The organism is Streptococcus handemini, assembly GCF_040984445.1.
GTDB classification, from domain to species: domain Bacteria; phylum Bacillota; class Bacilli; order Lactobacillales; family Streptococcaceae; genus Streptococcus; species Streptococcus handemini.
Genome location: NZ_JBFRYH010000009.1, coordinates 1 through 44085 on the forward strand (window position 1 = coordinate 1; position 44085 = coordinate 44085).

Annotated in this window: 39 protein-coding genes; 38 read left to right on the plus strand and 1 reads right to left on the minus strand. The window is 39.6% G+C overall.

Annotated features, from left to right (window positions below; all coding sequences use genetic code 11):
* The first annotated feature begins 88 nt into the window (after positions 1–88).
* The 10 genes from ABPH35_RS02410 to ABPH35_RS02455 all read left to right on the plus strand — a co-directional run bounded on the left by ABPH35_RS02410 (position 89) and on the right by ABPH35_RS02455 (position 15447).
* Positions 89–1087: an NADP-dependent oxidoreductase gene (locus tag ABPH35_RS02410; RefSeq protein WP_349989582.1), complete on the plus strand. Its 999-nt coding sequence runs from the start codon at positions 89–91 to the stop codon at positions 1085–1087.
* 18 nt (positions 1088–1105) lie between these two features.
* Entirely contained in the window at positions 1106–1942 is an 837-nt protein-coding gene (locus ABPH35_RS02415; RefSeq protein ID WP_349989581.1) for an alpha/beta fold hydrolase, read from the plus strand.
* A gap of 1 nt (position 1943) precedes the next feature.
* On the plus strand, positions 1944–2813 hold the full coding sequence (locus tag ABPH35_RS02420) for an SDR family NAD(P)-dependent oxidoreductase (protein ID WP_349989580.1): 870 nt from the start codon (positions 1944–1946) through the stop codon (positions 2811–2813).
* Between the two features lie 371 nt (positions 2814–3184).
* Positions 3185–3895, plus strand: coding sequence for a LytTR family transcriptional regulator DNA-binding domain-containing protein (locus ABPH35_RS02425; protein WP_368849572.1), 711 nt, complete (start codon positions 3185–3187; stop codon positions 3893–3895).
* Positions 3892–5202, plus strand: coding sequence for a GHKL domain-containing protein (locus ABPH35_RS02430; RefSeq protein WP_349989578.1), 1311 nt, complete (start codon positions 3892–3894; stop codon positions 5200–5202). The genes ABPH35_RS02425 and ABPH35_RS02430 overlap by 4 nt, the downstream gene beginning before the upstream one ends.
* A gap of 173 nt (positions 5203–5375) precedes the next feature.
* Entirely contained in the window at positions 5376–8450 is a 3075-nt protein-coding gene (locus ABPH35_RS02435; protein ID WP_368849573.1) for a beta-glucosidase, read from the plus strand.
* A 2-nt stretch (positions 8451–8452) separates the two neighbouring features.
* Positions 8453–8890, plus strand: coding sequence for a hypothetical protein (locus ABPH35_RS02440; protein WP_368849574.1), 438 nt, complete (start codon positions 8453–8455; stop codon positions 8888–8890).
* A gap of 158 nt (positions 8891–9048) precedes the next feature.
* Entirely contained in the window at positions 9049–11604 is a 2556-nt protein-coding gene (locus ABPH35_RS02445) for an alpha-L-rhamnosidase (protein WP_368849575.1), read from the plus strand.
* Positions 11601–13973, plus strand: coding sequence for a glycoside hydrolase family 2 TIM barrel-domain containing protein (locus tag ABPH35_RS02450; protein ID WP_349988266.1), 2373 nt, complete (start codon positions 11601–11603; stop codon positions 13971–13973). The genes ABPH35_RS02445 and ABPH35_RS02450 overlap by 4 nt, the downstream gene beginning before the upstream one ends.
* Before the next feature lie 31 nt (positions 13974–14004).
* On the plus strand, positions 14005–15447 hold the full coding sequence (locus ABPH35_RS02455; RefSeq protein WP_349988265.1) for an MFS transporter: 1443 nt from the start codon (positions 14005–14007) through the stop codon (positions 15445–15447).
* 43 nt (positions 15448–15490) lie between these two features.
* On the opposite strand, the gene ABPH35_RS02460 is transcribed toward ABPH35_RS02455, so the two are convergent.
* Complete coding sequence (locus ABPH35_RS02460) at positions 15491–16453, minus strand: AraC family transcriptional regulator (protein ID WP_349988264.1); 963 nt, start codon at positions 16451–16453, stop codon at positions 15491–15493.
* 112 nt (positions 16454–16565) lie between these two features.
* Between ABPH35_RS02460 and rhaB the strand changes: the two genes are divergently transcribed.
* The 28 genes from rhaB to ABPH35_RS02600 form a co-directional block, all read left to right on the plus strand.
* Positions 16566–17963 carry a rhamnulokinase gene (gene rhaB, locus ABPH35_RS02465; protein ID WP_349988263.1) on the plus strand — a complete coding sequence of 466 codons (1398 nt, stop codon included), beginning with the start codon at positions 16566–16568 and terminating at the stop codon, positions 17961–17963.
* Between the two features lie 15 nt (positions 17964–17978).
* Entirely contained in the window at positions 17979–19232 is a 1254-nt protein-coding gene (gene rhaA, locus ABPH35_RS02470; RefSeq protein ID WP_349988262.1) for an L-rhamnose isomerase, read from the plus strand.
* A 13-nt stretch (positions 19233–19245) separates the two neighbouring features.
* Complete coding sequence (gene rhaD / locus ABPH35_RS02475) at positions 19246–20061, plus strand: rhamnulose-1-phosphate aldolase (protein ID WP_349988261.1); 816 nt, start codon at positions 19246–19248, stop codon at positions 20059–20061.
* A gap of 110 nt (positions 20062–20171) precedes the next feature.
* A complete protein-coding gene (locus ABPH35_RS02480; RefSeq protein WP_349988260.1) occupies positions 20172–21323 on the plus strand; it encodes an iron-containing alcohol dehydrogenase in 1152 nt (383 codons plus the stop codon).
* A 322-nt stretch (positions 21324–21645) separates the two neighbouring features.
* A complete protein-coding gene (locus tag ABPH35_RS02485) occupies positions 21646–22512 on the plus strand; it encodes a MerR family transcriptional regulator (RefSeq protein ID WP_349988270.1) in 867 nt (288 codons plus the stop codon).
* Positions 22513–23067: 555 nt separating this feature from the next.
* A complete protein-coding gene (gene eutM / locus ABPH35_RS02490; RefSeq protein ID WP_349988259.1) occupies positions 23068–23346 on the plus strand; it encodes an ethanolamine utilization microcompartment protein EutM in 279 nt (92 codons plus the stop codon).
* Between the two features lie 41 nt (positions 23347–23387).
* Positions 23388–24395: a DMT family transporter gene (locus ABPH35_RS02495; protein WP_349988258.1), complete on the plus strand. Its 1008-nt coding sequence runs from the start codon at positions 23388–23390 to the stop codon at positions 24393–24395.
* A gap of 3 nt (positions 24396–24398) precedes the next feature.
* Entirely contained in the window at positions 24399–24683 is a 285-nt protein-coding gene (locus tag ABPH35_RS02500) for a hypothetical protein (protein WP_349988257.1), read from the plus strand.
* Positions 24684–24698: 15 nt separating this feature from the next.
* Positions 24699–24998: a BMC domain-containing protein gene (locus ABPH35_RS02505; protein WP_067090472.1), complete on the plus strand. Its 300-nt coding sequence runs from the start codon at positions 24699–24701 to the stop codon at positions 24996–24998.
* A gap of 11 nt (positions 24999–25009) precedes the next feature.
* A complete protein-coding gene (locus ABPH35_RS02510; RefSeq protein WP_067090468.1) occupies positions 25010–25321 on the plus strand; it encodes a BMC domain-containing protein in 312 nt (103 codons plus the stop codon).
* Between the two features lie 21 nt (positions 25322–25342).
* Positions 25343–26698 carry an aldehyde dehydrogenase family protein gene (locus ABPH35_RS02515; RefSeq protein ID WP_349988256.1) on the plus strand — a complete coding sequence of 452 codons (1356 nt, stop codon included), beginning with the start codon at positions 25343–25345 and terminating at the stop codon, positions 26696–26698.
* Between the two features lie 39 nt (positions 26699–26737).
* Positions 26738–29272, plus strand: a complete 2535-nt coding sequence (cutC, locus tag ABPH35_RS02520; protein WP_349988255.1) for a choline trimethylamine-lyase — start codon at positions 26738–26740, stop codon at positions 29270–29272.
* A gap of 103 nt (positions 29273–29375) precedes the next feature.
* The gene (cutD, locus tag ABPH35_RS02525) at positions 29376–30365 is read left to right on the plus strand and encodes a choline TMA-lyase-activating enzyme (protein ID WP_349988254.1); all 990 of its coding nucleotides are present in this window, start codon (positions 29376–29378) and stop codon (positions 30363–30365) included.
* 17 nt (positions 30366–30382) lie between these two features.
* On the plus strand, positions 30383–30736 hold the full coding sequence (locus ABPH35_RS02530; RefSeq protein ID WP_349988253.1) for a BMC domain-containing protein: 354 nt from the start codon (positions 30383–30385) through the stop codon (positions 30734–30736).
* Positions 30733–31179 carry a EutP/PduV family microcompartment system protein gene (locus ABPH35_RS02535; protein WP_349988252.1) on the plus strand — a complete coding sequence of 149 codons (447 nt, stop codon included), beginning with the start codon at positions 30733–30735 and terminating at the stop codon, positions 31177–31179. The genes ABPH35_RS02530 and ABPH35_RS02535 overlap by 4 nt, the downstream gene beginning before the upstream one ends.
* Positions 31176–32309 carry a 1-propanol dehydrogenase PduQ gene (locus tag ABPH35_RS02540; RefSeq protein WP_349988251.1) on the plus strand — a complete coding sequence of 378 codons (1134 nt, stop codon included), beginning with the start codon at positions 31176–31178 and terminating at the stop codon, positions 32307–32309. The genes ABPH35_RS02535 and ABPH35_RS02540 overlap by 4 nt, the downstream gene beginning before the upstream one ends.
* Positions 32310–32408: 99 nt before the next feature.
* A complete protein-coding gene (locus ABPH35_RS02545; protein ID WP_349988250.1) occupies positions 32409–33050 on the plus strand; it encodes a hypothetical protein in 642 nt (213 codons plus the stop codon).
* The gene (eutJ, locus tag ABPH35_RS02550) at positions 33043–33882 is read left to right on the plus strand and encodes an ethanolamine utilization protein EutJ (RefSeq protein WP_349988249.1); all 840 of its coding nucleotides are present in this window, start codon (positions 33043–33045) and stop codon (positions 33880–33882) included. The genes ABPH35_RS02545 and eutJ overlap by 8 nt, the downstream gene beginning before the upstream one ends.
* Positions 33883–33891: 9 nt before the next feature.
* On the plus strand, positions 33892–34188 hold the full coding sequence (locus ABPH35_RS02555; RefSeq protein WP_067090437.1) for a EutN/CcmL family microcompartment protein: 297 nt from the start codon (positions 33892–33894) through the stop codon (positions 34186–34188).
* A gap of 15 nt (positions 34189–34203) precedes the next feature.
* Complete coding sequence (locus tag ABPH35_RS02560; protein WP_349988248.1) at positions 34204–34836, plus strand: cupin domain-containing protein; 633 nt, start codon at positions 34204–34206, stop codon at positions 34834–34836.
* A 16-nt stretch (positions 34837–34852) separates the two neighbouring features.
* Complete coding sequence (locus tag ABPH35_RS02565) at positions 34853–35530, plus strand: BMC domain-containing protein (RefSeq protein WP_349988247.1); 678 nt, start codon at positions 34853–34855, stop codon at positions 35528–35530.
* A gap of 27 nt (positions 35531–35557) precedes the next feature.
* Positions 35558–37225, plus strand: a complete 1668-nt coding sequence (locus tag ABPH35_RS02570; protein WP_349988245.1) for an acetaldehyde dehydrogenase (acetylating) — start codon at positions 35558–35560, stop codon at positions 37223–37225.
* Between the two features lie 12 nt (positions 37226–37237).
* On the plus strand, positions 37238–37927 hold the full coding sequence (locus ABPH35_RS02575) for a phosphate propanoyltransferase (RefSeq protein WP_349988244.1): 690 nt from the start codon (positions 37238–37240) through the stop codon (positions 37925–37927).
* 12 nt (positions 37928–37939) lie between these two features.
* The gene (eutM, locus tag ABPH35_RS02580; protein WP_067090422.1) at positions 37940–38218 is read left to right on the plus strand and encodes an ethanolamine utilization microcompartment protein EutM; all 279 of its coding nucleotides are present in this window, start codon (positions 37940–37942) and stop codon (positions 38216–38218) included.
* 35 nt (positions 38219–38253) lie between these two features.
* On the plus strand, positions 38254–38532 hold the full coding sequence (gene eutM / locus ABPH35_RS02585; protein ID WP_067090415.1) for an ethanolamine utilization microcompartment protein EutM: 279 nt from the start codon (positions 38254–38256) through the stop codon (positions 38530–38532).
* Between the two features lie 214 nt (positions 38533–38746).
* Complete coding sequence (nifJ, locus tag ABPH35_RS02590; RefSeq protein ID WP_368849576.1) at positions 38747–42382, plus strand: pyruvate:ferredoxin (flavodoxin) oxidoreductase; 3636 nt, start codon at positions 38747–38749, stop codon at positions 42380–42382.
* A gap of 279 nt (positions 42383–42661) precedes the next feature.
* Positions 42662–43615: an IS30 family transposase gene (locus tag ABPH35_RS02595; protein WP_368849577.1), complete on the plus strand. Its 954-nt coding sequence runs from the start codon at positions 42662–42664 to the stop codon at positions 43613–43615.
* A 153-nt stretch (positions 43616–43768) separates the two neighbouring features.
* A partial coding sequence (locus ABPH35_RS02600) for a transposase family protein (RefSeq protein WP_368849578.1) occupies positions 43769–44085 on the plus strand: 317 nt, incomplete at its 3' end.

The following is a 44085-nucleotide window of genomic DNA, read 5'->3' on the forward strand; positions in this document are numbered from 1 at the left end:
ATTTTATATTATAGAGCAAAATAAAGAGCACAACACATTTTCATTTAGTGTTGTGCCTTGAGTGAAACGAAAGGAATGAATTATAAACATGAAAGCAGCACAACACACAAGCTATGATAAACAGAATATTGCACTAACCGTAACTGAACTTGCCAAACCGACGATTGCTAGCAATCAAGTTCTTATTAAGGTGACAGCAGCAGGAGTCAATCCGCTCGATAACATGATTTCACGTGGAGAAGTCAAGATGATTGTTCCTTATAAGCTACCACAAACTGCTGGAAATGAAGTGGTTGGCTTGGTAGAAGAAGTAGGATCTAATGTGACGAAATTTGCAGTTGGAGACCGTGTTTTTGGTCGTCTTCCTCTCGACAGCATCGGCGCTTTTGCAGAGTATGTAGCGGTTAATGGTCAAGCACTGGCTAAGGTACCAGAATATTTGACAGATGTGGAAGCAGCTGCGGTTCCGCTCACCGCTTTGACCATTATGCAGGCTTTGGATTTGATGAAGGCTCAAGCAGGTAAGACTATTTTCATCTCTGGAGGAACTGGAGGTGTCGGTGGTATGGCTATTCCAATTGCGAAAGCCAAGGGCTTAACCGTTATCACCAATGGTGATGGAGCAAATGGGGAGCGTGTCTTGGCTCTAGGAGCAGATCGGTTCATTGACTACAAGACGGAAGATTATACCGAAACCGTGAAAGATGTGGATTACGTCCTGGACACTCTCGGCGGTGCAGAGACTGAAAAGCAAATGTCGATTATGAAAAAAGGTGGACAATTAGTTTCCCTTCGAGCTATGCCAAATGGTGCTTTTGCCAAACGGATGAACCTACCTAAGTGGAAACAACTTTTGTTTGGTCTTGTCGGACGAAAATTTGATAAAATGGCAGCCAAATATAATGTTCACTATCATTTTATCTTTGTAACCAGCAATGGGGAGCAATTACAGGAAGTTGCAGATATTTTCAGCAAACTGCAAATCAAACCTTCTATCGACACGGTCTATCCATTTGAGCAAGTGAATGTGGCGCTGGATAAGGTAGCAAATGGTCGCTCTCGTGGAAAAACAGTCCTCAGTTTCTAGAAAGGATAGGAGAATCACATGTCTTATATCACCACAAAAAATCAATATATCACAGTTGCAGGTCAGCAAATTGCCTATCGGGAACTTGGGAAAGGAAAGTCAGACCTTCCCTTGGTTATGTTAGTGCATTTGGCGGCAACATTGGACAATTGGGATCCCAAGTTACTGGATTTACTAGCTGAAAAACAGCACATCATTGTAGTAGACCTTCCTGGTGTTGGGGCCAGTCAAGGAAGAGTAGCCCCGACTATCTCAGGCATGGCAGAGCAAGCGATTGACATAGTGGAGGCACTGGGATTAGAAAAAATCAACTTGCTTGGTCTATCTATGGGCGGTATGATTGCGCAAGAAATTATCCGTATTAAGAGCAGTATGGTTAATCGATTAATCTTAGCTGGAACAGGTCCTCGTGGTGGGCTTGAGATGGATAAAGTGACTAGCAAAACCTTCCGTTATATGTTAAAAGCAGGAATAGAGCGCATTGATCCCAAACGCTATATTTTCTATAATCATGATGAAGAAGGCAAAATTGAAGCTAGCAAGGTTTTGGGACGTATGGGGATGAGAAGGGCTGAACATGCAGACAAAGATATGAATATTCCTGGTTTCTTGACACAATTAAAGGCTATCAAACGATGGGGCAAGGATGCCGCAGACGATATGCGCTACATTACCCAACCTACGCTAATTGTCAATGGGGATAAGGATATGCAGGTTCCAACAGAAAATTCCTATATCATGCATGAAAAGATTGCAGGAAGCAAGCTAGTCATTTATCCTAAGGCAGGGCACGGTTCTATCTTCCAATACGCAGATGAATTTTCCAAAGAACTGGAAGCCTTTTTGGAGGCCTAGGATGTCTAAAACCATTTTAATCACAGGTTCTACGGATGGAATTGGAAAACACCTGGCTCTGAAATTAGCGAGTGAAGGACATGAAGTCATCTTGCATGGACGAAATGATGAAAAATTGCGAGTGGCTCTCAGTGATATTCAGCTAAAAACTGGCAATTCACGCGTGCACGCTTACTTGGCTGATTTGTCTCAAATGGCAGAAGTGTATCGCTTTGCTCAAGAAATTCAAAGGGACTTTGAAAAAATAGATGTCTTACTGAACAACGCTGGTGCTTATTTTGGGGCTAACCGTATTGCAACGGCAGAAAATATCGAAATGACCTTTATGCTATCTGTTCAGGTTCCTTATATCCTAACGACCGAATTATTGCCGCTTTTAGAAAAGGGAGAAGCAGGTCGAGTGATTCACACTTCTTCTTTTATGCATCATTTTGCTCAGGTGACAGACTTGGATTTTGGGCTTGAAAAAAATTACTCGGCTGCGACAGCCTACAACAATGCTAAATTATTTAGTATTTGGCTGGCGATCTCACAGGCAGAGGCATTGAGCAAAGCAAAATCACGTGTTACAGTCAACGCCTATCATCCAGGCTTGATTTCGACAAATTTGGGAAATAACAATGTCAAACGCAACCTCAGAAATCGGATTTTGACGGCTATGATGAAGCCTTTTTCCAAAGATTTAGACCGAGGGATTGAAACAGGCTATTATCTCAGTGTCTCACCAGATGTGGTGGGGATTTCGGGTCACTATTTTTCGGAGAACAAGCTAGCGCGGGTGAGCTTGAAAGGCTACAATATCGCAAAAGATCAAGTTCTCCTTACTTACTGTGATGAGAAAATCCGTCAATTTAGAGAGAGGTGCGACTAGAGGAACAGTCAGATTGGCAGATGGCCCAAAAGATTGGCTCTTCTATTTCGATGAAAGATTGAGTTCTGTATTGTAGGGGACTCAATCTTTTTCATTTTAGTTTGATTGTTGGGAAAAGAAGCTGGTTAAAGGAGCAATGTTGAGCCAACATATAAATACAGTTTACATGAAAAAAACACATAAAATCAATGTTTTGAAAACCTTGGTTTTATACGTTTTACCACCTAAAGAATTGTTGCTTGGAGTCTTCTAGCTACACAAGCTGTTTTCTTTTAGGGGAAAGAGTCAATTTGTGAGATAATGAGGTGGTAAAATAATGCATTGAAACTCTTTTGTAAAATGGTATAATGGTGAATGGATTGGAGGAGAGAATGATTCGGATAGCAATTGTTGAAGATGATGATGGATATGCTCAAACCTTGATTGATTTTTTGCAGCGTTATGAACGGGAACAGGATGCTCATTTTAAATGGACACGGTACAAAAATGGAGAAGAAATTGTCTTGAATTATCCTGAAAAAGTCGATATTATCTTGATGGATATTGAAATGGATCGAATGGATGGCATGACTGCAGCTGAAAAAATCCGTGTGGTTGATCGGGAAGTTGTCATTATTTTTATTACCAATATGATGCACTATGCGATGAAGGGCTATGCCGTTGAAGCGCTGGACTATGTTTTAAAGTCAATCAATTATTTTGCTTTTGCACAACGAATAGCGAGAGCATTGGAGCGCATGACGAAAAAACAAGGCAAGCAACTGTTGATTAGTCGATATAACAATGTCAAGCGCATTTCGACAGATGAATTAGTCTATATCGAAGTCCACAATCACGAGATTGAATATCACTTGGTGGAGGAAGTGATTAGTGTCAGAGGTACTCTAAAGGCACTTGAAAAAGAGTTAGAGGATTTGCCATTTTTCCGCTGCAATAGCGGTTGTATCATTAATTTGGACTTTGTGGATGGGCTGGAAGATAATGATGTGTTGGTCGGAGAAAATAGGATACCAGTAAGCAGAGCTAGGCGGAAGGAATTTTTAGATAGGATGAATCATTATCTAAATGAGGTTGGAAAATGACAGAAGCAGTCTTACAACATACACCTGGCGTATTTTATGCTTGTGCATATTGGGTGAGTGCCTGTCTCAGTATCTGGCTGAGTCCGAAACGATTACAGATGCCTTCATTAGTTGGTCTTCAGATAGGGTTCTTACTTACTTTAATGGTTTTAATGACGATTAGTGATGGGATTACGATTATTTTTCTTCCAATGATGCTTCTATACCTAGCCTTGATTTTATATGATATTCATTTAGCCTGCCGGTATGATGTCAAAACCAGTATTTATTTTGCTGTTCGGACCTTTATTACGGGAGAATTTATCGCTTCTTTAGCATGGCAGGTTACATTTTATATGGCGACTCTTTTCCAGATAAGGGTTCAGTATACAACCTATGCGATCGGAATGGTAGTTACCTTACCAATTGTAGTGTTTAGCCTGTATTTTTTAGAAAAAGAGTTGAAACAGTTTAATCATCACTTGTCAATTAGTAAGCGTGAAATGTTTTCTACTTTAATGATTGGGATAGCAGTTTTTGTCATCAGCAATTTAAGCTATGTTGTGGGTGAAAGTGTTTTAAGTGTGAATGTCTCAAAGGAATTATTCCTCATTCGAACCTTGGTAGATTTTGCTGGTGTGGCTCTTTTAAATGCGTATCATTTTCAGATTAGTGGGCTAAAAGCTCGGACAGAAAAAGACAAACTTGAAGATATTCTTTCTACGCAACATACAAATTATGCCATGCTAGAGCAAAGTATGAATGTTGTCAATCAAAAATACCATGATTTAAAGTACCAGATTCAGGCTATTCGGGAAGGCATGAGTACTGAAGAAGGTCAAGCCTACTTAGATCAGGTTGAAAAGGATATTAAATTGTATGAGGCTCAGAATCGAACGGGACACTCGATTGTTGATACGATTTTGACTGGAAAATCGATTCAGTGTCAATTAAAAGAGATTGAATTTACAACCGTTGTAGATGGCAAGGCTTTAGCATTTCTCGATGCAGTCCAATTAATGACCTTACTAGGAAATATGCTGGATAATGCGATTGAAAATACAGAAAAAATTGAGGACAAGCAGCAACGCTTAATTCATTTGGTGGTGACAAAGACCAAGGGATTTGTCCGTATTCGCTTGGAAAATCGATTTGAAGGGGATTTAGAATTTGTAGACAATCTTCCCAAAACGACAAAGAAAAAAGAAGGCTATCATGGATTTGGATTAAAGAGTATTCAGTCCATTGTACAACAATATGGAGGATCGTTAGAAATTCTAATACGTGACGGTTGGTTTGAACTTTCTATTTTATTTCCACCACAATAACCTACTAAATTTCCAAATACGACAAAAAAAAGACGATGTACGACAGAAGTGTTGTAATCGTTTTCTTTTTCGCTATAATAATTTCATAAACGAAAACCGCTTTCATAACAGAAAATAGTTTCTAGAGCTAGTTGCCTGTTTTAGAAAGCCAAAAGATATACGGAGGTTAAAAAATGAAAAACTCAGATAGAGTATTTCGTGGGATGTCAGCCTTATTCTTATCCTCTTCTGTAGCATTAGCTAGTGCAACAGGAATTGTCAATACTTGGCGGAGTTCAATTGACTTTGCACTCGGTACCTCAAGTACAATGACAACAAGTGATGATAAGTTTAAGCCGATTTATGAAACGACAGATGCTTTAGTAGCTGCGCATAAGGATTTAGGAAAACGTGTTTCTGAGGAAGGAAGTGTCTTATTAAAAAATGCCAAAGCTGCTCTGCCTTTAAAAAATAAGAAGGTTACCCTGTTTGGAATGGGAAGTCAATATCCTTTTCTTGGAGGTGTGATTGGTAGTACAGTAACAGGTGAAGATCAGGTTGATCTTGTGACTGCACTAACAGATACTGGTTTTGAAGTCAACCCAACAATGGTAGATATTTATAAAACCTTTGGCGAAATTCAAACAGGTGAAAAGAAGACTTGGACAGGAACAGCACCTATTTATGGTCATAGACCAGCAGAATTTTCAACACCGTATGAGCCATCTGAGCCAGCTATTTCTAGCTATACGACAGGTGGAAAAGCCAAAGCTAACTATCAGGAGAGCTTTAAAGAATATAATGATGCAGCCATCGTTGTCATTTCACGTCCTGGGGCTGAAGGAAACGATTATTACCCAGGTGAGGAAGGGATTGATACAAAGAAATATGAAACGGATAGTGTTCTTTCCCTTAGTAAGAACGAAAAAGAAATTCTTCAATTGGCCAAAGATAACTTTGACAAAGTCATTGTCCTTGTCAATAGTGGATCTGTGATGGAAATTGAAGAACTCAAAAAAGATGAGAAAGTTGATTCAATTCTTTATATTGGTTTCCCTGGAGCCTACGGGATGACTGGTGTTGCAGATGTGTTGAGTGGAAAAGCAAATCCTTCCGGACATTTAGCAGATACCTATGCAGTTGACAATTCAGTTGCCCCTGCTTCTCAAAACTTTGGTCGTATTGAATTAAAAGATCTTTCTAAGATTACGGCACCAAATTCATTGATGGGAAATTTATCACCAACTTCTCCACTAGGAAGTTTTGGGGGAGAACCTGCTATGGCTGCAAACTACTATTTGGTTGAAGCTGAAGGAATCTATACAGGATATAAATATTACGAATCTCGTTACTATGATAGCGTATTGGGACAAGGAAATGCCTCTAGTGCTAAAGGAGCTTCCAAGGGAGCTTCAGCGTGGAAATATGAGAATGAAGTAAGCTATCCGTTTGGTTACGGTCTATCTTATACAACTTTTGAGCAAACCTTAAATAATGTCAAAGTAGATTCGGATGCTCAAACTGTTACAGCGACAGTAACTGTAAAAAATACAGGAAATGTAGCTGGTAAAGATGTTGCTCAATTCTATTATCAAGCACCATACACCGATTACGATAAACAACATAAGGTTGAAAAATCTGCTCTTGAATTTCTTGGTATGGAAAAAACAAAAGAGTTAAAACCTGGAGAATCTGAAACAGTGACGATTACAGCAGATATGAAATACATGACGAGCTGGGATTCAACTGCTAAAGGCGGTAAAGGTGGTTTAATTTTAGATGGTGGAAATTATTACTTTGCCATTGGTGAGAATGCCCATGATGCTGTTAACAATATCCTTGCAGCCCAAGGGCAAAAAGAGCTAGGCAATGCAGCCTTGGCTACAAATCAAACAATTGGTTCAGAAGGTCAAGTTGATGAAACAAGTTTTGCTAAATCTAAGAAAACTGGAAACGAAATTGTTAATCAATTGGAAGATGCAGATATCAATTACTACAAGAAAGATTATGCAACTTACTTATCTCGTAGTGATTGGGAGGGCACATTCCCTAAAAAATATGATGATTTGACAATTGATGGCGATAAAGTTGATGAATGGGTTCAAAAATTAACAAATGAGATCTACCAATTTGATGCGGACGGCGAAGTGAAAACAGAATACTTAAATGGTTCTAAAGGAAACTTAAAACTGTCTGATTTGGCTGGTAGCGTCGATGCTGGAGATCCTCGTTGGAATGAACTTGTCAATCAAATTCCGCTCGATGTACTAATTGCAAAAATCGCTAAAGGCGGAAGTGTCAGCGACGTTATCAATGAAATCGCTTCTCCACTGGTTTACCAAAACGATGGGCCAAACGGCTTCTCAAATATCCTAAGCTCCCGTGGAGAATATGCTGACGATAAAAATGCAACTTACAATATGGGAACAATGGCAAACGAAGTTGTTCTTGGTAATACTTTTAACAAGGCATTGGTGACAGAATGGGGTCAATTGTTAGGAAACGATGGCTTAATGAGTGGAAACTGGTTCATTTGGGGCGTTGGAGCTAATGTACACCGTACAGCATACAATGGCCGTAACTTTGAATATTATTCAGAAGATGATATGTTATCGAATTATATGGCACGTGCAACTGTCGATGGAGCAATGGAATATGGTGTATTAGTTGGACCAAAACATTTCGCCTTTAATGACCAAGAAACACAACGTTCTGGTATTGCAACCTACATGAATGAACAAAAAGCACGTGAAGGTGATCTTCGTGCCTTCCAAGGAGCCTTTGATGAAGGAAATGGTTTGGCAGTTATGGCCTCCTTCTCAAGGATTGGCGCAACTCCAGTTAATGGTTCAGTTGCCGTGTTGACCAATATTCTTCGTGGAGAATGGGGTTATCAAGGCTTGATTTCAACAGATATGAATAACAATGCTGGTTATTTCCGTCCAGAAATGTTAATCAATGCCGGTGTGTCCATGATTGCTGACTTCTCAACAAATGAAACTATGAAAGAAGTAAATGAGACATGGCCATACTTTACGACTGAACTTATCAAGCAAGATGAAGGATTTGTCGCAAAAGCCCGTGACAATATGAAGTTTCAATTGTTTGCTTATGCGAATAGTGCAGCTCAAAATGTTCAAACCATTAGTGTAACACCGTGGTGGGAAACAGCTTTCTACGGAGTTATGGGCGCTTCAGGTGTTTTAGCACTTGTATTTGGAGGTTTGTATTTCCGTCAAAATCGTAAGAGTAGAAAGGAAGGAGTATAAAGATGTCAACAATAAAGCAATCGATTGAGTTTTATGCTAATGTCATCGTCAGTATCATGTTGGTAGTCGTAACAGGTTTTTACATTGCCAATGTCAACCAGCCATACTATCAAGATATGAATAGTGTCGTGTTAACAACGTTAGTGGCAACTTTGATGCTTAGTTTTGTCCCCTTTGGATTAAGATATATTCATTCACAACGGGCAAAATTCATTTTCTCAAATGTCTTTAAATTTGCACTTCCATCCTTCATTATTTTTTCAGGTGTTCGATTTTTAGCGATGCGAGTTGAATCATTTGGATACATTTTTGCTTCGAATCTTGAAGCAGGCAATGAAGCAGCAACAACTGCAGCAACTCAGGCAGTTTTGCTCCTAGTATTATTTGTTGTCACCTGGTTCTTATCAGTTGTGACAGCCTTTCTATCAACTGAAGGATAGGATTTTATTAGCAGTAGGGTGCCCAGAGTTGTGGTGCCACCCTACTTTTGCTTTTTACTAAATGACTTAGTTATTTCAATTAAATCTATGAAAGATACTTCATAGATTTGCTTTAGATAGTTAAGAAATAAAGTAAGAACAGGAGATATATAAAAGAGATGCTACAAATTACAAAATTTACATGTGAGAATTTAGAAAAGAATTGTGTGACGGACAAAAAACATCCTGCCTTTTCTTATCAATTAGCGAGCGATTTAGAAGGCACCTTTGTTGAACAAGCGAAACTAACAGTTAATGGTTGGACACTTGAAACAAGAGATCAAATCGCTTTAGAATACCAGGGTTCTTCTTTACAGCCTTTTACGGAATATGAAGCTGAACTGATGGTGGTAGATAATCATGGTCAGACTGCTACTGCCCGCATGACCTTTGAGACAGGACGATTAGCACGTCCGTGGCAAGCAGACTGGATAACAGACGGATCGTATCGTTTTGTAGAAAAAAGGATTTCTCCAAAGCCAATGACTTTTCATAAAGCATTTTCTATCAAAAAGCCTGTACGCTCTGCTAAGATTTATGCAACCGCTCTAGGAATCTACACGATTTTTGTCAATGAGCAACGTGCGGGACAAGATTATTTTGCTCCTGGATTTACTTCTTATAAGACAAATCTCCAATATCAAGTCTACGATGTGACGCACCAACTATCCGATGAGAATCATATCCATGTAACAGTTGCCGGTGGCTGGGCAGTTGGTAGCTTTATCTATACTAGAAAAAATCGGATTACAGCAGATCGTCAGGCTCTTTTGATGGAGCTTCATGTGACCTATGAAGATGGTGAGCAAGAAGTCATTGTCAGCGATGAATCATGGAGTGTGACAACTGAGGGACCTTGGGAAATGGCTGATTTTTACGACGGTGAAAGCTATAATGCCACAAAAGAATTGCACTCCCTATCTTTCCATGCTGCTAGTAAAGAAACAGTGAGTATTCACCCCTGTATCTCTTCAACCTATGGATCGTTGGTAAAGGCCCATGAAGTCTTTTATCCTCAAACTATCAGACAAGAAGCTGGTGAAATCATCTATGATTTTGGACAAAATTTTGCAGGTCTTGTCCAATTGACAGTTCGAGGAAAAAAAGGTCAACAAATTACGATTCGACATGCCGAAATTCTGCATCCGGATGGCCGTCTCAATACAACTTTTTTACGTACTGCTAAAGCTACGCTAACCTATACCTGTCGCGAAGGGCTTCAAACCTACCGGCCTGAATTTACCTATATGGGTTTCCGCTATATTAGTGTTTCGGGGATTGAGGTAGAAGATATCGAGACGATTTCAGCGATTGCTCTCTATTCTGATATAGAGGAAACTGGAAGTTTTGAGTCTTCCAATTCTCAATTAAACCAATTGCAGTCAAATATTGTGTGGAGTTCAAAGTCAAATTTTGTAGACATTCCTACAGATTGTCCTCAACGAGACGAGCGAATGGGTTGGACAGGTGATATCGCTGTTTTTGCACCTACTGCGACCTACTTGTTTGATATGAGTCGCTTTCTAGATAAATGGCTAACAGATGTAAAAAATGAACAATTACCTACCGGAGGAATTCCTAATACGGTACCGGTTCAGGGATTTGGTTTCCCAGTCACTATGCCGACAATGGCCATTGATTTTTGGGGGGATGCTTGTATTCTGGTTCCGTGGGCTCAATATCAAGCACGCGGTGACAAACGTATACTTGCTCGGTACTATCCGATGATGAAGAAATATGTAGATGCGTGCAAATTTTGGGCTGGACTAGGTAGTTTTGGTCTTCATCGCTATATTTGGCATACACATCATTCCTTACATTTTGGAGATTGGGTCGCGCCGGATGTACCTCAAATGTCACAGTGGCAGAAGCGGAGTAAATATACTGCCACGGCTAGTTTGAAAAATACCAGCCAACTTGTTGCAGAAATTGCTCGATTACTAGGCTTCGAAAAAGACGCAAAGTATTATCAGCAAATTAGTCAAAAAACTGCTCAAGCCTATGAGGAGTTACTGACGACAAATGGACGCTTGAAAGAAGAATTTCAAACGGGCTATGTACTGCCGATTTACTATGACCTGCTTAGTGAATCAGCTAAAAAAATAGCAGTAGAACGATTAGTCTCAATGGTCAAGGAAAATGGCTACAAAATAGGAACAGGTTTTCCGGGAACACCCTATATCTTGTTTGCTTTAGCGGATAATGGTTATGAAGAGATTGCTTATAAAATGTTGTTAAACGATACCTGTCCGTCATGGCTATACGAAGTAAAAATGGGAGCAACAACTATTTGGGAACGCTGGGATGGACTGGATGAAAATGGCCAGTGTCCGATTGGCGATGATGGCACAGATCAAATGATTTCCTATAACCACTATGCAAGCGGAGCAGTTGGAGACTTTCTTTATAGACGTATTGCTGGACTTGAACCACTAGAAGCAGGCTATCGGCGCTTTAAGGTAGCCCCACTCATCGGTGGTGGTCTAACAGAGGTCAAGGCACGTTATGCTTCAGCGTATGGAGAGATTGCTGTTCATTGGATGGTTGAAGACAATGGAATTCGCCTTCTTCTTCAGGTTCCTGTTGGAACACAGGCTGAAGTTTCTTTGAATAGCTACGAACGTCAGGTATACGGTAGTGGAAAATATGAGATTCGATGGGAGAAGAGTGTATGAAAAAGGTAGATTTTTCAACTGGCTGGAGATACAAACATCTAGATAGAGATGAAGCGTTTCAAGAAATCACTATTCCACATGATGCAATGTTTTCTGAGAAAAGGACTGCAGAATCTTTAGGTGGTAAAAATGTTGCTTTTTTTGAGGGGGACGATTACCTCTACCAAAAAGAGTTTGAACTCCAGCAAGGCTGGGAGAGCAAGAGACTTGTCTTAGAATTCGAAGGGGTTTATCACAATGCAGAAGTCTATTTGAATGGTAAAAAACTCTATTTTAGACCATACGGCTATACGAATTTCTTCGTTGATATCACAGAAGCTATCTTACTTGGTCAAAAAAATCGACTGGACGTAATTGCACGAAATAGTGATCAACCCAATAGTCGTTGGTATTCTGGTGCAGGTATTTATCGACCAGTACAACTCTATATTGGTGGAAAAGATTATATCTTAGAGCAGGGGATTCGTCTAACTACTTTATCGATTGAACCGGCTAGAGTACAGATTGAGCTAACTGCTAATCATGAAGGTGTAGCAGTAGCTACAATTGCCTATAAGGGGCAGCTGGTCTGTGAACGCTCGATTTTCCTTGATGAATCAGGATATGGACAAGCAATTGTAGAGCTTAATGATGCCCTGCTTTGGTCAGCAGAGGCACCTAATCTCTATACTGTAACGATCCAATTTGGAGACGATTGTGTCACAGAACAGTTTGGAATTAGGACCTTAAACTGGGATATCGAGCATGGCTTAACGATAAATGGTCAGCGAGAAATTCTACGTGGCGCTTGTATTCATCATGATAATGGTTTGCTAGGGGCATGTGCATTTCCAGAAGCAGAAGAGCGGAAGATACAGCTGTTAAAGAAAAATGGCTATAATGCCATTCGTTCTGCCCATAATCCATGCTCAAAGGCTTTGCTAGAAGCTTGTAATCGTCTTGGAATGTATGTCATGGACGAATATCTAGATGTATGGTATATTCATAAAACAGACAATGATTATGCCCATTATATGTCAGAATGGTGGTCAGAGGACTTGAAAGATATGGTCTATAAAGATTATAATCATCCAAGTGTCATCATGTATTCTACCGGAAATGAAGTTTCTGAGACAGCACAACCTCGTGGCATTCAGTTAACCAAAGAAATGACAGATTACCTCCACCAGCTTGATGCGACACGTCCTGTCACCTGTGGTGTAAATATTTTCTTTAATTTTCTCAGTTCCATTGGTTTAGGCATTTATTCGGATGAAAAAGCGAAAAAAGAGGTGGCTAATCGCAAGAAAAAGGCTCCTGTCGGCAGCGAATTTTATAATACCTTGGCTGGTTTAACAGGAGCAGAATTTATGAAACGTGGTGCGACCTTGCATGCTTGTGATGTCAAAACTCGGGATGCTTTTGCCAATATGGACATAGCTGGCTATAATTATGGGATTCTCCGCTATCAGAAAGATTTAAAAAAATACCCGAATCGTTTTATTCTAGGGACTGAAACTTTCTGTAGTGATGCCTATTCCTTTTGGGAAATGGCCAAAAAACATCCTCGAATTATTGGTGATTTTGTTTGGGCTGGTATGGATTATATGGGAGAAACAGGAGTTGGTGCATGGGAGTACGAAGACTATTATCCTAAATCTGCCCCTAAAGAAGGCTGGTTAACAGCTGGTAGTGGACGCTTAAATATTCTTGGTCGTCCCTTAGCTGAAGCCAGCTATACCAAAGTAGCTTTTGAAGTACTCAAGCAGCCTGTTTTAGCGGTTAGGCCTGTCTACCAAACTGGCAAACATAGTCCGTCTGCTTGGAAAATGACTGATGCACTTCATTCTTGGACCTACCCTGGATGTGAAGGGATGAGGGCAACAGTTGAAGTATATGCTCGTGCTGCGCGTGCAGAACTTTATATTAATAGCCGTTTGGTCGGACGGAAAACATTTAAAAATGATTGCAAGGTCATTTTTCATACAAGATATGAGCCAGGAGAATTGAAAGTATTAACCTATAATCAACAGAATCAGCTAATAGGGCAAACACATTTGCTAACGGCTGAAGATGAAACACTTATCAAGATTGAACCTGAGACTGGTGCGCAAGCTGGGAAATTACTTTTTGTCCCTATTCGTTATACAGATTCAACAGGAATTTTAAAGCCTATGCATCGTGGTCGGTTAAAAATTTCAGTTCTAGGGGGGGAATTAGTTGGATTTGGACATGCTTGCCCTTATAATCGTGAGGGTTACCTACTGGATGAATCAGATACCTATTACGGTGAGGCAATGGCAATTGTTCGTCCAAATCAAGCAGAGCAATTGACCCTATCCGTGACGGACGGTACACTAAGTGCTCAATTAGTGCTACCAATTATGTAAGAATATATAGAAAAAGTTTTGAGGAGAAAAGATGAATCAATTTTTTAATCAAGCGATATTAGATAGTCGCATAAAAAAAGATACCGTAGGTCTTGTTGAAAAAGGCTTAGGGTATTTTGTAGGACCGTTTCTAGCCTTGATTTCGAATGCCATCTTGGCTTCTTATTTAAATCGGTACTATTCAGATGTTATTGGTTGGACTGACAGTGAAAAATTTGGAATATTTTCAGCAACTCTCCCAATTGTTTCAGTTATTTTTGTTGTGATGGGCAATCTTGTCTTGGGGCGACTCATTGACACTACAAGAACGAGACAAGGAAAAGCAAGACCTTATCTTTTCATTTCAGCCTTTTTAGTGGCAATTTCTTTGCTACTGATGTTTAGCATGCCTGTAGACGGAAATCCGATTGTTCAGATGATTTGGATTGCCTTATCTTACAACTTTTATTATGCAATAGCCTATCCCTTCTTTTATACTTCTCATAGTTCAATGGTCTCTTTATCAACCAGAGATTCAAATAGCAGAGGTCTATTAGCAACCTTGTCCAATGCAGCAGGAGTGGCTGCTGTTGGACTTGGAGCAAGTATCTTAGTTCCGATGTTTTTGCAGAATATTCTTTTTGTAGAAGGTAACGGCAGTTTGGATCGTGTAGCGAGTTATCAGAATTGGCGCTGGGTTATCGGTATTCTTTGTCTTGTGACACTAGTCGGAATTTTATTAGAATATTATTTTACAAGAGAGCGTGTCACGGAAGAAGAAAATCAATCGTTATCATCTGAACAAGCAATCCCATTGATACAACAATTGAAAGCTTGCTTATCGGATAAGTACTGGTGGCTGATTATTCTTTATTTCTTATTATTTCAGCTAGGTGGTCTCATAAAAAATGGTTCAATGAGTTATTACAGCCGTTGGATGTTTGAGGGAGTGACAACAGAAGCTGCTGCCGGTAGTGCTATGGGCATGCTGGGTCTAATTGGAGGCTTACCGACGGCATTGGGGATGGTAGTAGCTTGGCCCATTGCAAATAAATTGGGAAAACAAAAGGCTATCGTCTTAGGACTTATCATTTCTGTATTAGGTGGACTAGTGAGTTTCATTGATGTACATAACTTCGTCATTGTCTGTGTCGGTGTTGTATTAAAAGGAATTGGGTCTATTCCAGCTATGTATGTAACCTTAGCGCTTTTGTCTGATGTGCTTGACTACTTAGAACTCAAAAATAGTTTCCGTAGTGATGGTTTGACCATGTCTGTTTACGGTGCCATTATGGTCGGGATGTCTGGTATTGGGAATGGTATTATAAATAGTCTGCTGTCTTCTGCAGGCTATAACCCAAGTCTCACAGTTCAAAGTGAAATGGTGAGCAACATGCTGGTATTTTGTTATTTGGGGGCAGAATTGATTTGTTATGCCGTTCTAATTGTTCTCTTATCATTTTTAACAGTCGAAAAGACATTAAAAAAGAACTAGCTTGGACAGTTTTTCAAGCTAGTTTTTCTTTTATAGAATTTTCCTATTTCCCTCTCTCCTCCTTCGGTCCATGACCGAAGGTTTCTTTGTATTTTTTGTAGAAATAGGTTTTATTACTGAATCCGACTTCAAGAGCGATTTCATGGATGGGAAGATGAGTTGATTGGAGTAAGAGACGTGCCTTCATGAGTTTGCGTTGATTGATGAGCTGTGTGAGCGGAAGACCGCTTTCAGCCTTGATAAGATTGCTGAGGTAATTTTTATTAAAATTTAAGCGTTCTGCTAACTCATGTAGGGAAATTGTTGCAAATTCCTTGTCAATAATTTTTAGCACCTTCAGATAAGGAGTTTCTTCTAATTGGAATTCCTTTTCTGTTATGCGAGGGAGACAGCGAGCTAATTCATAAAATAAAATCGGCAAATATTGACTGATAATTTGTTGTGAAAAAGATTGGGGTAGAAAATACTCTGTCATCATATTCTGAAGAATAGCTTTTAATTGTGGTTGGTTAGTCGTCGAGATAATGAGAAAATTCTCTCTTTGATAATTGCTAGAAGCATCTGACAAGAGAAATTGATAGAGCAGACTTTGTTCCCCTTGCAACTGTCCTAACCATTCCAAGGAAATATCTTGATTGCGAAAGAGAAGATTGATGAGGATATCTTTTTCTCCTAAACTTTCGATTGAATGGCGGCTATTGACATCCATTAACAATAAATCTCCTTCCTGTAATTGATGCTTCTCCCCATTAATCACCTGCTGGCAAGTTCCCTTGTAGACATAATTTAATTCTAGAAATTGGTGTGTGTGCTCTGGATAAGGAGCATATCGGCTATGCTTACTCATGAATACATCTTTATTTTGAAAGAAAAAATGCTGCGAAAGCCTAGGCGTACTATTTGGTTTTAACAGTTCAGTATCAAAATAGTCCGCAATAAAACCTTTTTCTCTTTGATTTGATTCGTGCTGGGTTTCTTGAAAGAATAGTGCATCTAAGTGTTTCATCCTTTTTTCCTACCTGTAAATTTGATACGATTTATCTAATCTATTGATATTGTATCATAAAAAATATTATTGTTTAATAGTATTGTAAACGTTTTAGAAAGTAGGTGTGAAGATGACCTATCATATTGCTGTTGATATTGGCGCTTCGAGTGGCCGTGTCATCCTTGCAAGAAAGACAGATCAATTAGAATTAGAAGAAGTTCATCGTTTTCCCAACCATTTTCATAAAGCAGATGGGCATGATCGCTGGAATGTGACGAAATTAGTAGAACATATTTTTGTCGGCTTAGAAAAAATCAAACAAAAAGGAGTCGAAAAAGCAACACTAGGTATTGATACTTGGGCAGTTGATTATTGTCTAGTTGATAAACAAGGAAATTTACTGGCTCAACCAATTGCCTATCGTGATCATCGAACGGATGGCGCTATGGAAGCAATTTTCCAAAAGATTCCTAAAGATGAAATCTATCAAAAAACGGGTATTCAATTTTTGGCCTTTAATACCTTATACCAGTTAGCGGTTGAAAGTCGAGAATTACTAGAACAAACAGATAAAATCTTACTTATCCCAGACTATATCGCCTATTGTTTGACTGGAAAAATGGTCGGAGAAGTAAGCAATGTCTCAACGACTCAATTGTTAAACATTGAAAATAAGATGTATGATAAGGACTTGTTGGAAGTTCTGGGGATTCCAGTCTCAACATTTCCGGACTTGGTGGAGAGTGGGACAGTGATTGGAACTATCTTACCAGAACATCATGCCCGATATGAGTTACCTGATGTGGATGTGATTGCGGTCGCAACTCATGATACAGCATCAGCAGTTGTCGGTGTACCGGCTGTGGAAGAACAATGGGCCTATATCTCTAGCGGAACCTGGTCCTTGATTGGTGTAGAAAATGAACAGGCAATTGTTACGAAAGAAGCATATCAAGCTAATTATACCAATGAAAGGGGGGCTTACCAGACCTACCGTTTCCTAAAAAATATTACCGGTATGTGGTGTGTCCAAGAAATCGCAAGAGAATACAATGGGACTTATTCTTTTAAAGAAATGGCAGAAGCTGCAAGCCACGTTGAACCATTTTTACAAACTGTCGATTTGAACGACCCTCGTTTTACCAATCCACACAATATGATCCAAGAAATTCAAGCCTATTGCTCCGAACACGGTGAGCAAGTTCCAGAAACGTTGGGAGAATTGGTCATGTGTGTCTATTCCAATCTCGCTACTTTATATGCTAAGGAATTTAAAAGATTGGAAGAGCTAACTGGCAAGCACTTTGACTGTCTCCATATTGTTGGAGGAGGATCAAACGTGCAGTTACTTAATCAATTAACCGCGAATTGTATTCAGAGAACTGTGATGGCAGGACCGAGTGAAGCAACTGCTATTGGCAATCTCTTGGTACAAATGATTAGCCAAAATGAATTTGCAAATTTAGATGAAGCTCGTACTTGGTTAGTAAATAACATGACTTTTGAACTATTTCAACCACAACAATAAAAAAGGAGAAGATTAATGACAACCGTCGCAGAACGCTATCAAATCGCAAAAGAACGCTATGCAGCTATCGGAGTAGATACAGATGCTGCACTTGAAAGATTGCAACAAGTGAAGATTTCCATGCATTGCTGGCAGGGAGATGATGTGAAGGGTTTCTTATTGCCTGATGGGGAGTTGACAGGAGGAATCATGTCAACAGGAAATTATCCTGGTGCAGCCCATACACCTGATCAGCTGCGTCAAGATTTGGAAAAAGCCTACTCGCTTATCCCAGGAAAACATAAGCTAAACTTACATGCGATTTATTTAGACACAGATGAACAAGTTGATTTAAACGAATTAGAACCTCGTCATTTTGAAAAATGGGTTAGCTGGGCAAAAGAACAAGGTCTAGGTCTTGATTTTAATCCAACATTCTTCTCACATCCCATGATGAAGGATGGCTTTACCCTCTCACATCCTGATGAGGACGTTCGAAATTTTTGGATTGAGCATGGGAAACGGAGTCGAAAAATTGCAGCATACATGGGACGTGAATTAGGACAAACTTGTTATAATAATTTTTGGGTCCCAGATGGTTTCAAGGATAATCCCGTTGATCGCTTAGCACCTCGGAAACGCTTGATGGACTCTCTTGACGAGATTTTTAGCGAAGAGTTAGATGAACGCTATACACAAGACGCAGTTGAAAGCAAATTGTTTGGTCTAGGTGCAGAGGCCTATACTGTAGGTTCTCATGAATTTTACATGGGCTATGGCTTGACACGCGGGAAAATGATTCTTCTTGATGCAGGACATTTTCATCCGACAGAAGTGATTTCCAATAAATTATCTGCTTTAGCTTTGTTTGGAAAGGGGATTATGCTCCATGTTTCTCGTCCAGTTCGCTGGGATTCTGACCATGTTGTGATGATGGATGATGAATTGCAAGATATCGCAAAAGAATTGGTACGAAATGATCTTCTTGATCAGGCTGTCATTGGTTTAGATTTCTTTGATGCGACCATCAATCGAATCGCAGCTTGGGTTGTAGGGACTCGTAATACCCAAAAAGCACTCTTGAAAGCAATGCTTGAACCAATACAAGATTTAAAGAATATGGAAAATGAATTTGATTTCACCTCTCGCTTGGCCTATACAGAAGAATTGAAAGATTTCCCTTACGCAGATGTTTGGAATTATTTCTGTGAGAAGAATGGTGTTCCTGTTGGACTTGATTGGCTAAAAGAAGTCAAGGAATACGAAGCAACAGTATTGAGTGAACGTTAGAAAGAGGAAAAAGATGAAATTTGTCGATGCAGCAATTGTCAAAAAAATGTGTGAAGTAACCCGTGAATCCTACGAACGCTACTGGGATGAGCGCAATGGTGGAAATGTCTCGGTTCGTGTTTTGCCAGAGGAAGTAGCAGGATATGAGGATAATCAAGAAGTAATTCGGAGCTTTGATCTTGGATTTGATGCCTCTCGCTTAGCTGGTTTTTATTACCTCGTAACTGGGACTGGTCGTTATTTTAGAAATATTATCCATCAACCTGAATTAGACTTGGGTTTGGTACAAATTTCAGAAGATGGAAAAACTGCTGATTTACTTTGGGGATTTGCGGATGGAGGCAAGCCAACATCTGAATTTCCAAGCCACTTGATGAGTCATATGGAGCGTCTAACAGTCAACCCAGAACAGCGTGTGGTCTTTCATTGTCATCCAACCAATCTCATTGCCCTAACTTTTACACAAGAACTGGAGGAACGGCATTTGTCACGCTTACTTTGGAAAATGCAGGCTGAATCTCTAGTGGTCTTTCCAGAAGGTATTGGGGTTATTCCTTATATGACTCCTGGAACACGTGAAATTGGTCAAGCAACGGCTAAGAAGATGAGAGAATTCCAAGCAGTAATCTGGCCACATCATGGACTGTTTGCGTCAGGTGTATCTCTTGATGAAACATACGGCTTAGTTGAAGTCATTGAAAAAGCTGCCATGATTTATACGCAAGTAGGCGCTCAAGGTGGAGTAGTGAAACAAGAGATTACAGATCAACAATTAAAAGAATTAGCTCAAGCATTCGGCGTAATGCCACATGAAGGATTTTTAGATTAGCCAAAAGGGGTAATCAAGTTACCCAAAAGAATAGATAATAGTAATCTATCAAAATGTTTTAGATTGATTTACTAGATGCAATAAAAAAATAATAGATAAAGGAGAATGTTATGGCAACATTTTATGTACCAGCGGTCAATTTAATTGGACGTGGTTGTGTTCAGGAAGTAGGTAGTTATGTTAAAGAACTTGGCTATCAAAAAGCACTCTTAGTGACAGACGATTTTATCCGCACTAGTGATATTTTAGAAAAGGTAACAAAACCGTTAGACGAGTCGGCCATTGACTATGTAATTTTTAGTGATGTTGCACCAAATCCAACTTGTAAAAATGTCGAAGACGGACTTAAAGTTTTGCAAGAAAATGGATGTGACTTTATTATTTCAGTCGGTGGAGGCTCGCCTCAGGATGCAGCAAGCTGTATTTCGATCATGGCAACCAATGGTGGGAAGCCTCAAGATTATGAAGGCTTACATAAGTCTGAAAAGAAAGGTTTGCCTGTAGTTGCTATCAATACGACTGCTGGAACATCTGCAGAAATCACGATTAACTATGTGATTACCGATGAAGAGCGCAAGGTCAAAATGGTGATGGTGGATAAAAATAGCCTAGCACTCATTTCAGTCAATGATCCAGAACTTATGTTATCAAAACCAGCAGCACTCACAGCGGCAACAGGAATGGATGCCCTAACTCATGCGGTTGAAGCACTGGTCACACCAGGTGCCTATGGTGTAACAAAGAAACTTTCTATCGGAGCAATTGAGTTAATCAAAGAATATCTTCCTCGTGCTGTTGAAAATGGTCAGGATATCGAAGCACGTGAATCCATGGTACATGCGATTTTCCTTGGAGGCATGGCTTTTAACAATGCTGGATTAGGTTATGTTCATTCTATGGCACATCAGTTGGGAGCGGTGTACAATCTTCCGCACGGAGTTTGTTGTGCAATGTTATTACCAGTTGTTGAGCGAGAAAATGCCAAACGTGTACCAGCAGCATTTCGTGATGTCGCAAAAGCCTTTGGACTTCATACAGACGGAAAGACAGACCAAGAATGTGCTGATTACGCCATTTCAGAAATTGAAAAACTCTCTGAAACAGTCGGCATTCCGAAAAAATTAACAGAATTGGACATCAAAGAAGACGAATTTGACTTTGAATATCTTTCTAAAAATGCCTTGATTGATGCCTGCGCACCGGGAAATCCATTCATGCCAACACTTGACGAAACCATTGCGTTTTACAAGGAATTATTTTAAATAATATCAGAAATACGGAGCAGAGTTTGTCTGTTCCGCATTTTTACTATTATCATTTCAAGAATTCCACTGCTTTTCTGTAGTTGATAGTAGTGTTATCTTTTCTGAAAAAATAGCAGAAAAAGTATGAAAATGGTAGATTAGGAATGATTTTTAGAATCTTACTCTGCCATTATTTTTCTTGTATAGTATACGAGTTGTTTCAGTTTTATATTGCTTTTTTTTTTTAGTATAATACAATATAATTAATTATAGTTTGGCAACGCTACCAAATTTTATTCTATTGGAATTATAGAAAATTTTTGAGCAGAGGAGGCTTATGATGACAGAAGATAGATTATTTTCCATTGGTCAGGCAGCTAATTTATGTGGTGTATCAGCAAAGGCCCTACGTTATTATGAAAGTTTGGAGCTAATCCAGCCGAAACTAGTTTCACAGGAAAATGGTTATCGTTATTATGACAAAGAAACGCTGTTGTTAATTCCTGTGATTAAGTATTATCAGCAAGTTGGGCTGGATTTAAAGCAGATTAAAAAGCTAATCTCGTTAGCAGGATGCTCTAATCATTATCATTTCTTGAAGGAAAGAAGAGAGGAAATCAGAGCAAAAAGAGATGAACTACTAGTATCACTTGCGTCAGTAGATGATTGGCTCCAACTAATCATAGAGGGAGAAATGTGCTTGCAAAATCAGGCGCAAATTAATGCTGGTTTAGCAAGCCAAGTTGTCAGTCTTAAATATTATCACGAGGAGAGAAGTTACTGTAAGATAGAGCAGCTGTACAAGTATAATTACAAGGAATCAATTATCAATCTTGAATGGACAAAGTTTTTGAAAGATAGGCAACTGGAAGTGTCAGGACCAGTGATTTTAAAATATGATTCCTATCAGGAAAAAATGACTGGGCAGGCGAAAACATCAACAATTTTACAGCACTGCTATCCCGAATCCTCAGATTTTTCAAGTTTCGGTGGATTTATGGCACTGAGTAGTTACCACATAGGCCCCTTGGAAAAAATTGAGGAAACGTACCAAAAGATGGTGGATTACGCAAATGCTTGTCACCATACGCTGAAATCAGAATGCTATGAACGATATGTCATTGATTATTGGGTGACTCAAAATAGCAACGAATTTGTTACGGAAATCATCATTCCGACAGTGACGCATGACGAATTGCTCCATTAGCCTAGTTGAGCGGGAAAGATTCTGATATGTTGATAGGCCACTGCCTCAATCTGTTTTTACTAGCTTCGAGAGAGGTTGGACGAAAGTCCAGCTTCTTTTTGTTCGAAAGTGATATTAATGAATTTTCCTAAAAAAGAATGCGAATTCGTTTGAGGGATTCCTAAAACTTTCCTTTAAGGGGAAGGTTTTTTTGTAAAAAGAAGTTTTTCAATCGAGCGTTTTTTAGTAAAGATTTTTCTTTTTTATTTTATTAAAAAATTCAGAATTCATTAGAAAGAAAGCGATTTTATTGATTTATAAAGGTTTGTGATAAAAATTACGCACTTTCCCTATCTTTTTTGAGGTAAAACCATAAAAGATTACAGAAAATAGTTGACTTTGTCCTTGTGGAAGGGCTTACAATTATCTTAAATAGGTGATTTTAAGCTTATATCCTTATTGTTTAAACAAAACGTTACCACAGAAGCATTGTAGATAATGCTTCAAATCCTATTGTAGGCTCCAAGAGCCATTATTACACAGTACAAAAAAATTATATAAAACGGAGGTGTTATCATGAGTTCCGAAGCATTAGGGATGATTGAAACAAAAGGTTTGGTTGGCTCTATAGAGGCAGCCGATGCAATGGTTAAAGCAGCAAATGTTACTTTAATCGGTAAGGAACATGTAGGAGGCGGTTTAGTTACTGTTTTGGTACGTGGAGATGTAGGAGCTGTAAAGGCAGCTACTGATGCAGGTGCTGCAGCAGCACAACGTATTGGAGAGCTCATCTCTGTTCATGTTATTCCGCGACCACACGGTGAAGTGGAAACAATTTTACCTAACAAGAAATAGGTAAATACACTTTTAGTAAATAGATGAGAGGTAATGATTTTATGGAACAACATACCAAAAACATAGGTCAATTGGATGCACATCAGAAGATGATTGCAACAACAAAGAAGTTTCATACTTCGGGGATACGAAGCGGTGCAATTTCTGGTTTGTTTTATGGACTATATTCATTTCTAATCATAATTGTCCAAGGATTTGATCCCTTAAAGTCTGCAGTTGGTATTCTGGCAGCACCATTTGTAATGGGGGCAATCAATGATTTTCTAGGTGGTTGTATTTTGTTGCTCAATGTTATAAGGACAGGTAAGTTCCATGAACTAGCGAGAAGTCTTGCGACAAAACCTGGTAAAATTATGCTTTTGGGCTACATTTTAGGAGGTCCGGTAGCGAATGGTGCTTATCTCGTTGGTCTTTACCTTGCCGGTGCTTTTGCAATTCCGATCTCAGCTACGACTGCAGCCTTTGGTGCTATCTTTGCCGCTATCTTCTTAAAACAAAAAATCAATGCTCGGGTTGTTGGTGGAATGGTCTTTTGCATTATCGGTGCAATTATCATTAACATGGTGAAACCTGATGGCGCTCCAAACTTTACACTTGGTATTATCTTAGCTTTGTTTGCAGCGATTTGCTGGGGATTGGAAGGTTGTATCTCTAGTTTTGGTGGTGCTATTCTTGACTCAGAAGTCAATGTTACTCTTCGTCAACTTGTTTCAGGATTGGTACAGATGGTCATTATCGTACCGCTAATTGGTGCTACTGGATTATTTACTAGCATGTTCAGTTCACCATTGTTGATCGCTCTATTGTTAGTTTCTGGTACACTTGTTGGAATTTCCTACACAGAATGGTATCGTTCAAACGCAATGGTCGGTACAGCAGTTGGAATGTCCCTCAATATTACTTATGCTTTCTGGGGAGTTTTATTGAGTATCTTATTCTTAGATCAACCAATAACTCCATCAATTGTAATTGGTTCAATTACCATTATTTTGGGAGCGATTTTAGTGACAACAAATCCACTCGATTTCTTTAGAAAAAATGAGGTATAGAAGATGCGTTTATTACCAGCAAGAACAGCCGTACTGAATTATATGGATAGCGTTAGTGAAGCAGATGTGAAACAAGTTATGTCAGCTTTGAAATCACAATATGGTAGTGAAAAACAATTTACCGTAGAACTATTTTTAGAACACTTGATGTCATTAGAATGTAATGGCTATCTGGAACAATCAGGATATGATTTGGACGAAAGTGGGGATTTACGGATTCACTATAAAATTACTGAAGATGGAAAAGCAGCAGCGGAAAAATATATTGCAAAAGAATTTAGAAAATAAAAGGAGTAAGTCAACATGAGATATCGTGGTGGACAAGCCTTGGGACTGGTCGAAACTGTTGGATTGGTTCCAGCATTAGAGGCTTGTGACAAGATGTTAAAGGCGAGTGATGTTAAACTAGTTTCTTATGAGAATGTTGGGTCAACATTGGTTACAATCATGGTTGTCGGAGATGTTGCAGCAGTTGAAGCTTCCGTTGAAGCAGGGGCACGCGCGGCAGCAGCGATTGGAAAACTAACATCTCATAACGTTATGCCAAGACCAATCCCTACTGTTGGGGATATTGTTTCAGTGCATGATATTGACAACTGCTAAAGGAGAAGGTCATGGAAAGATATCAAGCAATAGGAGCTATTGAGACATTTGGATTGGTTTTTGCACTAGAAGCAGCAGATGCGATGGTAAAAGCCTCTGAAGTCGATGTAGTTGGTTATGAAAATACTGCTTCTGGGTATATCTCAGTCATTGTACAAGGAGAGACAGAAGCATGTAAAACAGCAGTAGATGCTGGTGTCAAAGCGGTGGAAAAAATGGGGACAGAGGTATACAGCCACGTGGTTATCCCAGGACCGCATGAGGATTTACGAAAAATCATTGATCGGTATTCTCTATCTGTTCTGTTGCCAGAAGAATCATAAGAACAAGAGAGTGAGTTGCACATGAGATATATTGACAAAGATTTAGATTCGATTCAAGAAACAAGAAACCTGCTTCTGAATGCTCAATTGTCTTTTGTTCAATTACAAAAGCTCAGTCAAAGTGAATTGGATGAATATAGTGCCTCTTTTATAGCAGCTTTGCAAAAAGAAGCAGACACCTATATTTCTGATTTTATTAAAGGAAATGATTATGGGAATGAAGAAGATGAGCAGTTTTTATGCTATCAATTTCTTCAACGTTTTCAAGAAACAATACAACAAGAATCCTATGTAGGAATCATCAATGGCAATGTGGATAATCAATTGATTGAAATTGGTGTTCCTTTGGGAGTCGTTGTGGCAGTTCTACCTTCCCATCCGACCTTTTCTTTGTTGGTCAATTTAGTATTGTTAGCAATGAAATCCGGAAATGCGTTGGTTGTTGTTGCTAATAAACGTTCCAAATCCGCAACCATTGACAGTTTTAAATGTCTCATTGCCTTATCAGAAAAATGTGGTTTTCCCGAAGGAAGCATTGCTATTGCAGAAATCATTACGGATTCAGGAATAATGGAAGTGTTGAGAAGTGATAAAGTTTCACTGATTGTTAATATCGGTTGTCCTGAATATATCACAGAACAATTTCAAACAAATACATCCTTGATTTATGGAGGGGAAGCTTCTGGTCCAGTATTTATCGAGCGTACAGCAGATATTGAGCAAGCTGTAAAAGATGTGATTCACTCCAGAAGTTTTCATAACGGGATTTTGCCAGGAGCAGAGCAGTTTCTAGTTACTGAAAATGTGATAGCAGATCAAATAAAACAATACATGCTGGAGAATGGGGCCTATATATTAGATGAATCCGAAACACAGAAATTGAGGGAGTTTTTGGAACGTTCACAGAAGAATATTACAAATTCTTATATTGGAAAGTCTGCTGTTTGGCTGGCTAAAATGGCAGGATTTACGATTCCGGAAACAACATCTGTTCTCGTCTCGCTACAAGATTATATGAATGAAGAAGATTTCCTTAATCAGAAGTTGCTCTGCCCTATTATCTTGGTTTATTTGGAACCAGATTGGACATTGGCTTGTATAAAATGTATGAGTCTATTAGCAGAGTTGAAGATGGGGCACACCCTCACCATTCATTCGACAGACTGGAAAGTGATTCGAGAATTTGCAACGGTAAAATCGGTTGGACGCATTGTTGTTAATGCTCCGACGGTTTGTGCAGCGACGGGAATTACATCTAATTTCTCCCCATCATTGATTTTGGGAGGAATTACAACAGGACGAGGGTATAGTTCAGAGAACATGACACCCAAGAGTTGGACATACACTCGTCAAGTCGGTTTTAAAATAACAACATAAAGATTTCCTAGTTTTAAGGAAAGAGAGGAAGTATCTAACATGGATATGCAAGAATTTACAGCTAAATTACAAGAAGCAACCAAACAATTGAGTGATGCAGAACGTGCATCGCTTGCTAAAATTTTCCAAAGTGTGTCAGGAGACATTACGAAACCAGATGCAGCACCAGTATTGGCAAGTGAAGGAACAGAAGTACCGGACGGTATCACCCCTCGTTTACAGGCTCTAAAAGAACAATATTTGAGTGCCCGTCCAACTATTTCTTTGCTTCGTGCGATTAATTTGACCCGTGTATCAAAAGAAAATGAAGGGATGCCTAAAGCAGTTCTTCGTGGTACAGCTTTCAAAGAATTTTGTAAAATTGCACCAGTTATTATTCAAGATAATGAATTATTGGTCGGTGCACCAAATGGCGGTCCTCGCTGGGGAGCTTTCTCACCAGATATTTCTTGGCGTTGGCTTCGCGATGAACTAGAAACTGTCTCAACTCGTCCACAAGACCCATATGATTTATCAGAAGAAAATAAGAAAATCTTGGTAGAAGAAATCTTCCCATATTGGACTGGTAAATCCGTTGACGAAGCCTGTGAATCACAATATCGTGAAGCAGGAGCATGGGAATTGTCAGGCGAATCCTATGTTTCAGATTGTTCATACCATGCGCAATCTGGTGGTGGTGACTCTAACCCTGGTTATGACGTTGTTGGCATGAAAAAAGGAATGCTAGACGTCATCGAAGAAGCGAAAGCACATTTAGAAGAATTAGACTATGGCAATCCAGATGATCTTGAAAAGATTTACTTCTACAAAGGACAAATCTTAACAGCAGAAGGTGTAATCATCTATGCTAAACGGATGTCTGAATATGCAGCGCAATTGGCAAGCAAGGAAACAAATCCAAAACGTAAAGCTGAATTGGAAATGATCTCTCGTGTGAATGCGAATGTACCAGCAAACAAACCAGAAACATTCTGGGAAGCAATGCAGTACTTAGTAACAATCCAACACTTGCTGCTTTGTGAAGAAAACCAAACAGGTCTTTCAATTGGTCGTGTAGACCAATATATGTATCCATTCTACAAGAAGGATATTGAAGAAGGTCGCATGAACGATTTTCAAGCTTTTGAAATCGCTGGATCTATGTTTATTAAGATGTCTGAAATGATGTGGTTAACATCAGAAGGGTCTTCTAAATTCTTCGCTGGTTACCAACCATTCGTTAATATGTGTGTAGGTGGTGTTACTCGTGAAGGTCGTGATGCTACAAATGATTTAACCTATCTTTTGATGGATGCAATTCGTCACGTGAAGGTTTACCAACCAACATTAGCAGCACGTATCAACAATAAATCACCACGTAAATATTTGCAAAAGATTGTAGATGTGGTTCGTGCAGGTCTCGGATTCCCAGCTTGTCACTTTGATGACAGTCATATTAAGATGATGTTGGCAAAAGGTGTGTCAATGGAAGATGCGCGTGACTACTGTCTCATGGGATGTGTAGAACCTCAAAAATCTGGTCGTCTTTACCAATGGACTTCAACAGCTTATACTCAATGGCCACTTTTGATTGAAACAACATTGAACCGTGGTGTGCCACTTTGGTATGGAAAACCTGTTACGCCTGATATGGGACCACTTAGTCAATACAAGACTTTTGAAGAATTTGAAGCAGCAGTCAAAGAAACAATTAAATATGTTACAAAATGGACTTCTGTTATGACAGTTATTTCACAACGTGTACAACGTGAACTCGCCCCTGTTCCACTTATGTCCATGATGTATGAAGGTACAATGGAACATGGACGTGACGTTAAAGCTGGTGGTGCTACTTATAATTTTGGTCCAGGTGTTGTTTGGTCAGGTCTTGCTAACTATGCAGACTCTATGGCTGCAATTAAGAAATTAGTCTTTGAAGACAAGAAATATACTTTGGAAGAATTGAACAGAGCTTTAGTGGCAGACTTTGAAGGATATGATCAAATCAGAAAAGACTGTCTTGAAGCACCAAAATATGGTAATGACGATGACTATGTTGACTACTTTACTTCAGACATTGTTGAATTTACAGAAGAAGAACACCGTAAATATCGTACACTTTACTCAGTATTGAGTCATGGTACATTGTCTATTTCAAACAATACTCCTTTAGGACAGATTACAGGAGCATCTGCTTCAGGTCGTCGCGCTTGGACACCGTTATCAGACGGTATCTCACCAGACCACGGTATGGATACAAAAGGCCCAACAGCTATTATCAAGTCCGTTTCTAAGATGGCAAATGAAAATATGAACATCGGTATGGTACATAATTTCAAGATTATGGCAGGTTTGCTTGATACTCCTCAAGGGGAAGAAAGCTTGATTACCTTATTGAGAACAGCTAGTATCCTTGGTAATGGTGAAATGCAATTTAACTATCTTGACAATAAGATTTTGCTTGATGCGCAACAACATCCGGAAAAATACCGTGACTTAATCGTTCGTGTTGCGGGATACAGTGCCTTCTTTGTTGAATTGTGTAAAGACGTACAGGATGAAATTATTTCACGTACAGTATTGTGTAGTATTTAATGAAGAAAGGCTTTGTGTCAAACTTTAACAAGAATCATTGAGAAGTTGTAGTAGTTTTTATTTCCATTAAAAACTACTACAACCTTAATAGGAGAAACAGATAGTGGTAGTATCAAGAAAAAAACATGAGACTAGAATTAATGTATTTAATGTTCAAAAGTACAACCTCTATGATGGTCCTGGGATTAGGACAATTGTTTTCTTCAAAGGTTGTCCAATGCGTTGTAAGTGGTGTGCAAATCCAGAAGGTCTAGAGTTCGGTTCTAATATTATGTACAAGGAGACCTTGTGTAAACCCTATAATTCTTGTGCATCAACTTGCCCTTTAGGAAAGATTTGCTTTGCTTATAAGAATCAAGATCATCCAGTTCCGTATGATTATTCAGATAGAGAACATCCGATTGATATCCGAAAATATAAAAAAAGATTTCCTACTAAGGAAGATATAGAAGGTTGTCCAGAAGGTGCAATCTCCATTGCAGGTGAATCAAAAACGATTTCTGAACTGATGGAGATTATCCATGAGGATGATGCTTTTTATGAAATGTCAGGAGGAGGGGTGACCCTATCAGGTGGTGAGTGTCTTGCTCAAGCAGAGGGTGCTGTGGCTCTATTACAGGCTTGCAAGCACGATGGATTGAATACTGCTGTAGAAACTGCAGGCTATGTACCGAACAAAGTTGTCATGAAAGTTGCTGAGTACACAGACTTGTTTCTGTTTGATTTGAAGCACATGGATTCAAAGAAGCACAATGAGTGGACTGGTGTAGGAAATGAACGTATTTTAAAAAACCTAGTATCACTCCTTGAGGCAGGTCACAATGTAAAAATTCGGATGCCGATGTTAAAAGGTATCAATGATAGTGAAGAGGAAATCCGAGCAATTGTTGAATTTTTACTTCCTTATAAAGATTATCCTAATTTTCAGGGAATCGACTTGTTACCATACCATAAATTAGGGGTTAATAAATATTACCAGCTTGGTATGGAGTACAAGATTGAAGGTGATCCTTCTTTGAGTCAATACGATTTAGACAGAATAGAAAGTTATATTTTGTCCTATCATTTTCCAGTAACGGTTGTAAAACACTAATCTGTTGAGGAGGGAATATGTTGATTGATAAGACAGAAAAAATAAATCGAATCATTCAAGAATCTGTCCCAGGAAAACAGATTACCTTGGCTCATGTCATTGCTGCGCCAATTCGTGCTGTGTATGACAGTCTCGGTGTTTCTCATAAAGGAGCAATTGGTATTCTAGCGTTGACTCCATACGAAACAGCGATTATTGCAACTGATATTGCAGGTAAGGCAGCAGACGTTGATATTTGCTTTGTAGATCGTTTTACAGGGTCTGTGATGTTCAGTGGAGATGTTCAGAGTGTGGAGACTGCCTTGCAGAGCATTGTAGATTATTTTAAAGAAAATCTAGATTTTGCAGTAGTTCCACTAACACGCTCATGAAAAAACGACTATTAGTGATTGGACCAGACCATAGTAGCAAGAAGGAACTTGTAAAAGAGCTGGAAGGGAACCAGCAACTTCAATTCAATAGTTCGATTATTTACTATAATGAATGTATTCTTGTTCCAGAGTCCTATCTGAGGAGCCCTGGGATGAAGAAGCACATTATATCGATTCAGCAAAATGCTTATGGAGTATTGATGGTGTTGCATTCTGAGCGAAAGTCGAGGATGTATCCACCAAATTTTGCGAAGAGTTTTCGAGTTCCGACAATTGGTGTGGTCATTGGTCAAAAAGATAAAGATAGGGAACACCTACTAGACTGTCAGCAGGAATTGATGGAAGCAAAAGTAGATGTCATTTATGAGTTGGACCTCAATATTCAAAAAGAACTCCAATATTTGTTACATAGATTGGAAAAAGTAAAAGAAGGTAATCAATGAACATACAAGAATTTACTGTAGGTCCGAGATTTGTTTTTGGTTCAGGATCTACAAGAGAAATTGAAAAGTTGTCCATCACTAAAGCCTATATCATTTGTGATCCTTTTGTTGAAAAAAGTAAGATGATTCAGGGTGTGCTGGATTGCTTAAATGAAATAGGGGCTATGCACAAGGTCTTTTCACGAGTTGTGCCAGACCCCACCATTGAAGTAGTATCTGATAGTGTTGCTGAAATCAGGGAGTTTAAACCAGATGCGGTTATAGCAATAGGTGGAGGTTCTGCCCTGGATGCTGCTAAGGCTGTTATCCGAGTCTATACTGAGTCAGAGAAAGTTGCTAAACCAATTATGGTTGCGATTCCAACGACAAGTGGAAGTGGTAGTGAAAATACATCTTTTGCGGTTATTTCTGATCCTAAAAGCAATGAAAAATATGCTTTAGTAGATGATTCTCTTGTGCCAGATGTTGCAATTCTTGATACTGCTTTTACGATGAGTGTTCCACCAGCAATTACAGCTGACACTGGGATGGATGTACTGACTCACTGTATAGAAGCCTATGTATCAAAACGTGCAACAGATTTTTCAGATGCATGTGCAGAAAAAGGCTTAGCCTTGACATTTCGCTATATTGTGGAAGCGTATAAGAATGGACATAATCAGCTAGCACGTGAGAAGATGCACAATGCCTCTTCGATTGCGGGAATTGCGTTTAATAACGCTGGTTTAGGAATTTGCCATAGTTTGTCCCATGCGATTGGAGCATTTTTCCATGTACCGCATGGCCGAATAAATGCAGTATTGCTACCACATATTATTTCCTTCAATGCATCTCTAGAAGCAGATCGTGATACGGCTGTTGCCAGACGATATGCACAATTAGCTAATACATTGAATATATATGGTACAACAGCAAAACAATGTGTACGTGCTTTGAATTATGCCATTGCTCGGCTGATGAAGGAGATGGATATGCCTATGACTGTTAAGGAATTAGGGATTAATCCTTCTGACTTTGAAAAAATGATTCCAGAAATGGCACGACGAGCTGCTGTAGATGCCTGTACCCCAACAAATCCTCGTTCAGTTACAGTTGCAGAAATTGAGGAAATATACAGAGGTCTATTATAACCCCTACAGTTTAAAGAACTGTATAACTTATATGGGACAGTAGGGACTTAACTATGCAGCTGCTTAAAGCAGCTTGAGTTTAAATGAAAGAGGGAGTTTATGAAATTTTTGACCGAAGATGATTTACGTGTTGAGTATCATAATTTTCCTTTCGATACCTTTACTATCCAGAAAAATACGAGATTAACTCCCGGAGCAAGAACTTTTCTTGCGGACCGTAAGATTAAGATAATTGATGCAAACGAGCAGGTTCAGAAGAGAAGAAACAGTACTGGTCTATCTTTCCAAAAAGAAGAGGTACAAACAGAATGCTGTACTCAGCCTGCCACACTTCATCAAGCTGAATGGTTTGACATTCGTTGTGAACTATTAAAAACAGCTTATGATTTAGCTGGTACGGATGTGCTGTTAGCAGAAGAACTGAAAATCATCGAACGTTGTTTAGCACTGGCACTGACAAATGAAAGCTATAGTCTGCCACCTATCACGATGGTGAATACGGAAGCAGTGCAGATGGATAAAGCTGCTGTTATTGGGAATTTGTCGACGGTTGGTATGTTTTTACAGACCAATAAAGGACGTGTACTGACTCGACTCTACCCGATTTATTTCCGACTAGAGGCTTGGATTCAACAACTTGGTAGTTCAGCACAAGTAAATCTATCAGAAGTGGTTCAGCGCTTAGAGCAATTGATTGCTTATTATCTAAACAAGAGTGAGGAGGTCAAGCAGGATGCCTGAAGTATTGCCAAAAACATGTGACCAATACGTATCAGACTTTGAAAAGGCAGAGAAAGAGCCAATTAAGTCCAAAAGCAGCACATATTTTACAGGTGTTGACTTAGGGACGGCTTACATAGTTTTAGTTGTCTTAGACGATCAAAAAAATATTGTAGCCGGAGCTCACCAACCAGCTAATGTTATTCGTGATGGTATGGTAGTGGACTATATCGGTGCAATTCGTATTGTACGAGAGTTAAAAGAAAAATTGGAAAAACAACTAGATACCGAACTCCTATATGCAGCAGCGGCTATCCCACCTGGAACAGATGTATTGGATGGCGGAGCGATAAAAAATGTCGTTCAAAGTGCTGGGTTTGAGTTGACTGCCTTATTAGACGAGCCTACTGCGGCAAACACAATCGTTGGTCTGAAAAATGGTGCAATTGTTGATATTGGTGGTGGTACTACAGGAATCTCTATTTTAAAAGATGGTAAAGTTGTGAAGGCGGCGGACGAAGCAACTGGTGGAACACATTTTTCATTAGTCGTTTCAGGAGCCTATCAAATCAGCATAGATGAAGCTGATGCCTATAAGCGCAACCCCAAAAATCATAAAGAATTACTCCCAGTTCTCAAGCCAGTTGTCGAAAAAATTGCTTCGATTATTCGAAGACAAATTGAAGGATTTGAGGTGGAAGTCATTTACTTGGTAGGTGGGACAAGTTGCTTGACAGGAATCGAAACCATTATCGAAAAAGAGACGGGGATTAAGACACTTAAACCCCAAAATCCAATGTTCGTCACACCGATTGGCATCGCAATGAATTGTGGTCAGGAAATTATCTATTAAGGAGGAAATATGCTAGTTGCAGAATTGGTAGATACGATTTGGGCTACGAGAAAGTCCGATGCGTTAAGTGGTGTTAAGTTTTTGCTCGCAGAAGTAAAAGGTGGCAGTAAGGCGGGCGAACTTTTGGTGGTAGTGGATATGATTGGTGCTGGTATTGGCGATCGCGTCATTGTTACCACCGGGACAGCAGCCCGCCGAATGATGGGAGACGATCAGATGCCTGTTGATGCTGCTGTTATTGGTATCATTGATGAAAATTACGATGAAATAAAAAAACAAAACGGGAAAAAGGAACGTTTTTCCTAGGATAAAGGAGAGAAAATGGCAAAATTAGTTGTTGCAAAAGATATTTCTGACTGCCATGAAGCTGGGCGAACGATTTGTTATGTTGATGCAGACACTATCATAACGCCAGCAGCCCGAGATGAGGCTAAAAAATGTGGTATTTCCTTTGAAGTTGGTCAGAAAAGATGTGAAAAAACATCCGACAAAGGAGAATGTGGTATTTCCGCAGAAGAGCTACTCTCACTGTTAAAGCGGATGTTGGCAACCTGTGATAAAAAAATTGAAAAAGCAAATTTACCTTATCGCAGCGTTGTCCATTCTAACGGCTTGAAAGTTGTCAAAGGCGGAACTGTGCGGATGGATGAATTTGATACAGGTAATCCTGAAGCAAATGTCAGTTTCCAAGAATTAGTTGGTAAAGATGAAGCAAAAATGAGTGCAGGTTTTTTAGCAATTGACCACTCAAGTTTTGCTTGGAAATTACCTTACGAAGAAATTGATTATATTATTTCTGGTACTGTTTGTGTTGAAATTGATGGCCAAAAATATGTTGGGCGTGAAGGGGATGTTCTCTTTATCCCATCAGGTTCTGACGTGATTTGGAGTTCACCAGACAATGCGAAATTATTCTATACAACCTATCCTTCCAACTGGTCTGATTTAATGTAGTCTCGGAGGAAATCGTATGAAAGCATTAGGTATGATTGAAACGTACGGTTTGATTGGTGCAATTGAAGCGGCGGATGTCATGCTAAAGGTTGCAGATGTTTCCTTGATGAACGCTGAAAAAGTTCGTGGAGGCCTTGTAACTGTCTATATTACTGGAGATGTTGGGGCAGTAAAAACAGCTGTGGACGCTGGTACAAGCGCAGTAAAGCGCTTGGGAGAACTCTGTTTTCACAGTTCACATGTCATTCCTAGGCCAGATAATCAAGTAGCAAGTTTGTATGAAAAATATGAAGTGCAAGAAGAAGGTACAGAGGAAGCTGAATTTTCTGTTGAAACGGAAATCAATTCAGAAAAGGGTGAACCGCTACCTCCTGTTGCTACTACAGTAGAATCAGATGAATTTGCCTTACAATCCATACCGACAAACCTTGAAGCTCCAGAAGAAACGAATATAGAAGTGACATCAGAAGAAATTTCAGAAGAAATGCAATCTCTTGAAGATAAACTAGAAGAAGTTCACTTAACTGCTAAAGAGTATAAAAAACGTTTGGATAAAACGAAAGCAGCAGATTTAAGAGAGCTCATTCAAAATCATCCAGAACTTGTAATTGCTGAGGATGTGTTACAAGGGATGGTCAGAAGAGATATGATTGCGATTCTGATGAATGAATTTGAAAAACAAGGAGAAAGATAAGGATATCAGATAGGAAGGATGAATCAAATGAAGACAGTTGACATAGATCTTTGCTCCATTCAAGAAGCAAGAGACCTTGTAAGAGAAGGGAAACGCGCTTCCGATATGATAGCAACTTTCTCAGATGCACAAATTGATGCGATTTTGCGCCATATTGTGAAAACAGTTGAAGCAAATGCTTATTATCTAGCGGATCTAGCGGTTGAAGAAACTGGTTTTGGCAAGCTGGCTGATAAGGCCTATAAGAATTACGCAGCTTCCACATTGTTATACAAAGAGATTAAGGATTACAAGACATCAGGTATCATTGATTTTGATGAAAACAAAAAATTATTCCGTGTTGCAGAGCCGATGGGATTGTTATTAGGGATTACTCCGTCGACTAATCCGACATCTACTATTATTTTTAAGGCGATGATTGCGATTAAGTCACGTAATGCAATTGTATTTGCACCGCATCCATCAGCGAAACGGTGTAGTATTGCAGCGGCTGAATTGGTTCGAAAAGCAGCTGTTGAAGCAGGAGCGCCAGAACACATTATTGGTTGTGTGAATAATCCTACCCTTCAAGCGACAAATGAGTTGATGCATGCAAAAGATATTTCGCTCATTATCGCTACAGGTGGACCTGGTATGGTAAAAGCTGCATACAGTAGTGGAAAACCTGCTATTGGAGTAGGTGCTGGAAATTCACCAGCCTACATTGAAAAAACAGCAGATGTCAAAAAAGCAATTGCCAGTATTGTTGCTTCTAAGACTTTTGATAATGGTACTATTTGCGCATCAGAGCAAGCTATTATCTGTGAAGAGTCTAACAAGAATGAAGTGCTTCGTGAGTTAAAAAATCACGGTTGCTATGTTATGACCAAAGAAGAGACAGACAAGGTTTGTGAAGTTCTCTTCAGAGGCGACTCAAAGGGCTGCAATCCATCAATGAATCCAAAATTTGTAGGACAATCTGCTACAGCAATTGCAGAGGCAGTTGGGCTAACAGTCCCAGCCGGTACAAAGATTTTGGTTGGACCGCAAGCTGGAGTTGGTCAAGGCAATCCATTATCGTTTGAAAAATTGACGACTGTTTTAGGATTCTATGTAGTGAAGAACTGGGAAGAAGCCTGTGCATTAAGTATTCGTCTGTTGCAAAATGGTATTGGTCATACGATGAGTATCCATACAGAAGATCCAGATATGATTTTCCGCTTCTCTAGTAAACCTGCTTCGCGTATTTTGATTAACACTGGTGGTAGTCAAGGTGGTACAGGTATTTCGACTGGATTACCAATTGCGTTTACGCTTGGCTGTGGAACAGATGGAGGTAGCTCTGTCTCTGACAATTTAACACCAGAACATTTAGTCAATATCAAGACGGTTGCGTACGGATTGAAAGATGTGACACAAATTGTGGCTGAAGATGCTGGTTTTCTCGCGTTACCAAAATCGGCCCAACTACATCAGATAAATGAAAAAGTAGATGGTATCTCGTCACCAAGCATACATGCTAAGGCAGATAAAACAGCTTGTGAGAGGAAGGTCTTTCTAAGTCAGACTCCTCAGGAAATTCAAGCGGCTTTTGAAAGAGAGCAAGAAAAGGAAACAACTGTCTCTGATTCATCTGCTACACCAGTGGTAACTCAAACTCAGACAGATAATGAAGCCATTGTTCGTGAGATTTTATCTGCTTTAAGACAAAAATAAGAGGAGGAGACTATGGGAGAAGATTTAGAAAGTCTACTTTACAAGGTAGTGAATCACCTGAGTGGTATTGAGGAAGGAACCTCCTCGATAGAGCCAGCTTCAGAAACTACCTATCAAGTAGAGAATGAAAATGACTTTGCTATTCCTTTAGGAGTTTCCAATCACCACGTGCATTTATCACAAGTTGATGCAGATATCCTCTTTGGTCGTTATTACAATTTTAAAAAATTAAAGGATCTTTCTCAACCGGGACAGTATGCTTTGGAAGAATGTGTGATGGTCGCAGGTCCGAAAGGAATTATTGAAAAAGTTCGCATTCTTGGTCCGGTTCGAAAAGAGACCCAAGTTGAGTTGACAACGACTGATTGCTTTAAAATAGGAGTCAAGGCTCCGCTTCGGCTTTCAGGAGAAATAGAAAATACTCCCGGTTGTACTATTATCGGTCCTGCCGGATCTGTTCAACTAGCTAAAGGTTGTATCGTTGCTAAGCGGCATATTCATATGTCTCCAGCAGACGCTCAACGATTCGGTGTTCAGGATAATCAAAATGTATCCTTGGAATTGCCAGGTGAACGCGGAGGTATTATTCATAATGTCATTATCCGCGTGAAAGACACCTTTGCATTGGAGTGTCATTTAGATACAGAAGAAGCCAATGCACTCGGAGTAACTGGCAAGAGTAAATTGCGGTTAATAAAATAAAGGAGATAGTAGATGAATTCAGAAGCATTAGGAATGGTTGAAACAAAGGGCTTGATTGGTTCCATCGAAGCAGCAGATGCGATGGTCAAAGCAGCCAACGTAACGTTGATTGGGAAAGAACACGTCGGTGGTGGTCTAGTGACTGTTATGGTTCGTGGTGATGTAGGCGCTGTAAAAGCAGCAACAGATGCAGGCGCAGCAGCGGCACAACGTGTTGGTGAACTTGTTTCCGTACACGTTATCCCACGTCCACATGTGGAAGTAGAATTAGTTTTACCACATAAAAACTAACTTCCCTGTCATAAGTAAAGAAAGAAGGTATATACATGCACTCAGAAGCATTAGGAATGGTTGAAACAAAGGGCTTGATTGGTTCCATCGAAGCAGCAGATGCGATGGTCAAAGCAGCCAACGTAACGTTGATTGGGAAAGAACACGTCGGTGGTGGTTTGGTGACTGTCATGGTTCGTGGCGATGTAGGCGCTGTAAAAGCAGCGACAGATGCAGGCGCAGCAGCGGCACAACGTGTTGGTGAACTTGTTTCCGTACACGTTATCCCACGTCCACATGTGGAAGTGGAAACTATTTTACCAAAGAGCAACTAATACTCACAGAAAATTGAGTAGAACGAATGGGCGTTTGCTAAAGTCGCTGATATAAAAGTAGTTAAGCCCATCCTAGTATTACAGGGTGGGCTTTTATATCAAAAATAGTATTGTACTTTACCCCAATTTGTCGCACAGGAGACTGGTACAACAAATTGAGGCAAAGTAGCAATAAAAGGTTAGAAAATAATAGTAGAAGGGCGGGGAAACTTGTATGTCACATCAAGAAATCATGGATGGTAATATGGCTGCGGCCCATGTTGCCTATGCGTTTAGTGAAATTGCAGGTATTTATCCTATTACCCCAAGTTCTACAATGGGAGAGAGTGTCGATATTTGGCAGACTGAAGGTCGCCAAAATATGTTTGGGCACCCCTTAAAAATTGTCGAGATGCAATCAGAGGCAGGGGTGGCAGGCTTCGTACATGGCTCTTTAAAAACAGGAGCTCTCACAACCACGTTCACCTCCTCACAGGGGCTCTTATTGATGCTACCAAATATGTATAAAATTGCTGGTGAGCTACTACCGACTGTTTTTCACGTTGCTGCTCGCTCGGTTTCAACCAGTGCTTTAAGCATTTTTGGAGATCATAGCGATGTGATGTCGGTTCGTCAGTCTGGCTTTGCCATGTTGGCGGAGAGTACTGTTCAGGAAGTCATGGACTTGGCAGCAGTGGCCCACTTGGCCAGTCTTGAAACTAGTGTACCGTTTGTGAGTTTTTTTGATGGCTTCTCTACCAGTCATGAAATGCAAAAAATCCATGTTCTAGAGTACGGTGATATGCGGGAACTCATCAACCAAGAAGCATTGGAGGTATTTCGCTCTAGGGGAATGAACCCTGATCATCCAACTGTATCAGGTACAAATCAAGGACCAGATTTACATTTTCAGCAGAGGGAGACGGTCAATCGCCATTATGATATTCTCCCTTATGTTGTCCAAAAATATATGGGAGAAATAAATCGTTTGCGTGGAACAGCATATGATTTGATTACCTATTATGGGCATCCAGAAGCAACTGAACTGATTGTTGCAATGGGGTCTGTTGCAACAACAATTGAGCAAGCAGTTAATTATTTGAATCAAAATGGACAAAAAGTTGGTTTTATTCAAATTCATCTTTATCGACCATTTCCAACAGAAGTCTTTTTGCAAAAAATTCCGAAAACTATAAAATCGATTGCAGTACTCGATCGTACTAAGGAGCCTGGTGCGGTTGGAGAGCCTTTGTTTATGGATGTTCAAGCTGCTTTCTACGAAAGCGATCACAGGCCCATCATTATTGGAGGTCGCTATGGCATAGGTTCAAAAGACACAACTCCAGATCAGATTGTGGCAGTTTTTGATGAATTAAAGCAATCTAAACCCAAAAGACAGTTTACAATCGGAATCGAAGATGATGTGACGAGACTTTCTCTCCCAGCTCTTCCAATTCTTGATTTGACTCCAGCAAATACATTTCAGGCAAAATTCTGGGGATTAGGCGGAGATGGCGCAGTTAGCGTGAACAAATCCATTATCAAAATTATTGGAGAGCAGACAGAGAAACAGATTCAAGCTTATTTTTATTACGACTCCAGAAAACAAAATGGGGTGACTGTCTCGCATTTACGTGCCGGGAATCAACCGATTCAATCTCATTATTTTGTACAAAATATGGATTTTGTTGGCTTAACGACTCAGATTTATCTCCGCCAGTTTGATGTATTAAAAGGTCTGAAAAAAGGAGGGATTTTCCTTCTGAATACTACTTGGACAAAGGAGCAGGTTTTAAAACGTTTACCAGCTCACGTCAAAAAGTATTTGGCGGATTATGACATCCGGTTTTATATTATCAATGCCTATAAAATTGCTCACGAAGCAGGCTTAACACAAAAATTCAGTATTTGTATGCAGGCGGCATTTTTCCAGCTCACCCATTTACTTCCAGTAGAAAAAGCACTTACATGGATGCAGGAAGAAGTTGTTAAATCCTATGGTAAAAAATCCGAGGAGTTAGTGGAACAAAATCTTCGTGCTATTGCACTATCCGTTAATGCGCTGGAAAAAGTGGAGATTCCAGAAGAGTGGCGGGATTGCGAAGTGACTGCTAAGAAAAAAATAGCACCATCAAGTTATGTTAGAGAAATTCAAACTCCTATCAATAGACTGGAAGGACAATCCGTCTCTGTCGGACAGTTAGTCAAGCATGGAATGGTAGCTGGAGATATTCCACTAGGTACTGCTCCACAAGAAAAACGAAGTTTAGCCTTGGAAGTACCTCAATGGGATCCGAATCACTGTGTGCAGTGCAGTCGTTGTTCCTTTGTTTGCCCTCATGCAGCAATTCGCCCATTTTTAGTAGAAGAAGATGAGTTAAACATAGCACCTGAGGGATATAGGGTCATGGATTTCAAAGGAAAAGATGGCCTCATGTATCGGATTCAAGTTTCTGTCGAAAATTGTACTGGCTGTGAACTGTGTGTGAACGCTTGTCCAGCGAAGGGGAAGGCACTGAAAATGGTATCTGCTTCGGTAGAAAATGAAGAAGCCTTAAAGCAAGAAGCTGTTAACTGGGCCTTTTCCATGACATTACGAGCAAAAGAAAATCCTGCTAAACCAGGAACGGTAGCTTATACCCAGTTTGAACAACCTTTGCTAGAATTTTCTGGTGCATGTCCAGGGTGCGGAGAAACTCCTTATGTCAAGCTACTGACCCAATTGTTCGGTGATCGCATGATGATTGCAAATGCAACTGGTTGTTCTTCTATTTGGGGCGCTATGGCTCCTACGACACCATATAGTACCAATCAATGTGGTCAAGGTCCCGCTTGGAGTAATTCTTTACTGGAGGATAATGCAGAATTTGGCTATGGCATGATGGTGGCGAACACAACACGTCGAAAAGCGTTGATTCCTCTAGTACAGAAGGCAATGGCTGTCGCCAGTACAGAACTATGCAATCTACTTCAAGATTGGTTAGATCATATTGACGAAGGAAGAGGAACGAGGGCCCGCAGTGCTAAACTAATCAGTCTCTTAGAGGAGGAACTGTCCGAAAAATATCCAATTCTCCAAGAACTTTATGCGCAACGTGATTTGTTTATCAAACCTTCTCAATGGATAGTTGGGGGCGATGGATGGGCATATGACATTGGATACGGAGGTTTGGACCATGTCCTTGCAAGCGGTGCAGATGTCAATATTCTTGTCCTAGATAATGAAGTTTACTCCAATACAGGTGGCCATGTGTCAAAAGGAACTCCGACATCTGCGATTGCACGTTTTTCGTCCTCTGGAAATCGTGGTCGAAAAAAAGACTTAGGTATGATGGCTATGACCTATGGCAATGTCTATGTTGCTCAAGTCGCTAATGGAGCAAATCCTATTCAGGTTATTAAGGCATTTGAGGAGGCAGAAAGCTATCCAGGACCATCTCTCATTATTGCCTATGTGCCTTGTATTGCCCACGGTCTTGAATTTGGCATGAAAAAAACGCTGGAAGAGGCAAAGGAAGCGGTTGAGTCAGGGTATTGGTCACTTTACCGATACAATCCTACCCTAGCAGAACAGGATAAAAATCCAATGCTTCTTGACTTCAAACGTCCGAAGTTTGATAGAATGCTTGACTTTATGTTAAAACAAGAAAGGTTTTCTGCATTGAGGCGTGTCAATCCAGATGAGGCTACTAAGCTCTTTCAGCAAACAATCGGACATGCGAGACGACGGTTTAAAAATTATGCTACCCTCTCAGGAGACTATGAAATCTTCAGCAAAAATGAGCAAAAAACAAGGGATAAACCAAACGTTTCCCCAGCAACCCCTAGTCCAGACTCACTTGATGGAATTCTCAAGACTTTAAACTTTTAGGAATAAGCATATAAAACGCGACCATATTCATATATAGGTGCGTAGGTGTATCCTATATTTTCTAAGTATTGCTATTACCCTAAAAATTTACATAGAAGCTAAGTTAGTAATCATAAAACAAAAATTAAAGTTTTCCTTATCGATTCATTAAGAACAATGAATGTAAAAAACGAGTGTTTTTGAAAGTTCTAAAATGAAATTAGCCACTTGAAGGTATGAAAAAACATCTCAGAGAGATATAATTGTAATCACCACAACAACAATTAGAAAGACTCTGAGATGCAAAACTATTATACACCAAAAAGAAAACATTTAACACTAGCTGAGCGCCGATTAATTGAAAAGTGGAAAAAAGAAAACAAAAGTAACCGTCAAGTGGCGAATCTACTGGGTAAAGCGCCACAAACCATCAACAACGAGATCAAGCGTGGCACGGTTCTCCAGCAAATTAGGAAAGGTAAGTTTGCGAAGCGTTATTCTGCAGACTATGCCCAACAAGCTTACAACAAAGCGCGTCAAAACTCTTGTCGTAAAGCAAAGATTGACAAGGAGACAAAGGAAAAAATCCTCCACTATATGAAGCTGAAATTTTCTCCCGAGATGATGGTGAAGGCTAAGGGAGTAAAAGCGCCAATTTCCACAATCTATTACTGGATTCACCATGGACACTTAGGGATCACTAAAGCTGACATGCTTTATCCTCGTAAGGTGAAACCTAAGAAAAAGCATGCTAGTCCTAATTTTAAATCCATCGGAAAGTCCATTGAAGAACGGCCAGAGAGTATTAATAAGCGTGAGAATGTCGGTGATTTTGAAATTGATACTGTCATTCAGACACGAGCAAAAAATGAGTATCTGTTGACACTAACTGACAGAAAGAGTCGTTATCAAATCATTCGTCTTATTCCTGATAAGTCAGCTTCTTCAGTGAATCATGCTCTCAAAACTATTCTCAAAGACTATCCCATAAACTCAATCACAGCTGATAACGGGGCTGAATTCAGTCGCTTGGCAGATGTTTTTGATTCTGAGAACATTTATTATGCCCACCCTTATTCCTCTTGGGAGAGAGGAACCAATGAAAATCATAATAGACTCATCCGTCGTTGGTTACCTAAGGCAAGTAAAAATGCAACTACTCAACAAGTTGCATTTATTGAAAAGTGGATTAATAACTATCCAAAGAAAATACTAGATTACAAATCTCCTAGTGAGTTTTTACAAACTGGCTAACTTGGACTTGAAATTTGGCAAACGAGTGTTTTCTTTGGAAAATAAGCATTTTTGAGGCACGCCAAACGCATGAAGAAAAGATAGTTTTCAGAAAACGACATACATAGTGACAAAATCAATCAAAGTAGTAAACTAGAGATAGAGGTGACTACAATGATTGATTTTCTCGTTTCCATAGACTCCCAAAGTGGAGAAGTTGATAAACGCCAAGCGTGGAAGGTTCGTTATCCCTTATCGACCATTTTATTTCTTGTTTTCGTCTGTCAGTTGGCAGGGATTGAAACTTGGAAAGAAATGGAAGATTTTATAGAGATGAATGAATCCGTTCTTGGACAATATGTTAATTTGAGTGATGGTTGTCCATCTCATGATACTTTAGAGCGTGTAGTGAGTATGGTGGATCCTCAAGTTTTAACTGACTTAAAAATTGACTTTAATCAGAATCCTGAAAGTGCTACGATTGAACGCTT

Coding starts and splice junctions, on each gene's coding strand:
- ABPH35_RS02410 (WP_349989582.1), top strand. CDS start 89: ATGAAAGCAGCACAACACACAAGCTATGATAAACAGAATATTGCACTA.
- ABPH35_RS02415 (WP_349989581.1), top strand. CDS start 1,106: ATGTCTTATATCACCACAAAAAATCAATATATCACAGTTGCAGGTCAG.
- ABPH35_RS02420 (WP_349989580.1), top strand. CDS start 1,944: ATGTCTAAAACCATTTTAATCACAGGTTCTACGGATGGAATTGGAAAA.
- ABPH35_RS02425 (WP_368849572.1), top strand. CDS start 3,185: ATGATTCGGATAGCAATTGTTGAAGATGATGATGGATATGCTCAAACC.
- ABPH35_RS02430 (WP_349989578.1), top strand. CDS start 3,892: ATGACAGAAGCAGTCTTACAACATACACCTGGCGTATTTTATGCTTGT.
- ABPH35_RS02435 (WP_368849573.1), top strand. CDS start 5,376: ATGAAAAACTCAGATAGAGTATTTCGTGGGATGTCAGCCTTATTCTTA.
- ABPH35_RS02440 (WP_368849574.1), top strand. CDS start 8,453: ATGTCAACAATAAAGCAATCGATTGAGTTTTATGCTAATGTCATCGTC.
- ABPH35_RS02445 (WP_368849575.1), top strand. CDS start 9,049: ATGCTACAAATTACAAAATTTACATGTGAGAATTTAGAAAAGAATTGT.
- ABPH35_RS02450 (WP_349988266.1), top strand. CDS start 11,601: ATGAAAAAGGTAGATTTTTCAACTGGCTGGAGATACAAACATCTAGAT.
- ABPH35_RS02455 (WP_349988265.1), top strand. CDS start 14,005: ATGAATCAATTTTTTAATCAAGCGATATTAGATAGTCGCATAAAAAAA.
- ABPH35_RS02460 (WP_349988264.1), bottom strand. CDS start 16,453: ATGAAACACTTAGATGCACTATTCTTTCAAGAAACCCAGCACGAATCA.
- rhaB (WP_349988263.1), top strand. CDS start 16,566: ATGACCTATCATATTGCTGTTGATATTGGCGCTTCGAGTGGCCGTGTC.
- rhaA (WP_349988262.1), top strand. CDS start 17,979: ATGACAACCGTCGCAGAACGCTATCAAATCGCAAAAGAACGCTATGCA.
- rhaD (WP_349988261.1), top strand. CDS start 19,246: ATGAAATTTGTCGATGCAGCAATTGTCAAAAAAATGTGTGAAGTAACC.
- ABPH35_RS02480 (WP_349988260.1), top strand. CDS start 20,172: ATGGCAACATTTTATGTACCAGCGGTCAATTTAATTGGACGTGGTTGT.
- ABPH35_RS02485 (WP_349988270.1), top strand. CDS start 21,646: ATGACAGAAGATAGATTATTTTCCATTGGTCAGGCAGCTAATTTATGT.
- eutM (WP_349988259.1), top strand. CDS start 23,068: ATGAGTTCCGAAGCATTAGGGATGATTGAAACAAAAGGTTTGGTTGGC.
- ABPH35_RS02495 (WP_349988258.1), top strand. CDS start 23,388: ATGGAACAACATACCAAAAACATAGGTCAATTGGATGCACATCAGAAG.
- ABPH35_RS02500 (WP_349988257.1), top strand. CDS start 24,399: ATGCGTTTATTACCAGCAAGAACAGCCGTACTGAATTATATGGATAGC.
- ABPH35_RS02505 (WP_067090472.1), top strand. CDS start 24,699: ATGAGATATCGTGGTGGACAAGCCTTGGGACTGGTCGAAACTGTTGGA.
- ABPH35_RS02510 (WP_067090468.1), top strand. CDS start 25,010: ATGGAAAGATATCAAGCAATAGGAGCTATTGAGACATTTGGATTGGTT.
- ABPH35_RS02515 (WP_349988256.1), top strand. CDS start 25,343: ATGAGATATATTGACAAAGATTTAGATTCGATTCAAGAAACAAGAAAC.
- cutC (WP_349988255.1), top strand. CDS start 26,738: ATGGATATGCAAGAATTTACAGCTAAATTACAAGAAGCAACCAAACAA.
- ABPH35_RS02530 (WP_349988253.1), top strand. CDS start 30,383: ATGTTGATTGATAAGACAGAAAAAATAAATCGAATCATTCAAGAATCT.
- ABPH35_RS02535 (WP_349988252.1), top strand. CDS start 30,733: ATGAAAAAACGACTATTAGTGATTGGACCAGACCATAGTAGCAAGAAG.
- ABPH35_RS02540 (WP_349988251.1), top strand. CDS start 31,176: ATGAACATACAAGAATTTACTGTAGGTCCGAGATTTGTTTTTGGTTCA.
- ABPH35_RS02545 (WP_349988250.1), top strand. CDS start 32,409: ATGAAATTTTTGACCGAAGATGATTTACGTGTTGAGTATCATAATTTT.
- eutJ (WP_349988249.1), top strand. CDS start 33,043: ATGCCTGAAGTATTGCCAAAAACATGTGACCAATACGTATCAGACTTT.
- ABPH35_RS02555 (WP_067090437.1), top strand. CDS start 33,892: ATGCTAGTTGCAGAATTGGTAGATACGATTTGGGCTACGAGAAAGTCC.
- ABPH35_RS02560 (WP_349988248.1), top strand. CDS start 34,204: ATGGCAAAATTAGTTGTTGCAAAAGATATTTCTGACTGCCATGAAGCT.
- ABPH35_RS02565 (WP_349988247.1), top strand. CDS start 34,853: ATGAAAGCATTAGGTATGATTGAAACGTACGGTTTGATTGGTGCAATT.
- ABPH35_RS02570 (WP_349988245.1), top strand. CDS start 35,558: ATGAAGACAGTTGACATAGATCTTTGCTCCATTCAAGAAGCAAGAGAC.
- ABPH35_RS02575 (WP_349988244.1), top strand. CDS start 37,238: ATGGGAGAAGATTTAGAAAGTCTACTTTACAAGGTAGTGAATCACCTG.
- eutM (WP_067090422.1), top strand. CDS start 37,940: ATGAATTCAGAAGCATTAGGAATGGTTGAAACAAAGGGCTTGATTGGT.
- eutM (WP_067090415.1), top strand. CDS start 38,254: ATGCACTCAGAAGCATTAGGAATGGTTGAAACAAAGGGCTTGATTGGT.
- nifJ (WP_368849576.1), top strand. CDS start 38,747: ATGTCACATCAAGAAATCATGGATGGTAATATGGCTGCGGCCCATGTT.
- ABPH35_RS02595 (WP_368849577.1), top strand. CDS start 42,662: ATGCAAAACTATTATACACCAAAAAGAAAACATTTAACACTAGCTGAG.